This window comes from Acidovorax sp. GW458-11-26-14-TSB4 (assembly GCF_059423865.1).
The window spans coordinates 111,397-169,067 of the sequence record NZ_JBWKYR010000004.1 but is presented as its reverse complement, the minus strand read 5'-3'; the positions used below and the strand labels follow the sequence as shown (position 1 = coordinate 169,067).

General features: G+C 63.2%; 48 protein-coding genes (1 of these 48 running past the window's edge). 32 read left to right on the top strand and 16 right to left on the bottom strand.

The window, feature by feature from the left end:
* The first annotated feature begins 28 nt into the window (after positions 1 to 28).
* Positions 29 to 820, top strand: coding sequence for an SDR family NAD(P)-dependent oxidoreductase (locus AC07X5_RS11320; RefSeq protein WP_494770226.1), 792 nt, complete (start codon positions 29 to 31; stop codon positions 818 to 820).
* A 182-nt stretch (positions 821 to 1,002) separates the two neighbouring features.
* Here the strand turns inward: AC07X5_RS11320 and AC07X5_RS11315 are convergent, their stop codons facing one another.
* Positions 1,003 to 1,353, bottom strand: a complete 351-nt coding sequence (locus tag AC07X5_RS11315) for a hypothetical protein (RefSeq protein WP_494770225.1) — start codon at positions 1,351 to 1,353, stop codon at positions 1,003 to 1,005.
* A 289-nt stretch (positions 1,354 to 1,642) separates the two neighbouring features.
* Here AC07X5_RS11315 and AC07X5_RS11310 point away from each other — a divergent pair, with 289 nt between their 5' ends.
* The 5 genes from AC07X5_RS11310 (at position 1,643) to AC07X5_RS11290 (ending at position 7,037) form a co-directional block, all read left to right on the top strand.
* A complete protein-coding gene (locus tag AC07X5_RS11310) occupies positions 1,643 to 2,614 on the top strand; it encodes a ferritin-like domain-containing protein (RefSeq protein ID WP_409958533.1) in 972 nt (323 codons plus the stop codon).
* A 170-nt stretch (positions 2,615 to 2,784) separates the two neighbouring features.
* Positions 2,785 to 3,633, top strand: a complete 849-nt coding sequence (locus AC07X5_RS11305) for a ZIP family metal transporter (protein WP_494770431.1) — start codon at positions 2,785 to 2,787, stop codon at positions 3,631 to 3,633.
* Positions 3,634 to 3,737: 104 nt separating this feature from the next.
* Entirely contained in the window at positions 3,738 to 4,208 is a 471-nt protein-coding gene (nikR, locus tag AC07X5_RS11300; RefSeq protein WP_494770224.1) for a nickel-responsive transcriptional regulator NikR, read from the top strand.
* An 86-nt stretch (positions 4,209 to 4,294) separates the two neighbouring features.
* Entirely contained in the window at positions 4,295 to 6,313 is a 2,019-nt protein-coding gene (locus AC07X5_RS11295) for a TonB-dependent receptor (RefSeq protein WP_494770223.1), read from the top strand.
* Between the two features lie 16 nt (positions 6,314 to 6,329).
* A complete protein-coding gene (locus AC07X5_RS11290) occupies positions 6,330 to 7,037 on the top strand; it encodes a DUF4198 domain-containing protein (RefSeq protein WP_494770222.1) in 708 nt (235 codons plus the stop codon).
* A gap of 200 nt (positions 7,038 to 7,237) precedes the next feature.
* On the opposite strand, the gene AC07X5_RS11285 is transcribed toward AC07X5_RS11290, so the two are convergent.
* The 4 genes from AC07X5_RS11285 to AC07X5_RS11270 form a co-directional block, all read right to left on the bottom strand.
* Positions 7,238 to 7,717: a copper chaperone PCu(A)C gene (locus tag AC07X5_RS11285; protein ID WP_409958525.1), complete on the bottom strand. Its 480-nt coding sequence runs from the start codon at positions 7,715 to 7,717 to the stop codon at positions 7,238 to 7,240.
* A gap of 35 nt (positions 7,718 to 7,752) precedes the next feature.
* Positions 7,753 to 9,195, bottom strand: a complete 1,443-nt coding sequence (locus AC07X5_RS11280; protein WP_494770221.1) for a PepSY-associated TM helix domain-containing protein — start codon at positions 9,193 to 9,195, stop codon at positions 7,753 to 7,755.
* A gap of 71 nt (positions 9,196 to 9,266) precedes the next feature.
* The gene (locus AC07X5_RS11275) at positions 9,267 to 11,318 is read right to left on the bottom strand and encodes a TonB-dependent receptor family protein (protein WP_494770220.1); all 2,052 of its coding nucleotides are present in this window, start codon (positions 11,316 to 11,318) and stop codon (positions 9,267 to 9,269) included.
* A 639-nt stretch (positions 11,319 to 11,957) separates the two neighbouring features.
* A complete protein-coding gene (locus tag AC07X5_RS11270) occupies positions 11,958 to 12,869 on the bottom strand; it encodes a LysR substrate-binding domain-containing protein (protein WP_494770219.1) in 912 nt (303 codons plus the stop codon).
* Between the two features lie 119 nt (positions 12,870 to 12,988).
* Between AC07X5_RS11270 and AC07X5_RS11265 the strand changes: the two genes are divergently transcribed.
* The 4 genes from AC07X5_RS11265 (at position 12,989) to AC07X5_RS11250 (ending at position 16,552) form a co-directional block, all read left to right on the top strand.
* Positions 12,989 to 14,125, top strand: coding sequence for a trans-sulfuration enzyme family protein (locus AC07X5_RS11265; protein WP_494770218.1), 1,137 nt, complete (start codon positions 12,989 to 12,991; stop codon positions 14,123 to 14,125).
* A gap of 99 nt (positions 14,126 to 14,224) precedes the next feature.
* The gene (locus AC07X5_RS11260) at positions 14,225 to 15,130 is read left to right on the top strand and encodes a transporter substrate-binding domain-containing protein (protein WP_409962219.1); all 906 of its coding nucleotides are present in this window, start codon (positions 14,225 to 14,227) and stop codon (positions 15,128 to 15,130) included.
* A 3-nt stretch (positions 15,131 to 15,133) separates the two neighbouring features.
* Positions 15,134 to 15,868: an amino acid ABC transporter permease gene (locus AC07X5_RS11255; protein ID WP_494770217.1), complete on the top strand. Its 735-nt coding sequence runs from the start codon at positions 15,134 to 15,136 to the stop codon at positions 15,866 to 15,868.
* A 3-nt stretch (positions 15,869 to 15,871) separates the two neighbouring features.
* Entirely contained in the window at positions 15,872 to 16,552 is a 681-nt protein-coding gene (locus AC07X5_RS11250) for an amino acid ABC transporter permease (RefSeq protein ID WP_494770216.1), read from the top strand.
* 74 nt (positions 16,553 to 16,626) lie between these two features.
* Here AC07X5_RS11250 and gudD read toward each other — a convergent pair whose 3' ends face one another.
* From gudD to AC07X5_RS11230, 4 genes are all read right to left on the bottom strand, one after another.
* Complete coding sequence (gudD, locus tag AC07X5_RS11245) at positions 16,627 to 17,979, bottom strand: glucarate dehydratase (RefSeq protein WP_494770215.1); 1,353 nt, start codon at positions 17,977 to 17,979, stop codon at positions 16,627 to 16,629.
* Positions 17,980 to 18,136: 157 nt separating this feature from the next.
* Entirely contained in the window at positions 18,137 to 19,111 is a 975-nt protein-coding gene (locus AC07X5_RS11240; protein ID WP_494770430.1) for a Bug family tripartite tricarboxylate transporter substrate binding protein, read from the bottom strand.
* A gap of 219 nt (positions 19,112 to 19,330) precedes the next feature.
* Positions 19,331 to 20,242, bottom strand: coding sequence for a 5-dehydro-4-deoxyglucarate dehydratase (gene kdgD / locus AC07X5_RS11235; protein ID WP_494770214.1), 912 nt, complete (start codon positions 20,240 to 20,242; stop codon positions 19,331 to 19,333).
* A gap of 249 nt (positions 20,243 to 20,491) precedes the next feature.
* A complete protein-coding gene (locus tag AC07X5_RS11230; RefSeq protein ID WP_494770213.1) occupies positions 20,492 to 21,460 on the bottom strand; it encodes a molybdopterin-binding protein in 969 nt (322 codons plus the stop codon).
* 215 nt (positions 21,461 to 21,675) lie between these two features.
* Here AC07X5_RS11230 and AC07X5_RS11225 point away from each other — a divergent pair, with 215 nt between their 5' ends.
* The gene (locus AC07X5_RS11225) at positions 21,676 to 22,362 is read left to right on the top strand and encodes a Crp/Fnr family transcriptional regulator (protein WP_494770212.1); all 687 of its coding nucleotides are present in this window, start codon (positions 21,676 to 21,678) and stop codon (positions 22,360 to 22,362) included.
* Between the two features lie 4 nt (positions 22,363 to 22,366).
* On the opposite strand, the gene AC07X5_RS11220 is transcribed toward AC07X5_RS11225, so the two are convergent.
* From AC07X5_RS11220 to AC07X5_RS11210, 3 genes are all read right to left on the bottom strand, one after another.
* Complete coding sequence (locus tag AC07X5_RS11220) at positions 22,367 to 24,055, bottom strand: acyl-CoA synthetase (protein WP_494770211.1); 1,689 nt, start codon at positions 24,053 to 24,055, stop codon at positions 22,367 to 22,369.
* A 25-nt stretch (positions 24,056 to 24,080) separates the two neighbouring features.
* Complete coding sequence (locus AC07X5_RS11215) at positions 24,081 to 24,854, bottom strand: nitroreductase (RefSeq protein WP_494770210.1); 774 nt, start codon at positions 24,852 to 24,854, stop codon at positions 24,081 to 24,083.
* Positions 24,855 to 24,930: 76 nt separating this feature from the next.
* Positions 24,931 to 26,127 (bottom strand): calcium:cation antiporter, encoded by a 1,197-nt coding sequence (locus AC07X5_RS11210; protein ID WP_494770209.1) that lies wholly within the window; start codon positions 26,125 to 26,127, stop codon positions 24,931 to 24,933.
* A 267-nt stretch (positions 26,128 to 26,394) separates the two neighbouring features.
* Between AC07X5_RS11210 and AC07X5_RS11205 the strand changes: the two genes are divergently transcribed.
* Genes AC07X5_RS11205 through AC07X5_RS11190 form a run of 4 tightly spaced genes read left to right on the top strand, consistent with a single transcriptional unit; the run spans position 26,395 to position 31,663 of the window.
* Positions 26,395 to 29,673: a diguanylate cyclase domain-containing protein gene (locus AC07X5_RS11205; RefSeq protein WP_494770208.1), complete on the top strand. Its 3,279-nt coding sequence runs from the start codon at positions 26,395 to 26,397 to the stop codon at positions 29,671 to 29,673.
* 58 nt (positions 29,674 to 29,731) lie between these two features.
* Positions 29,732 to 30,541: a hypothetical protein gene (locus tag AC07X5_RS11200; RefSeq protein WP_494770207.1), complete on the top strand. Its 810-nt coding sequence runs from the start codon at positions 29,732 to 29,734 to the stop codon at positions 30,539 to 30,541.
* The gene (locus tag AC07X5_RS11195) at positions 30,538 to 30,987 is read left to right on the top strand and encodes a hypothetical protein (protein ID WP_494770206.1); all 450 of its coding nucleotides are present in this window, start codon (positions 30,538 to 30,540) and stop codon (positions 30,985 to 30,987) included. Before AC07X5_RS11200 ends, AC07X5_RS11195 begins: the two co-directional genes overlap by 4 nt.
* Positions 30,988 to 31,021: 34 nt before the next feature.
* Positions 31,022 to 31,663, top strand: a complete 642-nt coding sequence (locus tag AC07X5_RS11190; RefSeq protein WP_494770205.1) for a VOC family protein — start codon at positions 31,022 to 31,024, stop codon at positions 31,661 to 31,663.
* A 230-nt stretch (positions 31,664 to 31,893) separates the two neighbouring features.
* On the opposite strand, the gene AC07X5_RS11185 is transcribed toward AC07X5_RS11190, so the two are convergent.
* The gene (locus AC07X5_RS11185) at positions 31,894 to 32,868 is read right to left on the bottom strand and encodes a MurR/RpiR family transcriptional regulator (RefSeq protein WP_494770204.1); all 975 of its coding nucleotides are present in this window, start codon (positions 32,866 to 32,868) and stop codon (positions 31,894 to 31,896) included.
* 93 nt (positions 32,869 to 32,961) lie between these two features.
* On the opposite strand from AC07X5_RS11185, the gene AC07X5_RS11180 reads away from it, so the two are divergent.
* The 12 genes from AC07X5_RS11180 (at position 32,962) to AC07X5_RS11125 (ending at position 48,294) form a co-directional block, all read left to right on the top strand.
* Positions 32,962 to 34,059 carry a porin gene (locus AC07X5_RS11180; protein ID WP_494770203.1) on the top strand — a complete coding sequence of 366 codons (1,098 nt, stop codon included), beginning with the start codon at positions 32,962 to 32,964 and terminating at the stop codon, positions 34,057 to 34,059.
* A 57-nt stretch (positions 34,060 to 34,116) separates the two neighbouring features.
* Positions 34,117 to 34,890 (top strand): transporter substrate-binding domain-containing protein, encoded by a 774-nt coding sequence (locus AC07X5_RS11175; RefSeq protein WP_494770202.1) that lies wholly within the window; start codon positions 34,117 to 34,119, stop codon positions 34,888 to 34,890.
* A 12-nt stretch (positions 34,891 to 34,902) separates the two neighbouring features.
* Positions 34,903 to 35,592: an ABC transporter permease gene (locus tag AC07X5_RS11170; protein ID WP_494770201.1), complete on the top strand. Its 690-nt coding sequence runs from the start codon at positions 34,903 to 34,905 to the stop codon at positions 35,590 to 35,592.
* Between the two features lie 3 nt (positions 35,593 to 35,595).
* On the top strand, positions 35,596 to 36,309 hold the full coding sequence (locus tag AC07X5_RS11165) for an ABC transporter permease (protein WP_494770200.1): 714 nt from the start codon (positions 35,596 to 35,598) through the stop codon (positions 36,307 to 36,309).
* The gene (locus AC07X5_RS11160) at positions 36,299 to 37,414 is read left to right on the top strand and encodes a succinylglutamate desuccinylase/aspartoacylase family protein (protein WP_494770199.1); all 1,116 of its coding nucleotides are present in this window, start codon (positions 36,299 to 36,301) and stop codon (positions 37,412 to 37,414) included. Before AC07X5_RS11165 ends, AC07X5_RS11160 begins: the two co-directional genes overlap by 11 nt.
* Before the next feature lie 32 nt (positions 37,415 to 37,446).
* Entirely contained in the window at positions 37,447 to 38,220 is a 774-nt protein-coding gene (locus AC07X5_RS11155) for an ABC transporter ATP-binding protein (protein ID WP_494770198.1), read from the top strand.
* A gap of 84 nt (positions 38,221 to 38,304) precedes the next feature.
* The gene (locus AC07X5_RS11150) at positions 38,305 to 40,650 is read left to right on the top strand and encodes a cyanophycinase (RefSeq protein ID WP_494770197.1); all 2,346 of its coding nucleotides are present in this window, start codon (positions 38,305 to 38,307) and stop codon (positions 40,648 to 40,650) included.
* 555 nt (positions 40,651 to 41,205) lie between these two features.
* The gene (locus tag AC07X5_RS11145) at positions 41,206 to 42,150 is read left to right on the top strand and encodes a helix-turn-helix domain-containing protein (RefSeq protein ID WP_494770196.1); all 945 of its coding nucleotides are present in this window, start codon (positions 41,206 to 41,208) and stop codon (positions 42,148 to 42,150) included.
* Positions 42,151 to 42,262: 112 nt separating this feature from the next.
* A complete protein-coding gene (locus tag AC07X5_RS11140) occupies positions 42,263 to 43,261 on the top strand; it encodes a Bug family tripartite tricarboxylate transporter substrate binding protein (RefSeq protein WP_494770195.1) in 999 nt (332 codons plus the stop codon).
* 28 nt (positions 43,262 to 43,289) lie between these two features.
* Positions 43,290 to 44,111 carry an NAD-dependent epimerase/dehydratase family protein gene (locus tag AC07X5_RS11135; protein ID WP_494770194.1) on the top strand — a complete coding sequence of 274 codons (822 nt, stop codon included), beginning with the start codon at positions 43,290 to 43,292 and terminating at the stop codon, positions 44,109 to 44,111.
* 27 nt (positions 44,112 to 44,138) lie between these two features.
* Positions 44,139 to 44,861: a ribonuclease activity regulator RraA gene (locus tag AC07X5_RS11130; RefSeq protein ID WP_494770193.1), complete on the top strand. Its 723-nt coding sequence runs from the start codon at positions 44,139 to 44,141 to the stop codon at positions 44,859 to 44,861.
* 754 nt (positions 44,862 to 45,615) lie between these two features.
* On the top strand, positions 45,616 to 48,294 hold the full coding sequence (locus AC07X5_RS11125; RefSeq protein WP_494770192.1) for a hypothetical protein: 2,679 nt from the start codon (positions 45,616 to 45,618) through the stop codon (positions 48,292 to 48,294).
* Positions 48,295 to 48,406: 112 nt separating this feature from the next.
* Here the strand turns inward: AC07X5_RS11125 and AC07X5_RS11120 are convergent, their stop codons facing one another.
* A complete protein-coding gene (locus AC07X5_RS11120) occupies positions 48,407 to 49,207 on the bottom strand; it encodes a helix-turn-helix domain-containing protein (protein ID WP_494770191.1) in 801 nt (266 codons plus the stop codon).
* 80 nt (positions 49,208 to 49,287) lie between these two features.
* Here AC07X5_RS11120 and AC07X5_RS11115 point away from each other — a divergent pair, with 80 nt between their 5' ends.
* Entirely contained in the window at positions 49,288 to 50,247 is a 960-nt protein-coding gene (locus AC07X5_RS11115) for an MBL fold metallo-hydrolase (RefSeq protein ID WP_494770190.1), read from the top strand.
* A 258-nt stretch (positions 50,248 to 50,505) separates the two neighbouring features.
* Here the strand turns inward: AC07X5_RS11115 and AC07X5_RS11110 are convergent, their stop codons facing one another.
* The gene (locus AC07X5_RS11110; protein WP_494770189.1) at positions 50,506 to 51,495 is read right to left on the bottom strand and encodes a sodium-dependent bicarbonate transport family permease; all 990 of its coding nucleotides are present in this window, start codon (positions 51,493 to 51,495) and stop codon (positions 50,506 to 50,508) included.
* A 73-nt stretch (positions 51,496 to 51,568) separates the two neighbouring features.
* Between AC07X5_RS11110 and AC07X5_RS11105 the strand changes: the two genes are divergently transcribed.
* The 3 genes from AC07X5_RS11105 to AC07X5_RS11095 all read left to right on the top strand — a co-directional run bounded on the left by AC07X5_RS11105 (position 51,569) and on the right by AC07X5_RS11095 (position 55,849).
* Positions 51,569 to 52,474 carry a LysR family transcriptional regulator gene (locus tag AC07X5_RS11105; RefSeq protein ID WP_494770188.1) on the top strand — a complete coding sequence of 302 codons (906 nt, stop codon included), beginning with the start codon at positions 51,569 to 51,571 and terminating at the stop codon, positions 52,472 to 52,474.
* Between the two features lie 428 nt (positions 52,475 to 52,902).
* Positions 52,903 to 54,642 (top strand): diguanylate cyclase, encoded by a 1,740-nt coding sequence (locus AC07X5_RS11100; RefSeq protein ID WP_494770187.1) that lies wholly within the window; start codon positions 52,903 to 52,905, stop codon positions 54,640 to 54,642.
* Between the two features lie 70 nt (positions 54,643 to 54,712).
* Positions 54,713 to 55,849, top strand: a complete 1,137-nt coding sequence (locus AC07X5_RS11095; protein ID WP_494770186.1) for a GntR family transcriptional regulator — start codon at positions 54,713 to 54,715, stop codon at positions 55,847 to 55,849.
* Here the strand turns inward: AC07X5_RS11095 and AC07X5_RS11090 are convergent.
* Positions 55,841 to 57,187 carry a class-II fumarase/aspartase family protein gene (locus AC07X5_RS11090; protein WP_494770185.1) on the bottom strand — a complete coding sequence of 449 codons (1,347 nt, stop codon included), beginning with the start codon at positions 57,185 to 57,187 and terminating at the stop codon, positions 55,841 to 55,843. The genes AC07X5_RS11095 and AC07X5_RS11090 overlap by 9 nt on opposite strands.
* 212 nt (positions 57,188 to 57,399) lie before the next feature.
* On the opposite strand from AC07X5_RS11090, the gene AC07X5_RS11085 reads away from it, so the two are divergent.
* Positions 57,400 to 57,671 carry the 5' end (the start) of a porin gene (locus tag AC07X5_RS11085; RefSeq protein ID WP_494770184.1) on the top strand. 760 nt of this gene lie beyond the right edge of the window, so the window shows 272 of its 1,032 coding nt (coding positions 1-272); the start codon lies at positions 57,400 to 57,402; its stop codon lies off the right edge, out of view.

Below are 57,671 nucleotides of genomic sequence, written 5' to 3'. Positions count from 1 at the left end.
CTTTTACTCCCCACAGAAAGATTTCAGCATGAATCAACCATCCATCCAGCACAAGGCCTTCCAGGGCCGCAAGCTCCTGGTCGTCGGCGGCACCAGCGGCATGGGCCTGCAGACGGCCCGCACCGTGCTGGCCCAAGGCGCCAGCGTGGTCATCGTCGGCCACCGCGAAGACAAGGCCGGGCAGGCACGCGCCGAACTCGCGGCCGTGGGCCCGGCCACGGCATTGACCGCCGACCTCACCAGCGCCGAGGGCCTGGCCCGCTTGCTGAAGGTGCTCGGCGAGCAGCACGGCGACATCGACCTGCTGGTCAACGCAGCCGGCGTGTTCTTCCCCAAGCCCTTCCTGGAGCACCAGGATGCGGACTACGACCAGTACATGCAGCTGAACAAGGCCTTCTTCTTCATCACCCAGAAGGTGGCCGCCGCCATGGTGGCGCGGGGGCGCGCTGGCGCCATCGTCAACATCGGCTCCATGTGGGCGCGCCAGGCGATTGCAGCCACGCCGTCGTCGGCCTACTCCATGGCCAAGGCAGGTCTGCACTCGCTGACCCAGCACCTGGCGATGGAGCTGGCGCCCAAGGGTATCCGCGTGAATGCCGTATCGCCCGCCGTGGTGCAGACCCCCATCTATGAAGGCTTCATCCCCAAGGCCGAGGTGCACAGCGCGCTGCAGGGCTTCAACGGCTTCCACCCCATCGGCCGCGTGGGCGCGCCCGAGGACGTGGCCGAGGTGATCGCCTTCCTGCTCTCGGACAAGGCCGCCTGGGTGACCGGTGCGGTCTGGGACGTGGACGGCGGCGTGATGGCGGGACGGAACTAGCGCCTGTCAACACGAATTTCGGGGTCGCGAAATCAGTGTTAGCAGGCCCTAAACGGCTGCGCACCGTGCGCTGACCATGCACATGGCAAATGACGACCGACGCGGGCGCCGTCGTGGACTTGTAGCCAGGCCAGGCGCGGCTGCGGATGGTGCTGACAATGAACGAATGCTGTTGGGCAGCCTCAGCGCTTGCCGCCAAACATCGCCCGCAAGCAAACGGCAATGGGAAGCGCCAGGAGCATCACGAAGACGGCCAGGGCCATCCCGGGCAACTCACCTCCATCTGCCAGAAGCCCATTGGTTTCAAAGAGCTTGCGGTCACTGCCGAACAGCGCAATGGACATGGGATAGGCCGTGAACCAGCAAAACAGTTCCAGGCACGCAAACCCCAGCCATTCGCCCGGGCCGTCTGGATGCCATGCGATGGCAGCGCCAACACCCATGGCGATGATGGGCACGCACCACAGCACGGTGCAGACCCGGAGAAACAACGGGTCTGCAGCAAGCCGCTTCAGATAGGCAAGAAATTCCATGGAATGGCGCTGTGCCGCCAATGCGGCGGCGCTGTCTCCACCACCCAGCCTCACGACCAGGTGGCGTACAGGCCATTGTAGGGATGCGGGACAAAACCCGGACGGCATCTTCTCCTACAAACCAGCGCGCATCCGGCTTCGTACTCAAAGGGAGACCACATACAAGCACCGCACGGGCCGCCCGGGATGGGTGATCTCACACGGAGGGCACGCCCTCGAATCCCAATGGCACCGGCTGGTCTGCAAAGGGCATTTTGTCCCTGTTTGCGCAGTCTTCAGGAGAAGCTTCATGTCTGATTCCTCGAACATCATCGACGTCTTGCAGCAACGCGCGGACAAGCGCGCGGACCGTCGGCACTTCTTTCGCAAGAGCGGCGGCTTCGCGCTCGGCATGGCCGGCGGTGCCGTGCTGACCGCCTGTGGCGGCGGTGGTGGCGATGCCATTGCCCAGGCCTTCAAGCCGACCGACGTGGAGATCCTCAACTTCGCGCTGAACCTCGAATACCTCGAATCACAGTTCTACCAGTACGCCGTGTTCGGCACCGGCCTGCCTGCCGCCATGCTGGGCGGCGCGGGCACCCAGGGCGCCGTGACGGGCGGGCGCGCCGTGGCCTTCAAGGACCCGGTGGTGGCCCAGTACGCCCGCGAGATCGCCAAGGATGAGCAGGACCATGTGCGCTTTCTGCGTGCGGCGCTGGGCTCGGCCGCGGTGGCGCAGCCGGCCATCGACATCGGCGGCACCGACCCCAACGGCGCGTTCTCGGTGGCGGCGCGGGCGGCCGGCCTGGTGGGGCCGGGCCAGGCGTTCGACCCCTATGCCAGCGACGAGGCCTTTTTGCTCGGCGCCTTCATCTTCGAGGACGTGGGTGTCACTGCCTACAAGGGCGCCGCGCCGCTGATCGAGAACAAGACCTACCTGGAGGCCGCCGCCGGCATCCTGGCCGCAGAGGCCTACCACGCCGGGCTGGTGCGCACGGTGCTGTACTCCAAGGGCCTGGCCACGCCCTCGCTGCGCAGCTCGGCCGACTCCATCGCCAAGGCGCGTGATTCGCTGGACAACAGCAAGTCGCAGGACCAGGGCATCACGGGCTCGGCCGACATGTCCAACATCGTGCCGCTGGACGAGAACGGCATCGCCTACAGCCGCACGCCGGACGACGTGCTCAACATCGTCTACCTGACCAAAGAGGCAGCGAACCGCGGCGGCTTCTTCCCGTCCGGCGTCAACGGCAATATCAACCTGAGCAGCGCCTTCGCCTGACCCAGGCAGTGCCACAGCAACCCGCGCCCGTGTGCCTTGCAGGGGCGCGGGTTGCGCGCGCACGCCCAGGAATATCCCGCCCTCTTTGACAGGACACCGCCATGAACAAGCTCGACACCCCCGCACCGTTCACTGACACCTCCCGGGCGGGCCCGCTGCGATGGCGACAGATGCTGGGTTTTGCCATCGTGGCGGCAGGCGCGCTCATCCTGCTGCACGCGGCCTGGCACAGCCTGGCGGCCAGCGACCCGCGCATGCAGGGTGCCCTGCTGGGCGGCACCATGGCGGCGCTGGCCACGGCCCTGGGTACCGTGCCGGTGCTGCTGTCGCAGCAGTTCTCGCAGCGTGCGTACGACTCCATGCTGGGCTTTGGCGCGGGCGTCATGCTCGCGGCCAGCTCCTTCTCGCTGGTGATACCCGCGCTGAACGCGGCCAAGGCGCAGGGTGCCGGCGGCTGGGGCGCGGGCGGCATCGTGGGCATGGGCATCCTGGTGGGCGCGGCGCTGCTGCTGGCCATCGACCGGGCCGTGCCACACGAGCATTTCGTCAAGGGGCTCGAAGGACCCCAGGCCCGGGCGATGAAGCGCGTGTGGCTGTTCGTGCTGGCCATCAGCCTGCACAACCTGCCCGAGGGCCTGGCCATCGGCGTGGCCTTTGCCGGGCCCGATGCGCTGGGCGCGCAGGCGCTGGCCACCGGCATCTCCATCCAGGACGTGCCCGAGGGCATGGTGGTGGCACTGGCCCTGCGCAGCGTGGGCTACGGGCGCGTGCTCTCGGCCGGGCTGGGCGTGCTGTCGGGGCTGGTGGAGCCCCTGGCCGCCGTGTTCGGCGTGCTGGTCATCGGCCTGTCGGCCAGCCTGCTGCCCTGGGGCCTGGCGGTGGCGGCCGGTGCCATGCTGTTCGTGATCAGCCACGAAATCATCCCCGAATCGCACCGCAAAGGGCACGAGGCCTACGCCACGTGCGGGCTGATGCTGGGCTTCGTGATCATGATGCTGCTGGACACGGCGCTGGGGTGAACAGACACCGATACGCCATCTGGCGTATTTAAGATCAAATTGCGTTTCCTCATACTCGGGACCGCAGCGTGCCAATGGGGGCGCACTGCGGCCTTTCTCTTTCCATGGAACGCTTCACCATCTCCCTCGACGACCAGCTCGCGCACGAGTTCGATCACCTGATCGCCGATCGCGGCTACGGCAACCGCAGCGAAGCGGTGCGCGACATCCTGCGCGTGCACCTGGCGCGGCTGCGCGAGACGCAGGACCAGGACGGGCCCTGCGTGGCCAACCTCTCGTATGTCTACAACCACCACGAGCGCGAACTCTCCGAGCGGCTGGCCGGCCACCAGCACGATCACCACGAGCTGACCATTGCCAGCACCCATGCGCACCTGGACCACGAACACTGCATCGAGACCGTGCTGCTCAAAGGCCCGGCCAGCGCCGTGCGCCGCTTTGCCGACACCCTGATGGCAGAGCGCGGCGTGCACCATGGGCAGTTGAATCTGGTGATGGCCGAGGCCGGGCAGTCGCCCGCACACCAGCACCTTCCCTACGGCAAGGCCGGCAAGCCTGCCCGGCACAGGCACTGATACCCCGCTGCGCAGCGCATCTGCACAACCAGGACTTGGCTTGCGCCCCTTTGTAAGACAAATTTCACATACTTCATACAATTCAAATGACCCACCGCCCTCGCCTGCATCCATCGCCCCTGGCCATCGCACTCGCGCTGGGCGCCACCAGCGTCTCCGCACAGGAGTCGCCGCCCACCCTTTCTGCCATCGAGATCAAAGGCCAGGCGCTGCAGGGTGCGGCGTCGGCCTATTCCAGCACCAGTTTCGAGAGCGACGAAATTGCCGAGAAGCACGTGAGCCAGCCGACCGAGCTGCTGCGCCATGTACCGGGCATGAACGTGCAGAACTACCAGCTCTCGGGCGTGGCCGACACCATCGTGATGCGCGGCTTTGGCGGCGGCGGGCATGGCGGCGATGTGGGCGTGGTGCTCGACGGCATTCCGCTCAACGAGGCCATGTCCCATGCCGACGGGTATGTGGACCTCAACGTCATCGTGCCGCTGGAGATCGAGCGCTTCACCCTCTACAAGGGCCCCGTGTCGGCGCTGTACGGCAACTTCAACCGCGCAGGCCTGATGGCCGTGGAAACACGCAAGCGCGGCGAATACAAGGAAGTGGATGCCAGCCTGGGATCGAACAGCACGGTGGACCTGCAGGGGGCCCTGGGTGTGAAGCTCGGTGATGGCGAGTACCTCAGCCTGGCCGCCCAGCACTACCGCACCGAGGGCTTTCGCGCGCAGTCGGACTTCCACCGCTCCACGCTGGCGGGCCGCTGGACCAAGCGCATCAGCGCCGATCTGGATGTCGCCCTGTCGGGCCGCTGGCATGAGGCCGATGGTGAATCGCCCGGCTATGTCACGGCCGCGCAGTTCGCCCGCGACCCGTATGGCAAAGACCCGCGCGCCATGAACGACGGCGCCAACAAGCACTTCGCCACGCTGCGGGCGGACGTGAACTACGCGCTTTCTCCCAGCGTGAAGCTGCTCACCTTTGCCTACACCACGCAGCAGGACTTCACCCGCTGGTTCAGCCGTCCGGTGAATGCGACCACCTGGCGCCAGCGCGAAGAGACGTATGACCGCAAGGTCTATGGCGCAGGCACCAGCCTGAACGGGCGTACCGCCATGGGCGGTACGCCACTCAACTGGGTCGCCGGTATGGAGACCTTCCGTGAGTCCACCCAGTACCAGTACTACGATGGCCTGGACAACCGGGCTCGCCTGGCGCCCGCCATCAACGACCGTACCTCCAAGCTCAACAGCGTATCGGCCTTCGGCGAGATCGAGGCGCCGATCCATGCATTGTTCAAGCCATCGGCTGGCCTGCGCTGGGACCGCTTCACCGGCAACTGCGCGCGCGATGGCGCCGAGACCGCTACTGATCCCTGCGGCCCACTGAACACCATGTCGCACGCAAGCCCCAAGCTCGGCGTGCGTTCCGACGTGGCGCCCGGCGTGCAGCTGCGCGCCAGCTGGGCCGAGGGCTTCGCCCTGCCCAGCACCTTCGCCAAGTACGCGCTGGGCGCGGCGACGCTGGACCCGAACGTCTTCCGCCAGACCGAGGTAGGCGCACAGTTCAAGCCCATGCAGGGGCTGGTGCTGGATGTGGCGGCCTACCGCCTGACCTCCAGCGACGAGATCCGCACCGTAGTCCCCGGGGTATACGAGAACTACGGCGCCACGCGCCGCAGCGGCGTGGAGGCCAGCGCCCTGTGGGCCGCGCACCGCGACGTGGACCTGTCCCTCACCTACGGCAGCGCGCATTCGCGCGTGGCCGAGAACGGCAACCCCGCCCTCATCGGCAAGCAGGTGGCCGGCGTGCCGCGCTATATGGCCACGGTCAACGCCACATGGCGCCCTGTGGCGGACTGGTCCACCACGGCCACCTGGCGCCGCGTGGGCGCCTATGCGGTGAACGCCGACAACAGCGTGGGCTACGGCGGCTATGCCACCGTGGACCTGAGCGTGGCCTACAAGGCGACCAGCCGCTACGAGGTCTATGCCGCCGTGATGAACGTCAGCGACAAGGCCTACGCCACTTCCGCATCGGTGATCGGCGGCACGCAGGTGTTCGCCCCGGGTGCACCGCGCACCTTCAAGATCGGCGCCAAGCTGCAGTTCTGACCCTTTGGAGACCCTGATGACCTCACAACGACTGGCCCGCCTGGTGGGCGCCGCCGCACTGACCCTGACCCTGGGCTCCGCCCAGGCCCACAACGTCTGGCTGGAGCCCGATGCCGCCGGGGGCTACCTCGTGCAATTCGGCGGTCACGAGGGCCAACTGGAGACCTACCCCGCCGACAAGCTCAAGAGCGTGCAGGCCTTCGACCGGCGCGGCCGCAAGATCGACGTCACCATCGAGCCCAAGCCCGATGGCGTGCGCGTGAAACCTGAGCGCCAGGCCGCGATGCTGGCCGCGCATTTCGACAACGGCTTCTTCAGCAAGGTCGAGGGCGGCCAGATGATCAACAAGCCGATGACCGAGAACCCTGGCGCCACCAGCGGCGTGCATGCGCTCAAGTACCACAAGACCATCATCCAGTGGGGCGTGATCGCCAAGCAGCCGCTGGGCCAGCAGTTCGAGATCGTGGCGCTGGAGGCGGACACGCCCCACGCCGGCAAGCCCATGCGCGTGCGCGTGCTGTTCGATGGCAAGCCCATTGGCGGCATCCGGCTGTCACTCGGGGAGAAGGGCGCCGCGGTCAACACGGGTGCGGATGGCATAGCCACCATCACGCCAGCGGCCGGTACCAATCAACTGCTGGCCATCCGCCGCGTGCCGGTGGCGAACGATCCACGCACCACCAGCATCAGTTGGGAGTATCTGTTCGCGTTTGCGGTCCATTGACCTGTAGGCTTTCCCCAACGCCTCGCTTTCAGCAACGGTTTGGCGCATTTCCAAAAGAAGCCGCCCGCCCGGCAGTGCGGCAACTTGATCGCCAGCACCATGAAGTGCCTTGGATGTGGTGGCGGAGACTGCACTGCCGCTTGGGGGCGGACGGAACCCCGAAAATGGCGACTCGCCTGCGGCAGATTCAGCGCGTGACCTCAGTGCTTGTGAGCGCCGTGCGCACCGTGACTTGCTGGCGCGCCGCTGGATTTGAGCGGACGAACCTGCGCTTTCACGTGAACAGACTCACGGGTTCCATCCTTGCTCTGGAACACCAAGGTCAACGGTACGGTATCTCCTTCCTTCACCTGTTGCTTGAGGTCCAGCAACATCACGTGGTAGCCCCCAGGCTTGAGCTCCACCGCCTTGCCCGCAGGCAAGTCGATGGAGGGCACCTGGCGCATCTTCATCACATCCTTGTCCATGGCCATTTCATGCACCTCGACAAGGGGGGTGATCGTTGAACTGGCCGCCACCAGCTTGCTGTCCTTCGCCGCAAGGAGCGACATGAACGCGCCTGTCGCCTGCTGCTGCGGCACCGTAGCCCGCACCCACGCATCCTTGACAGTGACCTGGGCATGCGCACCTGCAGCCCAAAATGCGGTTGCGGCAAGCGCAAGGTGAATGATGGATTTCATGATGGATCCTTTCAAAAAATCGTCTTGTCCAGGCCCTAGAGCCGAAACTGCTGGCGCAAGCGCGTTGGCAGCGCTGCATCGACGAGCAGTGCGAAAAGCATGGAAGCACCCAGGAGCGGGTAGATCGCGCCAAGAATTGCGGCGACAAGGATTGCTCCGACCGCGGCACGATCCGCCGCACGGCGCGGAGGGGCAGCCAGTCGGCCTTTGGGACGGCGTTTCCACCACATCACTACCGCCGACACCGCCAGCACGACGATGGACACACACGCCGCAAGCATGACCAGGCGGTTGATCCATCCGAACTGCAGGCCTGTGTGAATGTTGACACCCCACTCGATGGCGCGACCGGCAGGACCGTAGTTGCGATAGCCGACGTCGGAAAGTACCTTGCCGCTGTAGCGGTCCAGATGGACCACGCGCTGATCTCGCACGTCATCGGGAAAGCGCATTGCGGCGTAGGTTCCTTGCGGCCCGCTGGGCAGGCTGACGGGAGTACCCGGCGGCAAGCCCAATCCTTCAAAGATCTGCAGTGCCCGGTTGACACCTATGGAGGATGCATGCTGATCGTCGGAATCCAATGGCGCTTGTACGCTGGCATGCCCGGCATGCTGGGAGTGGTCCTGGGCAGGCGGAGTGGAAAGCGGCGTAGGTGCTTGGGAGAGCATCCATGGCACGCTCGTGCCCACGCTGGCCAGCGGCACAGACGAGGAGGGACCTGGGCCAAAGAGATACCGAGGAAGTCCGATTCCGAGTTCGCTGGTGATGCGTCCGAAATGCTGGCCCCAGTATGCCGACCATGGCATGCCCGTGACCGACAGGAACAAGATGGCTGCGGCGGCAACCGTGCCGGTCAACGCATGGAGATCTCGCCACCAGAGTCTTTGGGATGAGTGGCCTCGAAGGCTGTACACGCCACCTTTGCGGCCGCGTGGCCACCACAGGAATACACCGGAAACCACAAGCACGATCGCCCACCCCGCCACAATCTCGACCCAGTAGTTCGCCCACCTGCCCACGATCATGAGCGAGTGCAAGCCCTTGACGACTTCCGACAGGCGTTGGCTGTCGGGAAGCTGACCGAGGACCCGCCCACTCACAGGGTCCAGGTAGATGCCCACGGTGCCGCCACCGGGCACTCTGATTCCGACTTCGGCACTCCGGCCCGGCGCAGCAGGCCCGTTGAATCGCACGGGCTGGCCTGGCTGCGCTTTCAACGCGTTGGCGATCAGGGCCTGGGCATCCAGCGATGCGCCGGAGGTGTCGTCGACCGCTCTGAGCTTGGCGTACAGAACCGATTCAATCGGCTCCTTGTACAGGTAGAGTGCGCCCGTTATCGCCAGGAGCGCCAGGAAAGGAAGGCAGACAAGGCCTGCGTAGAAGTGCCATCGCCAGACACGGCGGTACAGGGCCGATTCGGAAGTTGCTGGCTGCAAGGTGGGCGGGGTGGGGAGAGAGGGGCTCGCGTTCTGCTGCATGTCATCGTCCAATGGTGGTTTGCGCCATGCGCTCGCCAAGGTTCTCGGCGAGCGCTTCAGCAGACAGAACCTCAGAATTTGACCCGCGCCCCGACATACAGCGAGCGTGGCTCGCCAGGCGTCAGGATGGCCGAGTTCGCTGCGGCGATGTCACGCACACTGAAGAAGGAGACATACTTCTTGTCGCCAGCGTTTCGCATCTCACCGTAGACCTCCCATTGCTTTGTCGAATAGCCGGCGCGCAGGCCCCAGAGCGTGTAGCGGTCAACAGCGTATGTGTTGGAGAAGTCTGCGAAGCGCCGGCCGACGAAATCGAACGTCGGACCTGCGAAGAAGCCGCTCACGTGGCGGTAAAGCACTTCGCCTTTGATGGCGTAGCGCGGAGCGGCAGGCAGCCGGTTGTTGCCGTACGTGGGGTCGTTCTGGAACTTGAACTGGTTGAGCGTGAGATTCACCAGCGGCTCGATCCGGTGGTGTCCCGCGCCGTCGACTGCAACACTGGCGCCGACCAGTGCTTCGATACCCGCGTGAATCGTCTTGCCGACGTTGGTGGAAAGGCTTGTGCCCGGGGCCTTTGGATCGTCGCGCGAGAGGATTTCGCCATTCAGCCTGCCGTAGTACAGCGCGGTGTCCCAGTGAATGCGGTGCCGCTCGATGTTGTGCGAGCCTCGCGTTCCAACCTCCAGTACCGCGCCACGCATTGCGCTCAAGGTGGCGTTGTTGCCACGGACGTCGTCGTCGAGTTCGTACAGTGTCGGAGCTTCATACAGACGGCTCAGGTTCGCAAACAATTGCGACGTCGGCGTCAACTCCCGAATCAGGCCGACGCGAGGATTGACGCTGTTGTAGTCGGACTGTGGATTGCGCAACGTGCTGGTGGCCAGGTTCGTGTTGCGGATCTCCCGGTTGCCCGAGACGACTTGCGCACCATAGACGGCAGTCCACAAGGGCGCAAACTTCCAGCGGTCCACCAGAAACCATTCAGCGTTGTCTGCGCTGTTGTCCACGCCCGTGTTGATGGTCTCGCTGCCACCGGTCACATAGCTGAAGTTGCCACCTTTAACGCTCGTTCGCCCGTAGTTCAAACCGGCCAGGAAATCGTGATTTCCCACGCGGCGCTCATAGCGCACGGTGGAGCCCACGTTCCTGAGCGTGGTGTTGATCAGCAACGAGAAGAACGGTGGTGAATAGACAATGGGGTGGTAGAGCTTTTGCTCTTCGAACGAGATGCCGGCGACGAGGCTGCTGTCGGCATCGATATCCCACACGGTGCGATTCGCGATGCGTGTGCTTTGCACGTTGAGCCGGTAGTTGCCGGCCACGGCCGCTGCCTCCGCTGCGCGCGGATTCGCGTTGAACTGCGCGCGTGTCAGCGCTCCCGGCAACTGCTGGTCGTTGTCGATGCTGGAGACATAAAAACGCGTGCTCAGTGCGTCGTTGATTTGAAGGCCACCATTCGCGTACACAGCCTGACGTTCCTGGCGCTGGTGGTCCCGGAATCCGTCCAGCCGCTTGGCTTCGGCAGTCACGAGCGCGTCGAATGCGCCAGCCACGGCGCCCACAGTGAAGCGCCCCTGTCTCTGGCCATGGCTGCCGCCGTTGACCATCACCTCCCAGGGGGCGCCATCGCGCGCGGTAGGCGAGATGAAATTGATGGCGCCACCCAAAGTACTCGCGCCATAGGTCAGCGCATTGGCGCCCCTGGCGACGATGGCTCGGCGCATCGAAAGCGGGTCTACATCGCGGTTGTGATTGCTGCCGTCGGCTGACGTCACAGGGAGGCCGTCCATCAGCAGTTTCACGCCATTCCCGTCGTAGTTGGTCGCATCCAGGTTCGATCCACGGACGGAAAGGAAGGTGGAGTCACCGGTCGATCCGCTGGCCGCCCAGACACCTGGCGTGTAGCGCAGCATGTCGGTCAGGCTGGTTACATTGCGCAGCCGCAGTGCCTCGCCTTCCACCACGGAGACGGCGCCGGGGGTGACTGCGCGCTCGGCCTCGACCTGCTTGCGCGACTGGTCGCCCTCTCTTTCCGCAGATACCTCTACGGAAGGCAAGACGGCCGTTGGCGTTGATTGGGCATGGGCCGCCGCCCATGGAATGGTGGTGAGTGCGGCCGCCATGGCGCACGAGCTTCGAAGCATGGAAATTCTCCTGGATTGAATGGCTGTGCTGCCGCACACCACCGTTCAAACCGGGGCGAGCAGGCAGATTGGGTCCCGAAGTGGGACACGGGTAGCGAATCAACCGAGCGCCGGGGGCGCCTGGGCAGGAGGAGTTGGAGCTTGGGCCCGTGAGATTGGGCGGACAAGAGGCGCGGCAGGCGGCTCAAGTCCCGCTGCTCGAAGAACGACGGTAGTCGACGCGTTGACGGGAGTGCCTGGCATGGCGCCGAGCCCGCACAGCAGCATGCAGTTCTCAAGGTGGTCAGCGGGCGCACCCTCGTCAGACAGCGCTTGACGGACTTCGGGTGGCAGCATCGCAATCGCAGCAGCCTGCGAGGACCGCTCGCCGCACCAAACGGAGCCGGCTGCTTTCGGCGCGGACATCCCCACCGCATGAACCACTGGCAGCAACGCTTGCGCAAGCCATGCAAGGATGACTATCGCGAGGCGCAGGCGAGCGTGGAGAAGCTTCATGGGTTTGCCAATTGTAAGAGGATGCCTGTCGGCGGCGAATATTCCCGACTCGATGGCAGTCCGTCGACGGAATCCAGCCCAACTTGTTTCGCTCGGCACACAACCGGACCCAACCCGTTCACGTCAAGCCAATGCGGTCCGCAACTCGGTCAGGTCCGCTTCGAGCCGCACGCGCATGGCGGAAAGCAACTGCTGCGCGAAGCTGGTCAATGGCTGGCCAGAGGGCATGGCCAGAATGCAGTGGTACTCCAGCCGCTCGGAAAATCGCCTGAGCACCACGTCCCTGCCCAGATAGTCATAGGCCGTCACGGCATTGACGATACCAACGCCCAGCCCTTGGCGCACCATTTCGCAGATGGAGATGGTGTAGGGAGTCTCCACGATGATGTCCGGGCGCACGCCGTGGTCCTGAAAAATGCCGTCGAGCCGCTGGCTGGCTGCATCCTCCGGGTTGAGCGCGATGAGCGGATACCTTGCCAGGTCTCGCGGGTGAAGCACCGATTTGCTCGCCAAAGGGTGCCCCATTGGCAGCGCTACCACCCCCTCATACCGCGCAAAGACCGAATGCTCAAGCCCGGCCAGAGTGACCTCGTCGGCCATCAGGCCGATGTCCGACTCGGACGCGATCAGGCGCTCGCGGACCTGGCGCGAGCCCACGATCTGCAGGGAGACGGTCATCTTGCGCTCGCTCAGGTCCATGCTTTTGAGCACCCGAGGCAGAAACCCGATGCCCAGACCTGGCAAGCATGCAATGCGGATGCGTCCCACGCCAAACTGGCGCAGGCTGCGCAGGCGGTGTTCGATGGCGTCCAGCCCCACAAAACAGCGATTCACCTCGTTGAGCAATGCTGCCGCCTCCTGTGTGGGATGGAGCTTGCCTCGAAGGCGCTGGAACAGGGGAATGCCGGCGTACTCCTCCAACCTGCGCAGCGACTGGCTCACAGCGGGCTGGGTGACGTTGAGCAGGCGCGCTGCCTTGCTTGCCGAACCCGTCTGCATGACGGTCCTGAAGATCTCTATTTCCCGCATCAGCATATAACCGCAATTTATAGCATCAAAGATTGCTGTGCGTGCGCTGGACGGCCGCAGTTCTAGACTGATTACCTGTGACAGCCGTGTGAATCGCGAGGATTCACGACCAACCAGGTATAAAAATGACGCAAGCGTTTTCCAGTCTCGTGCCCGCAGTCCTGCGCGCTTCCACCGTCAAGTTCGACTCGCTCGACGACTTCATCACGCGGGGCAGCCGCCTGCCCGATGGATTCAGCTACGGCACCACGGGCACGCCCTCACACCGTCAACTGGAGCGCCGGATTGCCAAGATGGACAAGGGCTCGCATTGCGTAGTGGTGCCATCGGGCCAGGCAGCCATTGCTCTCGTGATGATGACGCTGCTCAAGTCCGGCGACCACCTGCTGATCTCGGACTCCTCGTATGGCCCGGCCCAGACCTTCGCGATGGAGCAGATGGCGCAGTTGGGCGTCCAGGTCGAGCGCTACAACCCCAGTATCGATGGTGAAAGCCTGGGCAAGCTCATCCGCCCGACCACGCGATTGCTGTGGCTTGAATCCCCGGGCAGCATCACGATGGAGGTGCAGGATGTGGCGCCTCTGGTCGAGCAAGCCAGGAAGCACGGCGTGCTCACTGCCATCGACAACACCTGGAGCAGCCCGCTGTACTTCCAGCCCCTGGCCCTCGGGGTGGACCTGTGCATCCATGCGTGCACCAAGTACATGGGCGGCCACTCCGACCTGCTGATGGGCTCCATCAGCACGAACGACCGGGAGCTCTACAAGCGCGTACGCCACCTGCAGTCGTACATGGGGCTGGCCAGCAGCGCTGACGACTGCTTTCTGGTGGAGCGCGGATTGGAAACCCTGGCAGTGCGCATGGCGCACCAGTCGGCGGCGGCGCTGGACATCGCCCGTTGGCTGGAGGCCCGGGATGAAGTGCAGCAGGTGCTGCATCCCGCGCTGGAGTCGTCGCCGTCGCATGCGCTGTGGCGCAAGTATTTCAGCGGTAGCGGCGGTGTGTTCTCGCTGGTGCTCAAGCCTGCGCCCTTTGCGGCCTACCAGGCGTTCTTCTCGGACTTGGAGACCCTGTCCATCGGCGCGAGCTGGGGCAGCGTACACAGCCTCATCGCCTACTACCCGGCGGAGTTGCAGGACGGCCGCGCCTTTCCACCCGTTCGCCAGCCGCTCATCCGCGTGTCTGTCGGGCTGGAGGATGTGGAGAGCATCCGCAGTGATCTGGCTCGCGCGTTCGAGCGCTTCAATGCCAGCCAGGGCTAGAACTGGCCTCGTTATTGCAGGCGAAGATTTCGTTGGGCGGGCCAGCTTCCTGGCCCCGTCCTTTCATGTGGTGTGTCGTGATCAGAAAAGGCGGTTGATATGAAAGCAGTTGGGATTTCCCGGGCAATGGTGGCCAGCGCGGTCTTGTTCGCGCTGATGGGTGGCGTGCAGGCGCAGGAACTCACCGGTACGCTCAAGAAGATCCAGGACACCGGGCAGATCACCTTGGCCACACGCGGCGCCTCGGTCCCCTTCAACTACCTGGACGACAGCAACAAGCAGGCAGGCTTCGCCTGGGAGATCGCGCTGAAGGTCGCCGACAAGGCCAAGCAAGCGGTTGGGCGCAGTGACCTCAAGATCCGCAACATGGAGGTCACGCCACAGACACGCATCCCCCTGGTCGCCAACCAGACGGTGGACCTGGAGTGCAGCTCGACAACGCACAACCTGGAGCGCGAGAACCAGGTCAACTTCTCCGTCACCTATTTCGCCGTGGGTGCACGCATCATGGCGCGGGCGGACTCGCCGATCAACGACTGGAAGGGGCTTGCCGGCAAGAACGTGGTTGTGGGCGCGGGCACCACGACCGAACGATTGCTGAGGCAGCTCAACGAGCGGGAGAAGCTGAACATCAACATCATCATGGCGCCGGACATCAACGAAGGCTCCATGAGCGTGGAGTCGGGGCGCGCAGAGGCGTTTGTCGCCGACGATACCGGGCTGTTCTCCAGCGCAGCACGCGCCCGCAATCCATCGCGATGGAAGGTCGTAGGCGAGCCACTGGAACGCGAGGCCTATGGCTGCATGCTGCGCAAGGGCGATGCCCAGTTCAAGAAGCTGGTGGACGAGGTGATCGTGGGCATGATGAAAAGCGGAGAGATGAATGCGCTGTACGACAAGTACTTCACCAAGCCACTGAACGTGCGCAACGGCTTCAACATGCAGATGCCCATGCAGCCCGCCATCCAGGAGCTGTACCAGAACCCTTCGGACAAGGCCCTGTAAACCGTGAACTACAGCTGGGACTTCCTCGTCTATTTCAAGCCGTCCGTCACCGGCGAGGGGGTCTATTGGCACCTGCTGGCAAGCGGGCTGGGCTGGACGCTGTTGTTGTCCCTGCTGTCATGGGTGCTGGCACTGGCGCTGGCACTGTTCATCGGCATCGCTCGCACTTTGCCGCATCGTGCACTTCGATGGCCAGCGGCGGTGTTCGTGCACTGCTTTCGCAATGTGCCCCTGCTGGTGCAGGTGTTCCTCTGGTTCTATGTGGTGCCCGAGCTGCTCCCGCAGGCGATTGGCATGGCAATCAAGCAAGCGCCCCCGACTCTCAGTCAATTTCTCACCATGCTGCTGGCCCTCAGCCTCTTCACCGCAGCCAAAGCCGCAGAGCTGGTGCGGGCGGGCATCGAGGCCGTACCCAGGGGGCAAAAGCATGCGGCCAAGGCGATGGGCTTTGGCATGGTGGATTCCTACCGGTTCGTCATCCTGCCGCAGGCCCTGCGCATCGTGGTCGCTCCGCTGACATCGGATTTCATGAACGTGTTCAAGAACTCTGCGGTGGCCTTGACCATCGGCTTGCTGGAGCTGACGGGCCGCTCACGGCAATTCAGCGAGTTCAGCGCCCAGCCCTTCGAGGCCTTCATCGCCGCGACGTTGATCTACATGGCGATCACCTGGTGCGTGGTGATGTTCATGCGCCACATCGAGCGCCGCCTGCGCATTCCAGGAATGGGCGGGGCTTGAGCCATGGACCATTTCAACTGGAACGCACTGGACCGCGCCTGGCCCTACCTGCTTGATGGCATGTACACCACCGCCATGCTCACAGCCGTGGGCATGGTGCTGGGAATCCTGCTGGGCACTGGTCTGGCCATCGCTCGGCTGTTCGGTCCGCCATGGCTGGCATGGCTTGCGCGGATCTACACCGATACCTTTCGCTCCATTCCGCTGATCCTGACGATCTTCTGGGTGTACTTCCTCGTACCCTATGTGCTGCGCACCATCACGGGCAATCCCAACCTGGACGTGGGCCCTGTCTACGCAGCCCTGACGGCATTCGTGCTCGCAGAGGCCGCGTACTTCGGCGAGATCATCCGCGGCGGGCTGGGCAGCGTGCCCAAGGGGCAGATGCAGGCCGCCACCGCCCTTGGCATGGGCCAGTTCACCGCGCTGCGCCTGATCGTGTTGCCCCAGGCGTTCCGCAACATGATGCCATCGCTGGTGAGCCAATCGATTGGGCTGCTGATGGACACGTCCCTGGTCTACGTCATCAGCCTCAACGACTTCCTGGGTGCGGCCACCAAGGTGGCGCAGCGCGACGGCACCATTGTCGAGGTGTACCTTTTCGTTGCGCTGGTGTATCTCGCGCTGTGCTCGCTGGGCGCGGCGCTGGTGGCCAGGCTGCAGAGGCGCCGCGCTGGTCATTGAGCGACGACGCGCGGCCCGCAACCCGAGCAGGAGTCGCGTCGGGCCGCCTGGTTCAAAAAGCCCGCGTCAGCCGCTCACCGCACCATGCAAGGCGATTTGTTGTTGAACTGCCACCCCGGGATCAGGTACTGCATGGCGATGGCGTCGTCGCGCGCGCCCAGGCCGTGCTGCAGGTACAGCTGGTGGGCCCGTTCCACGGCGTCCATGTCCAGCTCCACGCCCAGGCCGGGCTTGTGGGGCAGATCGATGAAGCCACCCTTGATCTGGAACGGCTCCTTGGTCAGGCATTCGCCGTCCTGCCAGATCCAGTGCGTGTCGATGGCGGTGACGCGGCCGGGGGCGGCGGCGGCCACGTGGGTGAACATGGCCAACGACACGTCGAAGTGGTTGTTGGAATGCGAGCCCCAGGTCAGGCCGAAGGCCTGGCACATCTGGGCCACGCGCACCGATCCGGCCATGGTCCAGAAATGCGGGTCGGCCAGCGGAATGTCCACCGACTGCAGGGCCAGGCTGTGCGCCATTTCGCGCCAGTCGGTGGCCACCATGTTGGTGGCAGTGGGCAGGCCGGTGGCGCGGCGGAACTCGGCCATCACCTCGCGGCCCGAGAACACGCCTTCGGCGCCGCAGGGGTCTTCGGCATAGGCCATCACGCCGTGCAGGTCGCGCGTGATGCGGATGGCGTCCTTCAGCAGCCACCCGCCATTGGGGTCCAGCGTCACGCGCGCTTCGGGAAAGCGCTCGTGCAGCGCGCGAATCGCCTCGACCTCTTCCTCGCCGCGCAGCACGCCGCCCTTGAGCTTGAAGTCGGCGAAACCATAACGCTCGTATGCGGCCTCGGCCAGGCGCACGATGCCCTCGGCCGTCATGGCCTTCTCGTTGCGCAGGCGGAACCAGCCGTTGTCGGCACCCGGCTCGGTGCGGTAAGGCAGATCGGTCTTTTCGCGATCACCCACATAGAACAGGTAGCCCAGCATCTGCACCGCCTCGCGCTGCACGCCCTCGCCCAGCAGCGCCGCCACGGGCACGTTCAGGTGCTGGCCCAGCAGGTCCAGGAAGGCCGACTCCACCGCCGTCACGGCGTGGATGGTGATGCGCAGGTCGAAGGTCTGCAGGCCGCGCCCGCCCGCATCGCGGTCGGCGAACTGGGCCCGCATGGCGTTGAGCACGGCGTTGTGGCGGCCGATGGGCTGGCCCACGATGAGGGCGCGCGCATCTTCGATGGTCTGGCGGATCTTCTCGCCGCCGGGCACCTCGCCCACCCCGGTGTTGCCCGCGCTGTCGCGCAGGATGATCAGGTTGCGCGTGAAAAAGGGGCCGTGCGCGCCGCTCAGGTTCATGAGCATGCTGTCGTGGCCCGCCACGGGCACCACGCGCAGCTCGGTGATGACAGGGGTGCTGGAGGCGGAGGGGATGGATGAGGTGGTCATGGTGGTCTGCAATATGGGGCGCAGGCGCCCCGGTCTGTTGCCTCGAAGCGGCTCACAAACCTCAGCGAAGCGGTTCTGGCTAGGCGCTACGTCGCAGGCAGTGCGAGTAGCACGACAAGACGGAGCAACAACGCCAGAAGAGGTTTTTGAGTCGCTCTCAATCAGCGGTGATCTTGCGGGTTTCGATCACTGTCTTCCAGCGCGCAAATTCGCGCGCCTGGTAGGCGGTGAATTCCTCGGGCGTGCTGGCCACGATCTCCAGGCCCTGGTCCACCATGCGCTTCTTTACGGCGGGGTCGTTCATGGCGGCGATGGCGGCGTCCGAAAGCTTCTTCTTGAGCGCGGGCGCCAGGCCCTTGGGCGCGGCCATGCCCTGCCAGGAGTACACCTCGGCGCCGGCCACGCCGGCCTCGGCCAGGGTGGGCACGTCGGGCAGCACGGGGCTGCGCTTGTCGCCGGTGACGGCAATCGCATGCAGCTTGCCGGCGCGGATGTGCTGCAGCACGGCGTTCACGTTCTGGAAGGAATACTCCACCTGCCCGCCCAGCAGGTCGTTGATGGCCGGCGCACCGCCCTTGTAGGGGATGTGCAGGCCCTCGGTGCCGCTCTGCTGCCAGAAGACTTCGGCCGAAAGGTGGTCCGACGAGCCGTTGCCCGAACTCGCAAAGCTCACCTTGCCGGGGTTGGCCTTGAGCTGGGCGATCACTTCCTTCACGGTGCGGGCCTTCTGGCCGGGGGCGGCCACCAGCACATTGGGCGCCTGCACGGGCACGGTGATGTAGTCGAAATCCTTGAGCGCGTCATAGGGCACGCTCTTGAGCAGGTGCGGCGCCACGACGAAGGCACCGAGCGAGGACACCAGCAGCGTGTAGCCATCGGCCGGCGCACGCTTGACCATGCCGGCCCCGAGCGTGCCCGTGGCACCGGGGCGGTTGTCCACCACGAAATTCTGGCCCAGCTTCTCGCCCATGTGCAGGGCCATGGCGCGGGCCACCATGTCGGTGGAGCCGCCGGCCGGGAACGGCACGACGATGGTGACGGGCTTCTCGGGCCAGGCGGCAGGCGTGCCCGTCTGGGCCGATGCGGCAAAAGCCAGGCTACAGGCGCTGGCAACCAGCAGCAGTTTCTTCATGAACATGGTGAATGTCTCCGGGGTGGTGGTGTGGTGGTCAACGGCCCTCTTGCGGGGCCTTCTTCAGGCAAATTGCGTGGGTTGCGAAATAGTTCTACAGCGGCTCAAGCGGGTCACAACGCTCGGCGCAGCGGTCCTGGCCAGGCGCTTGCGGCGCAGGCAGTACAAGCAGCACGCCAAGACGCAACAACGACGCCAGGAGAGCTTTGTGCTCCCCGCTTACTGGGCACCGAGCTTGTCGATCAGCGCCTTGAGCTGCTCCATCTCAGCGGGCTTGAGGTCCGTCAGCGGCGCGCGCACCGGCCCCGCACCATGGCCCACCAGCTTGGCGCCGGCCTTGATGATGCTCACCCCATAGCCTTCCACCTTGTTGCGGATATCGAGGTAGGGCATGAAGAAGTCCTTGAGCAGCCGGTGCTGCGTGGCCATGTCATCGGCCGCCACCGCCTTGTAGAACTCCATCGCCGTCTTGGGGATGAAGTTGAACACCGCCGACGAGTACACCGGCGTGCCCAGGGCCTTGTACGCCGCGGCATACACCTCGGCCGTGGGCAGTCCACCCAGGTACGAGAAGCGATCACCCATCTTCATGAAGATCGAGGACATGGTCTCGATGTTGCCCACACCGTCCTTGAAACCGATCAGGTTGGGGCAGCGCTCGGCCAGGATGGCCAGGGAATTGGCCGTGAGCTTGGTGCGGTCGCGGTTGTAGACGATGACACCGAACTTCACGCTGTTGCAGACCGCGGCCACATGCTCGATCAGCCCTTCCTGGCCGGCCTCGGTCAGGTAGTGGGGCAAGAGCAGGATGCCATGGGCACCCAGGCGCTCGGCCTCCTGGGCATGGGCGATGGCCGTGCGCGTGGGGCCGCCGGCACCGGCAATTATGGGCACCTTGCCGCGGCAGGTGTCCACCGCGGTCTTGATGACCTCACCGTACTCGGGGCCCGAGAGCGAGAAGTACTCACCCGTGCCGCCGGCGGCGAACAGGGCGCTGGCGCCATAGGGGGCCAGCCATTCGAGGCGGGCCGCATAGCCCTTGGGGTTGAAGTTGCCCTGCTCGTCGAAGTCGGTGACGGGGAAGGACAGCAGGCCGGAGCCCATGATGGATTTGAGGTCTTGCGGGGTCATGGTGGTGGACGGTGGAAGTGCGGCAGTCAGGTGAACAGGTCGTACAAGTTGGCAGTGCTGCGATGGAAGGGCTTGCGGGCTCCCCTGGCGAAGCGCCATCCTGATTTCCTACGGTTTCAAAGCCATCGCGAACGCCTCGAATGGGTGAATGTTAACGTTAACATTCACTCAAACCATAGGGAAAACACTTAGTTGTGCGATATCTTTGCAGGTGGTGAATGCGCCCCGGTCAGGCCTGGGGCAGTCCGGTCAGGGCGCCGCGGGTGCCGCCGCGAACACTTCGATGGCCTCCAGCGCCGACACCGAACGGCCGGCCTTGCCATCGCCTTCCACCACCAGCCGCGCAAGGCCGCGCGCCAGGGGCTGGCCGTCGAGCAGGTAGGCGATCAGCACGCGCCGGTTGCCCAGTTCGGGGCTCATCTCGGCCAGCGACACCAGGGCCTGGTAGCCATCGGCGCCCGTAGCCACCAGGTACATGGCCTGCACGTTGGCGCCGCTGTCGCCATCGGCCTCCAGGGCGGCCGAGGTGTGCAGCAGGCTCCACAGGTCCACACCGGTGTAGCGGCGCCCGCCCACCTCGTGCGTGACGGCGGGCAGCGCGCGCAGGGCGGCCGCGTCCAGATTCAAGGTGTTCTTCACCGCGCCCAGCACCTGCACGGCCTGGGGGGCTGCCACGCCGCTGCCCGCGCCCACCGAGCCCGAGGATCGCACCTCCAGCCGCGTGAGCCCGGCCACGTAGCGGCTGCCCAGCACGTCGCCCGGCGCGGTAAAGCGCAGCCCTGCCGCAGCATCGCCCTCCCCTGCCCCGTGCTCGGCATAGGCAATGATGCTGCCCTTGTTGCCGAAGTCCGGGTGCAGCTCGCCCACCGAGAACACGGCGCTGTAGCCACCAGCACCGCTGGCCAGCACATAGCGGCCCAGGGGTGCAACGCGCTGCGCATGCGGGTCTGCAGGCGCCTTTGCCTGCTGGGCGCAGGCCTGCAGCAGCGGCCATGCCGCAGCGCCGGTGTAGCTGCGCACCTGTGGCCCCGTGCCGTCCTTGAAGCCGACTTTCTGCTCCACCACCGCCAGCCTGCGCGGCTCGGCGATGGACTCGGTGGCCGTGGGTTCCACGGCGCACACCATCTGCACCCGGGTGGGGTCGCCGGCCTGGGTGGCACAGCCCTGCAGCAACAGCAGCGCGGACAGTGGGGCGCAGAGCACGGACTTCAGGGTCATTGGCAGGGTGCGCGGGCTGGGCATGAGGGGGCTTCCGTCCATGGTCTGGTGATGGGCCCATTCTGGCACCGCCAAAGGAACAAAACCGGGCGGTAGCACCTGTTTACGATCAGGCCGAAGACCGCCTGCAGCGGCGCGGCCTTCCCGGTCTTTTCCCCATTGGCGCAGGCCGCGATCTCCCGCAGAATTCTGCGGTCCGCCTCCTGCAACACACCATGACCGCAGCCCCTCTCGACCTCTTCCTCGCCCAGTCGCCCTGGATGTCCAGCCTCACCGCCGAGGAGGCCGCGCGCGTGCGCAAGGCGATCACGGTGCGCAGCTACCCGGCGGGCGGTGCGGTGTTCGCGCGCAGCACGCCCACGGCGCATTGGGCCGGGGTGATGCAAGGCATGCTCAAGCTGGACAACATCACGGCCGAGGGCCGCACCAGCACGTTTGCGGGCGTGCCCTCGGGCGCCTGGTTCGGAGAGGGCTCGGTGCTCAAGGACGAGCCCCGGCCCTATGCCGTGACAGCGTTGACGGACAGCGTGGTGGCCCTGCTGCCGCGCAGCGAGTTCCTGCGGCTGCTGCACGAGAGCCACCCGTTCGCGCTGTGGCTGATCGGGCAGCTCAATGCGCGCCTGGCGCACTACGTGGCTCAAGTGCAGACCGACCGGCTGGGCGACACCACGGCGCAGGTGGCCTACAGCCTGTCAGGGCTGTTCAACGATGCGCTGTTCCCCAACACCGCGCGGCGCATCACGCTGTCGCAGGAGGAGCTGGGGCGCCTGTCGGGCGTGTCGCGCCAGGTGGCCAACCGGGCGCTGCAGGAGCTGCAGGACCGGGGCGCGATCCGCCTGGGCTATGGCTCCATCGAGGTGATCGACCTCAAGGTGCTGCAGGCGATTGCCCGCGAAGGCTGAACCCTCAGCCTGCGGGCTCGGTCTGAATCTGCGCCAGCCGTGTGATGGCCTCGCGGCTGCCGGCGATCTCGCGCAGGCGGAACTTCTGGATCTTGCCGGTGGCCGTTTTTGGCAAGGCCTCGAAGACAACCTGGCGCGGGCACTTGAAGCGCGCCAGATGGCTGCGGCAGAAATCGATCAGTTCCTCGGCGCTCACGCTGCCCACCGCGTCGGGCTTGAGCTCCACGAAGGCGCAGGGCACCTCGCCCCAGCGCTCGTCGGGCTGGGCCACCACGGCGGCCAGCAGCACGGCGGGGTGGCGGTGCAGCACGTCTTCCACCTCCACCGAGGAGATGTTCTCTCCGCCCGAGATGATCACGTCCTTGGAGCGGTCGGTGATCTGCACATAGCCGTCGGGGTGCAGCACCGCGATGTCGCCGGTGTGGAACCAGCCGCCGGCAAAGGCTTGGGCCGTGGCGCCGGGGTTCTTGAGGTAGCCCTTCATCACCGTGTTGCCGCGGACCATGATCTCGCCGGCTGTCACGCCATCGGCCGGCACGGGCTGCAGCGTGTCGGGGTCGAGCACGCGCAGGTGCTCCAGCGCAGCAGCGCGCACGCCCTGGCGCGCCTGCAACTGTGCGCGCCCGGCTTCGGGCAGCGTCGCCCAACCGGGCTGGCGCACGCAGCTCACCGGCGTGCCCGAGACTTCGGTGATGCCGTATACATGGTCCACGTCGAAGCCCATGGCGGCAATCGCCTGCAGGATGGCGGCGGGCGGCGGCGAGCCGGCCGTAAGCACGCGCACCGGACGCGGCAGCGCGATGCGCTCGTGCGCCGGCGCATTCGCCAGCATGGCCAGCACCGTGGGCGCGGCGCAGAAATGGTCCACGCCGTGCTCGGCAATCGCCTCGAAGATGGCCTTGGCCGTGACCTTGCGCAGGCACACATGCGTGCCCGCCGCCGCCGTGATGGCCCAGGTGAAGCACCAGCCGTTGGCGTGGAACATGGGCAGCGTCCACAGGTAGACGGGCTTGCGCGGCATGGCCCAGTCGGTCAGCTGCAGCAGGCTCATCAGGTACGCCCCGCGGTGGCTGGGCACCACGCCCTTGGGGTCGCCGGTGGTGCCCGAGGTGTAGTTCAGCGCGATGGGGTCCCACTCGTCCTCGGGCCACCGGCCTTCGAAAGCCGGGTCGCCCTCGGCCAGCAGGGCTTCGTAGTCGATTGCACCGAAGGCCGGCTGCGCGGGCAGGCCCGCATCGTGGATGGCGACCACCAGCGGCGGCTGCGCCAGGCCGGCGACGGCCTGGGCCGCGAGCGCCGCGAACTCGCTGTCCACCAGCAGCACGCGCGCTTCGCCATGGCGCAGGATGAAGGCGATGCCTTCGGCATCGAGCCGGCAGTTGATGGCATTGATGACCGCACCGCACAGGGGGATGCCCAGGTGCGCCTCCAGCATCGCCGGGGTGTTGGGCGCGAGAATGGCCACGGTGTCGCCGCGTTGCACACCGCGCCTGGCCAGGGCGCTGGCCAGGCGGTAGGCGCGCTCGCGGGTCTGCGCCCAGGTCTGCGTGCTGCCGGCATGCACCACGGCAATGCCTTCGGGATGCACCTGCGCGCTGCGGTCCAGAAAACCCAGCGGCGTGAGCGGCAGGTGGTTGGCGGGGGTGCGCTCCAGGCCGTGCTGGTAAGGGCTGCGGTGGGGGGTGTGGCTCATGCTTGTCTCCATTTTTTTGCTGCGGTCATGCGTGGTAGGTGGTGAACGACTCGACGCTCTCGCGCTCCGTCACCAGCGTGTTCTCGATGCCATCGGGATCGGCGTGGCCCAGGCTCATGCCGCAGACCACCATCTCGGTATCGGGGATGCCCAGCTCGGCGGCAATGACCCTGTGGAATTTGGTGAACGCCACCTGCGGGCAGGTATCGAGCCCACGCGCGCGGGCCGCCACCATCACGCTCTGCAGGAACATGCCGTAGTCCATCAGGCTGCCGGCCTGCATCACCCGGTTCACCGTGAAGATCAGCCCTACGGGCGCATCGAAGAAGCGGTAGTTGCGGCCGTGCTGGGCGTGCATGCGCGCCTTGTCGCCCTTGGCAATGCCGAGCAGCCCATACAGGTCCCAGCCCACCTTGCGGCGCCGCTCCACATAGGGCGAAACCCAGTCTAGCGGGTAGTAGTGGTAGGGCTCGGTGAGGGCCGCCGCCGCATCGCCGTCGTTGTCGACGGCGGCGATGGCGGCGCTCAGCCGCTCCTTGGCGCCGCCCGTGAGCACGTGCACACGCCAGGGCTGGGTGTTCATGCCCGAGGCCGCATGGCGCGCCACATCGAGGATGGCATGCACCTCGCCCGGCCCCACCGGCGTGGGCAAAAAGGCGCGGATGCTGCGCCGCGAGACGATGGCCCAGTCCACCGCCTGGCGCAGCGGCTGGGCGGCGACGGGCGCGGCGCCGGGGGCGCGGTCAGGGTGCGGGATGGAGGGGTCGGTTACGGTCGTGGGCAGGGGTGAACAGGTCATGGCGGCATGCTAGGCATGGCGGCTGCGCATGACTGTCGATGCGATGACATTCCGGGAAATCCCGGCCCCTGCTGCCTCAGGGAAGAAAAAGCACCAGCCCGAACACGGCGAACAGCGTGAGGTGCATCAGCCCCTGGATCGGCGAGGTGCGCTGCCCGTTGAAGCTGAGCATGGACAGTGCAACCGTCAGCACCAGCAACACCACCTCGGTGCCTGACAGGCCCATGGCCATGCGCTGGCCCGTGGCCACGCCGATGAGCAGCACGGCGGGCACCGTGAGGCCCACGGTGGAGACGAAGGCGCCCAGGCAGAGGTTGACGGCACGCTGCATTTCGTTGCCCATGGCGGCGCGCACGGCAGTGATGGATTCGGGCGTGAAGACGATGATGGCGATGAGCACCCCGCCCACGGCGGCAGGCGCGCCAGCGGCGGCGATGCCGTAGTCCGTGACGATGGCCAGGTAATGCGCCAGCAGCACGATGGGCAGGACCAGCGCCAGCAGCACCAGCGAGCGCACAAGCACGGCGCGCCGGCCGGCGCCCGGCTGGGCCTCGGGCTTGCGCGGTACCGGCGCCGAAGCCGGCACGGCCATGCTACCGGCAGCGGGCTGGATGAAGCAGCGCCGGTGGCTGCGCATCTGCAGCCACAGAAAGCCCGCGTAGAGGCAGGCGGTGATGGCCGCCATGCCCAGCGCCTGGGGTGTGGAAAACGCGCCCGCCCCGCCCAGGTGGTTGGGCAGCACCAGCGCCGTGCCGGTGAGCAGCGCGATCATGCCCAGGTAGGCCGTGGCACCCTGGGCGTTGTACTCCTGGTCGCCGTGGCGCGCCGCGCCGGCCACCAGGCAGATGCCGATCACCAGGTTCATGATGATCATCATCACCGCGAAGATGGAGTCGCGGCCGATGGCCGACGAATCGCCCGGGCCGAGCAGCACCGACGCGATCAGGATCACCTCGATGGAGACGATGGACAACGTGAGCACCAGCGTGCCATAGGGCTCCCCGAGCTGCTGCGCGAGGTGGTCCGCCTCGTGCACCACCCCGAAGGATGCCGCGAGGATGGTGGCGAACAGCAGCACGAAGGCGCCGGCCGCCACGCCCGGGCCCAGCGGCGCCGCGAGCCAGGCGCTGCCGAATGCAATGAAGAGCCCGGCCACCAGCCAGGCGCCGGCCAGTAATGCCCAGGTGGCGGGCGCCACCAGGCGCAGCTGGCCGGGGTGAGCCGGATGCGCTACAGCGCCATGGGGAGTTTTGCGAAGGTTCGGCTTGGGCATGTCGTCCCACTGCAGGAAAACAAGGGCCGTCCCCCGGGTGTCGGTACACGGCCGAAGTCGTCCACGGCCTGGCTGGCGCAGGGCGCGCGAGCCCCTCCATCCTACCACCGTGCAGCGCAGCATGCAGGCCGCAGGCCTGGCGTGTGCCCCGCCGGCGGCCCGCGCGCAAAGCACATGTGGGGGTTTGTCCTGTCTGGCGCAATCGCGGCCCCAGTCGTAACATGTTGTCACAAGACACGAGGGCAACCAAGACACGAGGGCAATCCAATGGCCCACATGGTGCGCGACCGGCATGCAACCACCTCCCTGGCACTGGGGGCGTTGGGAACCGCTTTTGCCTTCGTTCTGGTGCTGCGCTCAGCCTTCCCGCACCTGGCCCTGGGCAAGGGCATCGCCGACGCGCTGGAGCCCGGCATCCACGCCGCGCTGATCCTGCTGCTCCTGGGCGCCGCCCTGTGCCTGCGCGCTTTTCCCGACACCCACCGGCCGGCCCAGGCGGCTGCCTCGCTGCTGGCGCTGGCGGCCGGCCTGTACAGCGTGCTGGCCCTGTGGCGCGCGCTGGCGGGACACGATGCGGCGGCCGACCTGCCCGGCTTCATCACCGGCAGCAGCTTGCGCGCCCCAGGCGCCCACAGCCTCTCGCCCAATGGGGGCGTGGCCTTCATCGCGGGTGCCGCCGCCCTGTGGTGCGCCGCCCCCCTGCGCCGCACCCGGCAGCGGCGCGCCGGCCTGCTGGCGCTGGCGCTGCTGGCGGCCGTGGCCACGCTGGGCCTGGCCGGCCACCTGATGGGGCTGGAGCTGCTGTACCGCGTGGCCTCGCACAACCAGGTGCGGCTGAGCACGGCCGTGGCGCTGCTGGTGCTGGCTGCGGGCATCTGGCAGCTGCGCGACAGGGCTGCCATCGACCGGACACGCGATCCGCAGTGGCTGGAGCGGCGCATCACCTTCCGCGCCATCACCGCGCTCACGCTGGTGGCCGTGGGCGGGGGCATCGCGGGCTTTGTCGCGATGCGCGAGACCTTCGAGAAGTCGGTGCTGCAGGCCATGGAGCAGTCCGCCCGCACCTATGCGCTGGCGCTCGACGATGCGCTGCGCAGCAGCCTGGCACTGTCGGCCGCCGTGGGCGACCGCCCCGCGCTGGCCGAGGCCATGGCACGGCTGAACGCCTCGCCCCGCGACACCCAGGCCAGCGAGCAGTTGGATGCGCAGACGGCCGGCTTCCTCGTGGGTGGTGTGGACGGGGTGCGTTTTCTCGATGCGCGCGGGCACCTGCTGCGTTCGGCCGGGCTGTTCCTGGGCGACAGTGCGCGCTCCATCGAATCGCTGGATGTGGACGGACTGCAGCACGCCGAGCTGCGCTGGAACGCAGGCCATGTGCTGCGCACCGTGGTACCCATGCGCCAGGGCGGCACGGTGGTGGGCCAGGTGGTCTTGGAGCAGAAGCTTCGGCTGTTCGACAGCCTGATGGACCAGATGCGCCGCTCCACCGAGTCGGCCGACGCGGTGATCTGCCGCCGCCGCGCCGAGCTTGCCGCCTGCGCGCCGAGCCGGCTCTACGCCGCGCCCTTCACCGTGCCGCTGTGGACGGCGGCGGGCAAGCCCAGCCTGCCCATCAGCCTGGCGCTGCTGGGCCAGAGCGGGGTGAACTACGCCCGCGACCTGCGCGGCGTGCCGGTGGTGGCCGGTTACGGGCCTATCGGCAGCTACGGCCTGGGCCTGGTGCTCAAGACCGACGTCACCACGCTGTACGCGCCGCTGCGCGGGCAACTGCACCTGATCGCGCTGTCGGTGCTGGGGCTGGTGGCCGCCGGCACCTGGGCGCTGCGCGGGCGCGTGCGGCCCCTGCTGGCCACACTGGTGCAGGAACAGCAGCGCACCGCCAACATCCTGAACACCGCGGGCGACGCCTTCATCGCCATCGGGGCCGATGGCCGCGTGACCGACTGGAACCCCGAGGCCGCGCGCATGTTCGGCTGGAGCGCCGCCGAGGCCATCGGCCGGGATCTGGTGCAGTTGCTGGCGCCGCGCATCCCCCCGCACGCGCCGCTCACGGACTACACCCATCTGTTGGACCTGGGCCGCAGCCTGGCAGCGGGGCGCCCCACCGAGCTGCTGGGCCGCCACCGCAATGGCAGCGAGGTGCCGGTGGAGATGATGATGGCGGTGCAGTCCACCGCCAGCGGCCCCGTGGCCAACGCCTTCCTGCGCGACATCCGCGCGCGCCGCGAGGCCGAGCAGCGCCTGGCCCGCAGCGAGCAACGCCTGCGCGACGTGCTGTGCAACCTGCCGGCCGTGGTCTGCCATTTCGATGCCCGCCAGCGCTGCCTCTTCGCCAACGACTACGCGCTGCAGTCGCGCGGGCTCATCGCCCACCCGCAAGTCGGCCTGTACGCCCAGGAACTGCTGGGCGACGTGCAGTACGCGCTGCACCTGCCCTACCTGCTGGAGGCGCTGGCCGGCCGGCGCACGCAGTTCGAGGGCTGCGTGGACCACGAGGGCACGCCCCGGCACCTGCAAAGCCACCTGATCCCCGAGTTCGATGCCGGCGATGGCGAGGGCAGCACCGGGCCGGCGGTGGTGGGCTTTTACCTGATGTCCTTCGACGTCACCGCCGTGAAGGAGCTGCAACTGCGCCACGAGCGCACCGAGCGGCGGCTGCGCGCCATTGCCGACAACCTGCCGGTGATGATCACCTACATCGACCGCGCCCACCGGCTGCAGTTCCTGAACCACACCTTCGAGGAGTGGACAGGTCTTCCCATCGAACAGGCCCTGGGCAAGCCCCTGCCCGAGGTGATCGGCCCGGCCCTGTACGCCCAACGCGCCGACCCGCTGCGCCGCGCCCTGTCGGGCCAGCGCGTGCAGTTCGAGGTCGAATCCGAGACCCTTGGCAAACGCCGCATCCTGCAGACCGACTACATCCCGGACATGCAGGCCGTGGGCGAGGTGCTGGGCATCTATACGCTGACCACCGACGTGACCGCCATCCGCCAGTCCGAGCGCCGCATGAAGGAGCTGGCCATGACCGACACCCTGACCGGCCTGGCCAACCGGCGCCAGTTCGACATCCACCTGGCCGCCGCCCTGCAGGCCAGCCAGGTCTCAGGCACCGGCATGGCGCTGATGTTCCTGGACATTGACCACTTCAAGGCCATCAACGACACCTGGGGCCACGCCGCCGGGGACGCGGCCCTGGTCACCATGGCCAAGCGGCTGCAAGAGGCCGTGCGCAGCACGGACTTCCCGGCGCGCATCGCCGGCGACGAATTCGCCGTCGTGCTGCCCCACCTGTCGTCGTGCGACGAGGCCCGGACCGTGGCCGACAAGGTGCTGCAGGCCATCCGCGAACCCATGCCGATGCGGCAGCAACACAACATGCCCCGGCAGATGACCACCAGTGTGGGCGTGGCCTACCTGGCCCCCGGTGACGAGCCCGTGCGCCCCACCGACCTTCTTTTGGCCGCCGACCGCGCCCTGTACGCGGCCAAGCATGGCGGGCGCAATGCCTGCGCGGTGCATGTGGTGGATCTGCGGGAGCTGGGGTGAGGGGACGCATCGCGATAATGGGCATGTCGCTCCGAGATGACCCTCAATCCAGAAACCCATGCGCCCTGGCTGGAACCCTATCCGAAGAAACCGGAACATCGGCACGCCTGCCCAGGGCCACGGGGAGGACAACCGGCTGACTATCCCGGAGTCGTTGCACGACCGCAGCGTCTTCTACGAGCGCCTGGGTGCGTGCGCCACCTTCACGCAGCAGGTCAACGGCCACTACCTCCGATTTTTTGTGGAGCCTACCCGGACTGGCTGGTTCCACCCCTGCTCTGTCGAGGACGCGATGGAGATCCTTTCCCAGGTCCCCGCAGCAGACCTCGCGATCCTTGACTTCATCGTGATGCGCCAGCCCACGCGCAAGCAACGCATTCTGCGACCCGTGTGGGGGCGCGCGGTGTTCCAGTTCGAACTGGCACCCCATGCCGGCAGCGCCATCGTGCTCGAAGCGCAGCCCCTCGCACCCACCCTCTGGCGCAATTCACTAACGCCCGAAGACCGGCGCGAACTCGACCGGCTGCAGGCCGATGGCCACAAGGTCCACAAGACCCGGCGCACGATAGAGATCCGGCCCACGCCCGCCGCCCTGCGCAACACGGTGCTTTACCGCACGCTGCTGCACGAGCTGGGCCACCATATGGACTACAGGCGCTTTTCCGCGGACGAGTGGGACAGTCGCCCATCCCCGGAAAAGGAAGACTATGCACACCGCTATGCAAGCGAGCACGGTGCAAGGCTCCGGCAGGCAGGTGCGGCTCCGTTCGATCCGCAGTCAGACGCCGAGCTGCGGCAGGCGCATGGGTTGAGGGATGAGTGGTTCTGCGCCTTGACGGACGCGACGAATATCCGAGGATTGCAGTGAACGGCCCCACCATCTACAACGCCGACAGCCAGCCCCACGCGCTGCAGTGGCGCGCACTGGACGGCAAAGAACGTATACGCGCCGTGGTGCATTTTCACGTGCAACGCGGCATCGCAGTGCCACACCTCGAGTGGCACGCGCTGATGCATGTCAACATCGAGAACATGCTCCTGCCTGCACGCAGCCCAATGTCCCGCGCCCTGCAACGGCTGCAAGACCAAGGTGTTGGCCGACACGACGCCATCCACACTTTTGCGGCGGTCACGCTCGCCCATCCGGTGGACGACCTCATGGGAGACCCTCGGCTGTCTCCACGCGAACGGCAGCTGGCTTTCAACAGTGCCATCGATGCGCTCACCCGTGCGCAATGCCACAGCTATGTGGACAAGGCCCGGAAAATGTTCAATCTTGGCTTGTCATTCGATCGAGCCCATGCGAACGCCTGACGCGCTCCATCGGCCACACCAGCCGACAAAGCCCATGCTCACCCTCGACCATCTGACCCTCATCGCGCCCTCGCTCGAAGAAGGCGTGGCCCATGTGCGCGATTGCCTGGACATCGACATGCCCTCTGGCCGCAAGCACCCCGACATGGGCACGCACAACCACGTGCTGCGGCTGGGCGACGATGTGTACCTCGAAGTCATCGCCATCGACCCCACCGCCCCTGCCCCGGCGCAGGCGCGCTGGTTCGGGCTCGATGACAGGGATGCAGTGCGGGCAGCCTGGGACAGCGGCCGCCGCCTGCGCGGCTGGGTGGAACGCACGCAGCAGATCGACGCGGTGCTGGCGCAGCACGGGCACCTGCTGGGCCGCAAGACCCAGCTGTCTGCCGGGGCTGCGCCGCCCTACTTCTTTGCGATCCCCCCGGGCGGCGGTTTGCCACTCGCAGGCCTGGCACCATCGTTGATCGACCGGGGCCAGCGCCCTCCCCCGGTCGCGCCAATGCCGGACCTGGGCGCGCGGCTGCACCGCTTCACCATCGAGCACCCCGACCCCGGCAGCGTTGAGGCGCTGTACGAATTGCTCGGCATAGCGCGCGCGCCTCATGTACACAAGGGAGATGACTGGCGCTACCGGGCAGAGATAGAGACGCCCGGCGGAATGAGGTGTTTGTACTGACCAGGGCCTGTTCAGCGGAGCCGATGCGCTGGACGGCAAGACACCAACGCAGACCATGCAAGTGAATCGCACCTGGGGATTCAACATCTCGGGCCACCGATCAGATACCACTAGTTGATGAAGCGAACGTGCATTGATTTTCGATTCGCCCACGTGCTCGTCACTGATATGGGGCCGCTAGGTGCGTGTGTTGCGCATATCGATACTCCCGTGTATCACTCGCCTACTTTCTACAGTTGCAGCGGGTTGGGTGACGACGAACGAGCATCTTTCACCAAGTAGTCAGCAATCGCATCGGTCAATTTTTGCGCCTGCTCCACATGGTTCTGACGGCTGACCATCATCGAGGTCACCAATGCTTCGATAACAAGCAGCGCTGCAACCGAGCTGCTCGACATCACCGGATGGACGGCGGGAGCCAACAGCGTGTCGGTAGCGATGGCAACCAGCGGGGATGCCATCGAATCCGTGATGGCCACAATCCGGGCACCACGCTCGCGCGCGTAGCGCGACTGCAGAACTGCATCGGCTGCATAGCGTGGAAATGAAATGGCGATGAGCACATCGCCGCTTTGGATGTTCATCAGCCTCCCAGCAGCAACTTCGGTACCGCCGTACTCGACCACGTTGATGAGCTGAGGGCAAAACGGTTGCAGGCCTAGAGCGAGGATGGCAGCCAAGTGGGCGCTAACCCCAAAACCCAGCGTGTAGACAGTCCGCGCGTTCGACATCGCGGAAACCAGCTCGCCCAACCGACCGACTTCAGTGCTCGCCGCAGCAGACCGAAGGTTGAGCAGCGTCGACTCGATGCTTTCGGCCACCACAGGGTTGTGACCTGAGCTATCGACACTGCTTCTCTGTACGGCGCCGCGCAGTTTTTCTACTGGTCGAAATACGGGCTGCAGGACGCCTTGAAGTGCCTCGGCAATAGCTGCTCTCATGCTGGCAAAACCTGAAAATCCCAGCGCCTTGGCAAACCGGGTCAGTGTGGCAGTGGATGTTTCAGCTTGACTCGACAGCTCCTCAATGCCCCACGCCGATACACGCACTGGATTGCGAAGCAGAAATTCCGCAATGCCCTTTTGTGACGAACTGCCGTGCTCCATAAGCTCGCGCAGTCGCAGTCCAATTTCAGAGCGCCCGAAGCCCTCTTCGGGCGACTGGACAGAAGACAAATTAAGGGTTTGTTCGGATTTTTTCACCATTGCAGTTTATGAAAATTTTCTTACACTACGACCCAGGGCATGCAAGCCCGACAAAAGAAAGCTTTTTAACCCTTACATAGGTTTCCAGACACCATGAGACGCCTCATCCTGACGCTCGTATCTTTTGCAGCGGCCGCATCCTCGGGCTCTGCCGTCGCCCAGTCGACGCTGACGATGTTCGGCGTGGTCGATACCGCCATTCAACATATTAAGGGCGGTGACGCCCATGTAACGCGTCTGTCATCGGGCGCGCTCAACGGAAGCCGGTTGGGGTTCAAGGGGGTCGAAGACCTGGGCGGGGGACTGAGCGCTGCATTTCACCTAGAGGCTGGACTGAACACCGACTCAGGTTCTGGACGACGCACAAGCACTGACAACGTGACGAATACGGCGGGCCAGGCAATCACCTTCAACAGGCGCTCAACCGTAGGCCTCAAAGGAGGATTCGGTGAAGTCCGGCTGGGGCGGGACTACACGCCAGTTGCAGACAACCACACCGACTATGACGTGTTCGGCAACTCCGGGATTGGAGATTCCAGTTTGCTCACCCAGGCCTTGGCCATTGGGCTGGTTGCCGGCGGCGGCGTAAAGACGGACGTGCGTGCATCCAACAGCATAGGGTACTTTCTCCCAGGTAACCTGGGAGGTATTTTCGGCTATGCGATGCATGCGGTCAGCGAAACGGCAAACGGGTCACCCGAGGGCTACAAAAAGGGCGACGGTGCACACACAGGTGCCCGGATCGGCTACGAAAACGGCGGGTTGAACGTGGCTGTTGCCTACGGTAAAACAAAGCTGGCGGCGCAAAGCAACTTGGACAACATCCACGTGGGCGCCTGGTACCGGATATCACCACTTCAGCTCTTCGGACAGATGAGCAGGGAGCGAACCCGGATTGACGGGCAGCGACATGTCAACGACGCGGCCTCCATCGGTGCAATCTATGTGCAGGGCGTGAGCCAGTTCAAGGTAGAGATCACCCGCTCAGTCATTCAACGTGCGATGGGCGAGGATTCTGCGGCCACGATGTTTGCGCTGGGCTATCAGTACGACCTGTCCAAACGAACGGCCTTGCACGGTGCTGTTTCGTTCATCCGCAACAACGATCGCGGCATCTTCGACCTGGCGGTGCCCGTGCGTGCCGGACAAAACGCTTCCGGCGTGCAAGTCGGAGTCCGTCACCGTTTCTGAGTCCCTTTTCACTCATCCCCTTGGTTCCTAACAGCAAACCCTCAACAGGAGAGTCCCATGCGCAGAGTCGCCCTAGTCACACTACTCATTGCCAGCCTGGTCGCGCCCGCAGCGATGGCCCAGTCGCCCGAATGGAAAAAAATCCGCATTGGTGTGGAGGGCAACTACCCGCCATTTTCCAAGCTTGGCGTAGACGGCAAACTCTCTGGATTCGACATCGACATAGCAATGGCTCTGTGCGCCAAGTTGCAAGCAGAATGCACGTTGGTACAGCAGGAATGGGACGGCATGATGCCGGCCCTGAACGCCAAAAAATTCGACATGATCGTGGCCAGCATGACGATTAGCGAGGAGCGCAAGAAGGCTGCTGACTTCACCGATCCTTACTACGATGTGCCCTCCCGATGGATCGCAAAAAGCGGGACCGTCTCAGGAACTTCCCCCGCCGCGCTGAAGGGCAAGAAGATCGTAGTCCTGCGCAACAGTCCTCGCGCAAAACTGGTGGCAGACCAGTACAAAGACAACGAGATTCTGTTGGTTGCAAAGGAAAGCGACGTCTATCTTGAGCTCGCCAATGGACGCGCCGATGTGGGACTTGGATCCTCTGTGGTTTCTGCAGAGGCCTTCCTCAAAAAGCCCGAAGGAAAAGGTTTCGAGCAAGTCGGTGAGCTGATCCGAATCGGTGGCGATGGGGGCGTGGGCATCGCCGTGCGCAAAGGCGACTCGGGACTTCGAGACAAGCTCAATACGGCACTCAAGGGCATCAAAGCCGATGGCACCTACAAAAAGCTCAACGACAAATACTTCGATTTCGACGTCAGCGGCAGCTGAGCGATACGCCCCATGCTTTTTCACGGTTACCTCCCAGCAATCGTAGAAGGCGCCGGCCTGACACTTCGGGTCGCTGGCGTGTCGCTTGCGATTGCGTGCGTATTCGGCATGGCCGGTGCGATCGCAAAACTGTCAGGCTCTTGCGTGGCCCGAGGCATTGCACAGGTCTACACCACGCTCATCCGCGGCCTTCCTGAACTGGTGTTGATGTTGCTGATCTTTTATGGCGGGCAACTTCTCTTGAATCAAATCGCAGAGGCTCAGGGCTGGGGTTACATCGACGTCGACCCGTTTTCGGCGGGAGTCCTCACGATCGGCTTCATTTTCGGCGCGTACCTGACCGAGACCTTTCGAGGAGCGATTCTCGCGATCCCTCGCGGGCAATCCGAGGCAGCAACAGCCTTTGGCCTCACTCGCTCGCAGACTGTCAGGCGCATCGTGGTTCCGCAAATGGTGCGCCATGCGATTCCGGGGTTCAGCAACACCTGGCTGGTGATGGTCAAAGCATCCGCGCTGGTTTCGATCATAGGCCTGGACGACATGGTTCACCGAGCGAGTCTCGCCGCAGCAGCGACAAGGGAGCCTTTTACCTTCTACCTTGCAATTGCGGGCATTTACCTGGCCATCACGAGTGTGTCGATCTGGCTGCTTTCTCGACTTGAAGCGCGCTACAGCTTGGGTGTACGCAAAACGGAGTTTTGAGGTATGGATCTTCAAGTCATCTGGGACAGTGTTCCTCAATTCATGTTGGGTCTGCGGACGACGCTTTTGCTTTTGGTCCTGAGTTTGATAGCGGGTTTCGCTCTCTCCATCCCACTGGCTATCGCCCGCGTTTCGAATCGTGTCTGGCTCTCCAGACCAGTTTGGCTCTTCACGTATGTGATTCGCGGCACGCCGCTGCTGGTGCAGCTCTTTTTGCTCTACCACGGTCTGGCACAGTTTGAGATCGTCCGCGAAAGTGCTGCGTGGGTGTTTCTCAAAAGCGCATGGTTCTGCGCTTGGCTCGCCTACGTGATCAACACCACGGCATACACCACGGAGATCTTTGCTGGGGCACTCCGGGCCACGCCGGTGGGTGAGGTAGAGGCTGCCCGGGCCTACGGGATGTCGGGCTTCACTCTGTACCGCCGGGTTCTTTTGCCAGGTGCGCTGCGCCGAGCGCTCCCACAGTACAGCAACGAAGTGGTAGGGCTCATGCATGCGACCGCCATCGCAAGTACTGTCACCCTCGTTGATATCACCCGCGTGGCGCGTGACGTCTACGCAAACCATCTCGTGGTTGTTGAATCGTTCGGGGTTGCCGCGCTGATCTACTTCGTGTTGACCTTTGCTATCGCAGGCTTGTTCAAGCTGCTTGAGCGGCACTTCCTTGCCCACCTGCGTCCTCAAACACAGCCTTCCTCTTCTCATGCACACTGACAACGTCAAGCTGATGCCGCTGGCTCCGGGCACCCAGATCAGCTTTCCAGTAATTCGCTTCGGCTCGCCGGGCGCGCGTCCCAAGGCTTACATCCAGGCCGCATTGCACGCGGATGAGGTGCCAGCCATCCTGGTGGCCCAGGCGCTCAAGAGTCTGCTCCGAGCCGCGGAATCAAAAGGTGAACTGATAGGAGAAGTTGTCCTTGTGCCATCGGCCAATCCCATCGGCCTGGCCCAGCATCTCCATGGACAGCACCATGGCAGATTCGATCTGCACGATGGCGGCAACTTCAACAGGGACTACGTCGAACTTGGCGAGCTGGCTGCAGCGAAGCTAGAGGGCCGGCTGGGTGGCGACGTTGAGGAGAACACGCGCTCGATCCAAGCGGCCCTGCGCGAAGCGGCTCTGGCGCTTACCGCGTGTTCGACCACGCGCGATCTGAAGAACCAGCTGCAAGCGTTGGCTGCGGATGCAAACCTGGTGCTCGACCTGCATTGCGACTCCGAGGCACGCCTGCACCTTTATGCATTACAGGCGCAGGCAGATATCGCCATGGAGCTAGCGGCTTTTTTGGGGGCAGAAGCCGTGCTCCTGGCCAACGAGGCAGGGGGAACCCCCTTCGACGAAGCGTGCTGTCGTCCATGGCTGGTGGTGAAGGAACGCTTTGCATCGCACCCAATCGATGTGGCTTGCTTTGGAGCCACTGTTGAGCTGCGCGGCCAGACCGATACATCGCACGAAATGGCGGGCAAGGACGCTGAAGCGCTCATGAATTTTTTGCGCGTGCGGGGTGTGCTATCAGGCTCGAAACCACCCATCCCCGACGCGCAATGCGTGGCTACGCCGCTTTCTGGCTCGGAGCCCATCAGTGCTCCCCATGCGGGCGTGGTTGTTTTCCGCGCGAGTCTGGGACAGCAGGTTGAGGCAGGCGATCTGATTGCTGATCTGGTCGATCCGCACACCGGACATGTCACGGGAGTTCATTGCCAATCAGCAGGACGCATCTATGCCGCCTGTGGCAGCCGTTGGGCCTATGCCGGAAAGCGTTTGGCGAAGATTGCCGGCGTGTCGCTGGTTCGAACCGGCAAGCTGCTGAGCCCTTGAGCCAAGTACATCATTTCATTCAAGCATCCACAATGACTGCACACATTCAGCTACTGGCCGATGGCATCCACAAGCGCTATGGCAACAACGAGGTACTCAGGGGCGTTGGCCTCCACGCTCATGCCGGCGATGTCATCTCGATGATTGGCTCCAGCGGATCAGGCAAGAGCACCTTCCTACGTTGCCTGAACCTACTTGAGCAACCCAATGGCGGCCACATCGCGTTGGATGGCGAAACGCTGCAACTGGTGCCCGATGCAGGCGGGCAACTGCGCGCAGCCGATCCGGATCAGTTGCAGCGCTACCGCAGCAAAGTGGCCATGGTGTTCCAGCACTTCAACCTATGGGCTCATATGACGGCAATGCAGAACGTGATGGAAGCACCGCTGCGCGTGCTTCGCTTGAGCGAGACGGAGGCCCGCGAGCGCGCGCAGTCGTGTCTTCAGAAAGTGGGGGTGTACCACCGCAAAGATGCGTTTCCGGCCCATTTGTCCGGGGGCGAGCAGCAACGTGTGGCAATTGCCCGCGCACTGGCGATGGAGCCGCGCGTCATCTTGTTCGACGAACCGACTTCAGCGCTCGACCCGGAGCTCGTGGGAGAAGTTCTGCGTGTCATGCGTTCGGTGGCCGAGGAAGGTCGCACGATGATCGTGGTCACCCATGAGATGGACTTTGCACGGGAAGTCAGTAACCACGTTGTTTTCCTGCACAAGGGGGTCATAGAGGAACAAGGCGCTCCCGACGAGGTGCTTCTGCGTCCCCAGACACCGAGACTGCAGGCGTTTCTCTCCAACAGCATCAAGTGATCAGTTGCACAAGGATCGCCCATCCGGCCCATCCCTTCAAGCTGCTGTGCCGACCATCGCCAGCAGGACAACCGAGATGAATCCATGGCTTTGCGAGAGCATGTACCGTTGTCACCGGCTTCCGGGGATGAAGACCCGCTATGGGGAAGCGTTGCGCATTGGGTAGTCGCCAACTTGGAATATCAGACGTCCTCTGGATTCCGTGGACGCACTGACGTGCAAGGCGGGTTCTACTACCGCGCCGGTGACTCCATCCGTTTCAAAATCGGCAAGCTCCTGCTGGGGGAGAGCCAAGCTGCTGCGAGTATCACTCTGCTAGACATCGTGCCAGGCGCCATGGATCTGTCAGATCAGCGGGTTGTGAAGTTGTTGCAGGTGCTTCATGCACTCAGCGTAGACCACGATCCGTTCGATAGGGTGCAAATTCCAGAGCTCGCTCATAGCCGCTTGCTTCAATTGCCCGACACCCTGTTTCTGAGTGAAGTTGCCAACATTGAGACAGACATCCTGGGCATAGCTTGTGAAGCTCCACGGCCCGCGCTGGTCTTGCCGGAGGTAGCACTGGCGCGGTTCGCAAAGGTGCTTGCAGCCCTGGAGTCACGACGCATCATCGACGGCATGCCTCAGGTCAGGAACATTGCTATTGGCGGGAATTTGAAGACCTGCTCAAGTTGCAATGGAGAGGCCCATTGCACAGAGCCCTGGGGTGACATCCTTGCCCAAGATCCGGCGTTTTCGGGCCTGAGTGCGGACCAAATTCAATTCGGCCTTGAGCGCCATAGGCCCAGCTTCACTTACAGCATCGACGCACAGCGAATAGCTGCCTGGACTGGGCTTCCCCCATCGCTGGTGCGACCTGATGTCCAAGAAACCATAGCGAACAGACTTCAGGAGCGCTTGCGCAGCAGCCCTGAAGGTGTCTCGCGGCTGCTTTTCGATGAGTTCGACGGTGCACCCCGAGCACCGATTCAACTGCAGGGCTCCGACGAAGGTGCGCATCTGCAGGCGCCCATCACTGCCGGGCTCAACATTGCCGAAGTGGCGGCAGTACGAGAGACGTTCGTGGATCGGTTGCCCACTTCCGGTACGAAGCGCAAGATGGAAGTTCGCAGCGTCGCTTTTCTTGCAGACATGGACTCCGTGGACATATACCGTGAGTTCGTTCGTTGCGCGACCAATGCCGCGGGCGGCCGAGTTCCTCGAGTTGGCTTGGTCACTGCCTCGGCAGACAACCCGTTCAATGACCGCGATGTTCACTACTACGCGCTCAAGTCGGCTGGGGCAGATGTGGTGTGGCTCCCTTTCAGCGGCGGCCTGCGCCACGCAATTGACAGTGGGGACTGCAGCAACGTGCACATTCACTACACGGCTTTCGCCAACACTGGATCGGCGGGAGGCCACTTCCACATGGACATGCTGTTTCCCGACTTGGCGGAACAGCAGCGAGACTACTGCGCCAACGGTGGTACAGCGCTCAACGCGCAACTGCAGCGACTCAATGGCATCTTTTTCTCCGGCGGTGACCAGTCCCGCCATCTGGAGAGCTTCATTTCGCGCGACGGCAGTGGATTCCATGCTCGGCCCAGCCCGCAGCTTCAGGTGTTGCGGGAACGCTTCCAGGCGGGACGCATGGTGGTCGCCGGTACCAGTGCTGGCGACTCAATCCAAAGTGGTGGCAGTTGGAGAGGCAAGCCCGTGCCCATGATCGGCGGGGGAGAATCCCTGGCAGCCTTGGCCAATGGTTTTGCGGCAGGCCATGGTCCTGTGGCAGAAGGATCTGAGCGCACAGGAAGCTTCTATCCAGCAGGCGGGTTGGGATTCTTCAACTTTGGCCCGCTTGACTCGCATTTTTCAATCCGTGCACGCGAAGGTCGCCTGATACGGCTTGTCAAGGACAGCGGTATGGATTACGGCTTTGGAGTGGATGAGAACACTGCACTTGTCGTGAGTGGACCCGGCTCCCAAGGACACAGCACCATGACAGTGCTGGGCGAGGGCGGCGTTTTTATTGTTGACGTGCGTGATACGGATAACGAAGCCACGCGCGATGGCCCTTTCCAGATCAGTGGGGTGCGCATCCACTACGTTACCGCGGGGGACCGCATTCTTATCGATGCAACAGGCCACCTCTGCGTCCAACTCTCGGTCACCAAACCGCTACTTGCCGAGAATGCTTCCTCACCTGTAGTTCTGCGCCACTCAATACAGGACTACGGTTCGGCCAACTTCCTTCGCATGACAAGGGCAATGGGAAGCACCGGTGCGACCAGTGCGCTGGGTACCACCAAAAGTCTTAATGGAGCAAATGGAACGGACTTTGACTTCCGGGTGACCCGCACTTCTGAATCTGAGTTCCGCGGTGTTGAAGGCGGGAGTATCAGTTACTCAAACTTGGCCCTGGAAATACGACCGTCTCTGCGGGTACCTTAAGCCCGGAGCGCTTCCACATGGCCATCACAGGGCAACGTCAAGACCGTCGTCATCGACCAGGTGGGCATAACCACCTGCGAGGAGCCCGGTGCAGTGCCCGACGGGCAACACTCCTGGAGCGGCATGAAGCTTTACACCGAGGGTAGAGTGGTGGATTGTTTCCAGGCAAAGGGCAAGACTATGGACGTCTACTTGGATGACTTCGAGATCTGGATCAATCGTCGACCCGAAAGCTTCGTGCTCTGAATTTACAACAGGATGCAGGACATGAGAGCGCAAAGCTGGTGTAGTGAGCCCTCGGTTGCAACTGTTCAACTTCATTCGTGTCACGGTTTTCCCAAAGAGTCCATAGTTCTTTTTCTACTACTGGGCCGGCCTCAGTAAGAGCTGTAGGAGAGCTCTCTTCAGTGGCTGGAAAGTGGCTTAGCCTGCCAAGGCTGGTATGGTCGCCGGATGAATCCCACCGCATTTGCTGCTGGAACCGTCACAGGAGGCTCGTTGCCGACATCACGCTGCCGACAAACAAGGCAGAATTCATGAGTTCCGTTGTTGCACATGTTAATGTGTATCGAAAATGGGAGGCCGTGCACTGCGTTGTTCTCTCACTACTCCAGGCATTCAGAGATGACCGCTAGAGAGATTCCCAGCTTCGGGTACAAGCCAGAAGATTTCAAAAAAGTCCCGTTCGTTTTTGAGATGTCTCGCTTGGGGACTCCGAGCGCAGGCCCGCGCAGGTTCGCGCACCGTCATAGCTATTTCCATTTGCTGTGGCTGACCGGAGGAGCTGGCGTGCACGTCATCGACTTTGAAGGTTTCGCACTCAGTCCGCCATCAGTCTTCTTTGTTGCACCTCACCAAGTGCACTTTTGGACCTCCGACACGACACCTTCAGGCTACTCAATCAAATTCAACGCTGCATTCATGCAGCGCATCGCAGAGAGCAGCGAGGCGTTCAAGCAGCTTCCGTTTGGAGCTTCCGACAGAGCCCCTGTCGTGTATCTAGGTGCAGAGCCTGCTCGCCAACTCGTCCCTCAACTTGAGGCAGTGCTGGTAGAGAGTCTGCTAGAACATCGATGGCGCGAGGCCATGCTCCTGGCCCAAATGCAGACTCTGCTGATCGCCCTGATTCGGCTCGATAGCGTAAAAGTGACCAGTGAAGTTCCATCGCGCCATGCGGCGATTGCCCGCAAGTTCTCTGAACTGGTAGAGGCGCACTTCACGACAACGCGCAAAACGGACGATTACGCTCAAATGCTAGAGATATCGACGGGGGCCTTGAACGACACACTCCGTCGAACGAGGGGCCGCACGGCGTCGCAACTCATAACCGAGCGGCTGACCCTGGAAGCCAAGCGCCGCTTGATTTTTTCGGGAGCCCCAGTCGGTGACGTTGGCGTTGAACTGGGATTTGATGATCCCGCCTACTTCGCACGGTTCTTTCGAAAAAACGCAGGGATGACACCTGCGGAATTCCGCCGCACACACGAAGTTCGTGGATGAAATCTCCCTCGTCCTTCAAATAGTACCAGCCAGACGCTGCACTGTCCTAACAGTACTTGACGCTTGACTCCTAGCATTGGAGCTCCTTATCCAATGCCATCAGGAGACAAAAATGAAAAGATCTGTACGGATTGCCTTGAGCAAGGCGGTCCTGTTCGCCGCTGCCGGAATCCTGACCAACACCGCATCCCTGCCTGCCCTCGCACAGAGTTTCCCGGAGCGTCCCTTGGCGCTTGTGGTCGGGTTCCCCGCAGGAGGCTCAACAGATTCGGCAATGCGGGCCGTGGCTGATGAAATGTCGAAAGCGCTGGGACAACCCGTCACTGTGGACAACCGCGCTGGTGCGGGAGGGTCGATTGCAACAAGGTATGTGGTGGGGGCACCAGCAGACGGCTATACGTTGCTGACCGCAGGCCTGCAACTAGCAACAGGACCTCACCTCAACAAAGTACCTTACAACCCGACGAGTGATCTCACAATGGTCGGGCAACTGGCAAACGTCCCCGTTTTGCTGCTTGTAAAAGGCGACAGTCCCATCCAGTCGGCTGCAGATATTTCCGTGGTTGCCAAAAAGACACCTGACGGTATCACCGTCGCTTCAGGCGGCATGGGCACAACGGGACATTTCGGGAGCATTCTCCTCGCCAATAGCTTGAGGACCCAGACCCTCCATGTTCCGTTCAAGGGCGGCGCGCCTGGCCTGCAAGCCCTCGCATCTGGCGAGGTAGACCTGATGTTTGATCAGATGTCAGGCTCAATGCAAGGCCTTATCCAAGCGGGAAAAGTACGCATCGTTGCGGTCATGCAGAACAAGCGGGTAGCGTCTTTGCCCAACGTAAAAACCGCAGCCGAGTTCGGTATCCCTTTGGAGTCGCCGCTGCAAGGCTGGCAAGGGATTGCGGTGCGCTCAGGCACCCCACCAGCCACGGTGCAAAAACTACGCACCGCCTTCCTTTCGGCGGTCAACACATCGGCGATCAAAGCCAAGGCAGATCAGCTCGGTCTAGATCTGGACACCGCCAAATCGACTGAAGAGTTTCAGCGCTTCTACCTTGCCGAATTGGAGAGGTGGGGAGCTTTCATCAAAAAGCATCACATCACCGCGCAATGACGGAGCGAAAACACTTCAAAGGACACACATGACCAAAAGAATTTTACTGACCGGCGCAGCAGGAAAGCTGGGTAGACGGCTGCGTGCGCCCTTGGCGGCCCGTTACCCCAAGCTGCGCTCATCGGATATCCAAGAGCTCTTCGCAAGTGCGCCCAACGAAGAGCATGTTCACTGCGACCTCTCCGACGCAACCAGTGTTCGACATCTTGTCGAGGGAGTTGATGCAATAGTCCATTTCGGTGGCTATCCACGGGAAGCGGACTGGGACACGATCATTCCCGCCAACATCATTTCCACGACCAATTTATGGGAGGCTGCTTTAAATGCCGGAGTTCGCCGGATCATCTATGCCAGCTCCAATCACGTTATCGGATTTCACCCCGTTGAGCGTTTGATTGGCGTAGACGCAGAGCTCAAGCCGGACTCACGATATGGCGTGTCAAAGGCCTTCACTGAGACAGTGGCAAGGTTTTACTACGAAAAATTCGGTCTCGAATCGCTCGGTCTACGCATAGGCCGATGTGAGGATCGGCCCACGGACTCGCGAATGCTGTCCACGTGGATTCATCCAGATGACCTGGTGCAGCTCGTCGTGAGAGGCATAGAGGGGCCGGTCAAATCAGATGTCATCTATGGAGTTTCGCGCAACTCAATGAGCTGGTGGAGCAACGATGGTGCAGTTCAATTGGGATACATCCCAGTCCATAGCGCCGATGACTATCTGCAAGAAATCCAAGCCAACACTGAGGCTGCGGCGAAATCCAACTGGCGATATCAGGGTGGTCCATTCGCGGACGCTCAGTATCTTGGCTGCCCCGATCGAGCAGCGACATTCTCGCGAAGCGCGTAAGACATCATCACTAACTAGACCAAAACCATGAACTCTCTAGACATCGATTCCGAATTGCGCACGACACTCATGAAGACATCCGCAGCAAGCATCAGCACGCAGCTGATACGCCGCGGTCTGCGCAACGTAGCCATTCGAGGCGTGCGCCCGCTGAATCCAGAATTACCACCGATGGTGGGGCCTGCATTTACCTTGCGCTATGTACCTGCGCGGGAGGACTTGGATGCATATGGTTCTGGTGGCGATCCGGAAAATGTTCAACGACAAGCAATCGAGGTCGCTCCTTCTGGCCATGTATTCGTGGTGGACTGCAGAGGCATATCGGACATCGCGGGAATCGGCTCAATCCTTGGAAGGCGCCTGCTCGAGCGCGGGCTTACCGGCATCGTTCTTGACGGGGGCGTGCGCGATACCAACGCGCTCGCTCAAACGCAAATGCCTGTGTATTGCGCCGGGCCATCTGTTCCGCCCAACTATGCGGGGCACCATGCGGCTGACATGAATGTTGTCGTGTCGTGCGGCGGAGTTGCTGTCTATCCGGGAGATATCGTCTTCGGAGACTGCGAGGCAGTGGTGGTCATTCCGCGTCATCTTGCGGCAGAGATCGCGGCCGACGCCGCTGAAATGGAGCGCCGAGAACGTTTTCTTTTCGCTCAGATCGAGGAGGGTAGTTCGATCAATGGCGTATATCCGCCGAGCGAAGAAACACTTCGTCGTTACGCTGCCGCTCGCGAACAAGGAATTGCCTGAAATTTTCAAGCGCATGGAAGACGCCATGACTATGACATCACCCTGCTCGCCACCGCGACATGGGGTGCGCTGTTGGCTACGTATGCCATCGCAGAGCCGAAGCAATTGCTATTACCGCAAACGAGAACAAAAGGTGAAATTCGAAACGTTTCCGTGGTGGTCGTCCCAGCTGGCCCACCAGACAGTGTGTCGATCTTCGATCTCGCAAGTGCTTTACCAAGACTCGTTGCTGAGGTTTCGGTACCAGTAGCCGTTATCGGGCAATCCCAGTCAATCGCTCTGTCACCTGACTTGTGAAGCATCTCACTTGATGCAACTGAAAATGAAAGGAGTATGGGTTCAAGCATTTATCAAATTAGTACTATATTTCACAACCCTGTGAAATAGCGACTCAACGCTAGAGACTATTCTGAAGATTTTACAGGTTTCATTTTACCGGCGTGTATTCTTGTGCGCCTGTCGGCTATCCCTCAGTGTTATACGAGGGAGCATGGCTACCTTAAAATTCATATCCACGGCATCCATGCCAATAACCAACGCTCGCGGCTGGCTGCATTTACAAGATGCCGTCAGCAGTACGTAAAACGCACCCTAATCTGGGTATCGCGATAACGACTATATTCCTATGCTCAAAAAATCAACCGCCGTAAAATGCACGTGCGCCCTAATTCTGGCGTTTGCATTAGTGCCCCAAGTTGAGGCTGCGGCTCCCTACGTAAGAGGAGCCGGCCCCTGTTTTGACAGAACAAGTGGCTTGAACGTACATTATCAGCTAAACCTCGCCGAACAAAGTCCAGGCAAAAATATTGATGTGTATGTCGGTGCGCATTATTTTGGTCTATGGGCGTTCTTGGATAGGAACGGTAATTGGTCAATGTACGACCCATCTAGTAATGCTATTCCACCAAAGGCGCATATAGCCATCGACCTTTCCCAAGGTATGACCATAGCAAGCGTCATCAATCATAGCGTTTCCAGGACGGGAATTATGCTGCCTTCGATTCTACCGGGACTTCAGTTCATTGCTGGTTTCGGTGATTCGGGCGCTGACAGTTTTCAAAATCTTCTATCGCGTGGTCAGTTCGGAGTGCTGGGGCAGGTCACGGGAAAGGAAGTGATTTCGGATAGCTGTGCTCTGTCCCATGCTACCGTCTTTCAACAGAAGGAAGTTTCTGGAGAGGTGAGAAGTTACGCATTTAATGGTTCATTCGTGAGTGTAGTTAGTCTCGCTCCGATTAGACCAAGCGTACCTACACCCCCCCCTCCTAGCGACCCTATAGATACCCAGCTGCCGCCAATCAATCCTTCTAGTCCCAACACATCCCAGGCGCTCAAAGTTCAATGTCGACAAATCGACGAGTCTATTGCGGGCGCTGGGCCATCAGTTAATGGTGCGGCTGTCCGTCCGAAAGGACCGATTGCGCTGCCAGCTGGGCGCATAGACGCGCATGCAGTTAGCAGTGAGGAGCTGGCTATCACGTGGAAAATGCCCTTTCGAACAACCGACTCGGTCAAAATTAGCCGCAAAATCGCAACAACCGGGGCTTGGACGCAACCTTTTGCTGTTGCAGGAGGGAGCAACTTTTGCATAGATGCAGATGTGGAGCCGGGCCAGTCATATGACTATCGCATTGAAATTAACGGCAACGCCTCAAGTAAAATTACTAAGGAAATTCGAGCAAATATCCCGCGCAAAACTGGGCGCCCAACGCTTTATTACGTGGATGCCTGCAACTTTATCCCTGGCAATGCCGATGCAGGCAACGGGAGTAAAGCCAACCCATGGAAAACGCTTCAGAGTGCAGCCAACAACCTAACGGCTGGAGACACAGTGCTAGTGAGAAATCGTAAAGATTGCTCTGCGCCTACTGTGTACAAGACAGCACCGAATGCCAATGGAAGACACAGGTTCGCGGTTCTGGAAATCTCAAACTCTGGGAAGTCCTTGAATGATCTTGCCACGGGGGGGCCAAGATCTGGCACACCAACGTCATGGATCACCTATCGTAACTATCCGGGAGAAACTCCTCTGATCGAAACGGCGAAGGGTGGAAGTACTTCAGCCTCTGCGGGCAACTACCATGGTATTTCGATTCGAAATGCCTCTTATATTGTCATCGATGGTTTTCAGATCGCTGGGCATTTGGGGCAGATTTCTACAAGTGAGGCGTCTCAGCTAAATGCAAATTTCAGAAATGAGTTTAGAGAGAACTTGGTGCGTGCGGCTGCAACTCCTCCACTTCCCGCACTGAGGAATCACCCAATCACAGCTATTCTCGACTCGAGCGGGATTACCGTCGGTAAGGGCGATCAAGGCCCCGAATACAGTATGGAACTCACTCATCATGTTATTGTACGAAACAACGTAATACACGACCACCCTGGTGGAGGTATAAATTCTCTCTTCTCGGATTATGTAGTTTTCGAGAATAATAGTGTCAACAATGTCTCTTGGCTGTCTCCATACGGTGCATCAGCATTGAATATGTTTCGATCAAAGGACGTTGAGCCGGTGATTTCCCAGACGGTTCCCGTTCCTGCGTCCAGGTACGATGGATCGAAAGTACGGACCGATATTTACAAAATGGTCATCAATGGAAATATTGCACTCAACACTGGCAATCTTTTCCCATGCGAGTGTGCTAGCTACAAGAAGGCGACGGATGGAAACGGTCTTATCCTTGATCAGCTAGCCAGGGACAACGGGCCTTATCGTGTAAAAAATGAGCTGAGGCCAGGGGGCGTCTTGGGAAACTACGTGATTCCTATCGATGATTATTTTCTTCCGGCCTATCGCGGCAGAACACTGATTGTCAATAATGTTATTGGATCCAATGGCGCAAGAGGCGTTCATGTCTTTCAGTCCTCAAAAACTGACGTTATAAACAATACCATCTTTAAAAATGGAACTCAAAAAGGATGGATTTATCCAGCTAGCTACATCAATGCAATCACTGAAAAGCTGGACTCCAACACCATCGATATAGCGGAGGGAGATCTTACTTCCGTCATGTCGAGCCAAGTTGGGATGTATAACAACTTGGTGGAGACATCTCAAGGGAGCGCGCCGTATTTAATTAATTTCGGTAACACTACCCTAAAAAATAAAGACCAAGAAACTGTCGAAGCTAAAGGAAATGCATTTTTTGGTGAAGATAGCGCTGCGGCTTCTGTCAGAGAGACGAATCTCACCAGCGTTATTGATTTCAATGGCGGAAAAAACTCCTTGGCCAATCCGGTGCTGAAAAAAGACGGAAACGAAAACCTGTATCTGACGCTAGGAAGGGGTGCGATAGATGCTGGAGTGCCCGTCGGTGGAGTAGCGTTGTGGCACTCGTCCACTCTCAACTTTATTAATCCATTCGACAAAGATTTCGCTGGGTTTGACCGTCGAAATGGTACAGCGCTTGACGTGGGAGCCCGGGAGCACTAAGAGAGGCGTCTTTTATTACCCTTAAGGCACCGCGCAGACATAGCTCGAAATAAGTACTCTGTGCGGGCCTGTTATCTCCTTCGGCTGTCGCCTGCTCTTTTATGTTGAAATTCTAGTCACGTGCGGCCCGATAATATGGCCGAAAATACCGCGCTGGCGTGTCGCCGAACGCCTGTTTGAAAGCTGTGATGAATGCCGATACATCTTGGTAGCCGACATCTACTGCCACCTTGGTCACGCTTTCACCCTGACTCAACTGTTGCATCGCCTTGAGCAGGCGCAATTGCTGGCGCCATTGAGCAAATGCGAGTCCCGTTTCCTTGACGAACAAGCGTGCGGCCGTGCGTGACGACATACCACATGCTGAGGCGAGCTCTTCAAGAGTAGTGCGGTCGGCTGTGTGTGCCTCCAGGTGCTCCGTGAGCCGTGCCAGACGTGGATCCGAAGGGGTCGGCAAGTAAGAGGGTACAGCGGCCATATGCGGAAGTCGGTCAAGCACGACGTTCATCAGTCGTTGCTCTGGTCCGTCCAGGGGATAGTTGGTGCCGTACTCGGCGGCCTCGGCCAGTAGCGCATCGAGCAGACGATCAACGGTCACCACGCTAGGCGATGCGGGCGCAAAGGCCTCGCCAGGAAAAACGTAAAGCGTGCGCAACGAGACGGGTTTTGGCGCTGAAGCCTTGTGGAGCATTCCCGCCGGTATCCAGACACCACGGTGGGCCGGCGCGATCCATAGACCTTGCACCGTGCGGCTGGTCAGCATGCCCTCACGGGCGTAGATGAACTGCGCGCATCGATGCGAGTGCCAATGCCCGTCAAACGCCGGGTACCGGTCGGAAACTACGAACACGCCTCGCGAGGATGCGTCTGGGTCGATCGGATTCAGTGGACCCAGGATTGTCGTTTTCACCATATTTTTTGTCAGTATGCGCCGAGACAGCCACAGAGGTCGAATTTACCTTATGGGTTCTTCCACTTCATCTGTTTTTCATCATGCAATTTCGTACCGCCATCTGCTTTCAATGCGCAGCGCTCGCCCTGTCGCTATCCGTCTCCAGTCCTGATGTCAATGCAGGCACCGTCAACGTCTTCACGTCCGACCCGGCAGGTTTCAACACCCATTCAGTTTGGTACGACGACGGCCGGGAAATCACGGTAGTTGATGCCCAATTCACACCGGCGCATGCTCGCGCGTTGCTTGCGGATATCCGCATCAAGTCGAAGTCGCCGGTGACGCGCGTCATCGTCACCCATCCCAACCCTGACAAGTTCAACGGCCTCTCGGTCTTCCACCAGGAAGGCATCGAGAGCGTCGCGTCCGATAAAACAGCCCAGGCCATGGCCGGGACCGACTCCTACAAACGCTATTTCTGGGTGAACATCGCCAAGGCATTCACCGACGTGACATATCCACGCATGGAGCCGGTAAAGACCACCTACTCGGGACGCCGCCGCATTGACCTCAAATCGGGGGAAACCATCACCCTGTTCGAACTGAACCAGCCCGGCATCTCCAGCAACCAGACCGTGGTTCGCTTCGACGCGACCGGCGACCTTGCCGTCGGAGATCTGGTGCACACACGCAACCATGCTTGGCTTGAAGGCGGGATCGTTCAGGGCAAGCCGGTGCCCACGCTGTCCGGATGGAAGGCCGGCCTCAAGGACCTTTTGAAGTTGGGCACAGGTCGGGTGTACGGCGGCCGCGGCCAGTTCGCTCCGGTGCTGCAGGCGGTGACCGAGCAAATTGCTTACCTGGACAAAGCCGACGCCATCGTCGACGCCTACATCGCCAACCTGGGCGCCAAGGTGGGAGAGCTGTCGGATCCCGCCAAGCAGGGTGCCCATTTCAAGGCCATTGAGGCCGAACTGGAGAAGACGTTCCCCGGCTATGCGATGCCCGAACTGGTGAGCTACAGCGTCTACGGCCTCGTGCAACAGAAGCTGGCCAAGTAGTTCTTGGGGCGCCAAGGCAGGACCGTCGTCACAGGAGACGCACCTGCCTATGGCCAACTGATCAAATGGGAGCGACTGCACACATCATGTTTACGCATCGATGACCCCGCTGCGCTGTCTGAAACACAGCCACTTCTGACCCGAAACAACTGTCGGAGGACAGGCTGTCGGCGGCTTGAAGCTTTGACACCGCAGCCTCTTGTGCCTCCCTCATTTCGGCTCGGATGCGTGATCAGCTCTTGACGGTGAAAAAGCACATTACAGCATGAGCCGGGCCATCCATTGGTACAGCGGAATGCCCACCAGCAGGTTGAAAGGGAACGTGATGCCCAGCGACAGCCCGATGTAGACGGCGGGGCGCGCTTCCGGGACGGCATGTCGAAGCACGGCGGGCACGGCGATGTAGGAAGCGCTGGCCGCCAGCACGGCGAGCAGGGTGGCGTCATCGGCCCCCACCCCTGCCACCCGCGCGAGTGCCAGCGCCAAAATGGCATGCACCACCGGCCCCAGCACCGCGTAGGCAAAGAGAGACGGGGCCAGCGAGCGCAAGCCCGCCATCTGGCGCGCAGTCAGCAGGCCCATGTCCAGCAGAAAAAAGGCCAGCAAGCCTTTGAACAGGTCGCCGGTGAACGGCTGCATCGCCTTCGCCCCGGCGGGGCCCGATACCAGGCCCACCAGCAGGGCGCCCACCAGCAGCACCGTGCCGCCGTCCGTGAGGGCTTCGCGCAGCACGCCCGCCAGGCGCGGCTGCGCATGGCCGATCGCCATCGCCGCGGCGCCAGAGCCCCCAGACGCCATGCCCTGGGTGCGGGCCCACTGCGCCCCCACCAATGCCAGCACGATGGCCGGCGACTCCATCAAGGCCATGGCTGCAGCCATGTACCCGCCACCGGGATTGCCCTGGGACTCCAGGATGTGCGCGGCGGTCACGAAGGTCACGGCACTCACGCTGCCGTAGGTTGCCGCCACGCTGATGGCGTCCAGCGGAGGCAGCGCACGCTTGAGAAACTGCCAGTCCAGCAAAGGGATGAGGATGGCCAGCAGCACGGCGCACCCGAGGGCCGCCACGACAGCCGCCGTCACCCCGGTCTGGCCCAGCGCGAAGCCGCCCTTCAGGCCCAGGGCCATCAACAGGTACAGCGAGAGAAATCGGGACAGGGGTGGCGGCACCTCCAGATTGGAGCGCAGCAGCCCGGCGGCAACGCCGAGCACGAAGAACAGGATGGCGGGGTCCAAAAGAATGTCCATGGCGGCGAATGGTATGGACAATGGGCAATCGAGGAAAATCAATAGTATCGATACGACCCATAGATCAAACCCTATGCATGCCACCTTTCGACAACTGCGCCTTCTGGTGGCCTTGGCCGACACAGGGTCCATCACCGGCGCGGCACGCGCATGCCATGTGACCCAGCCCACCGTGTCCATGCAGATCAAGGAGCTGGCCGATGCCGTGGGCATGCCATTGCATGAGCAAATTGGCCGGGCCCTGTACCTGACACCTGCCGGCGAGGCTGTTGCGGAAAGCGCGCGCGCCATGGTGGCGGAGTGGGAGGCGCTGGAGCAGCGCATCGCGGGCCTGAAGGGCCTGCGGCAGGGGCGTTTGCGGGTTGCGCTGGCCAGCACGGCCAAGTACTTCATTCCGCGCATGCTGGGCCCCTTTTGCGCCAGGCACCCTGAGGTGGACATCGAGCTGCAGGTGCTGAACCGCGATGGCGTGGTACAGCGCATGCGCGCCAACCAGGACGATCTCTACATCCTGTCCCTGCCTCCAGACGACCTGCCGCATGAGCGGCTGGCATTGCTGGACAACCCGCTGGTCCCGATCGCCGCGCTGGGCCATCCCTTGGCGGGCGCCTCCCGCGTGCGTGCCGCGCGGCTGCAGCAAGAGCCCTTCATCCTGCGCGAGCGGGGATCGGGCACGCGACTGGCTGGCGACGCGCATTTCGCGCGCCTCGGGCTGCGCCCTCGCGTGCGGCTGGAGCTCGGCAGCAATGAGGCCGTCAAGCAAGCGGTCGCTGCGGGCATGGGGCTGGGCCTGGTGTCCCGGCACGCCCTGGCCGGCCAGCCGTCGACAGAAGGGCTTGCCGTGCTGAAGGCAAACCGCTTCCCTGTGCCCTCGTCCTGGTCGGTGCTCTGGCTCCAAGGCAAACGCCTGTCGCCGGTGGCCAGCGCATTTCTGGAACACCTGCAGGAGCTGGCAACCCAGTGGGAGGTGCATTCCTGAGGGGCACTGCAACGATACCGAGCGCTGAAGGTGAACTTTGGAGGCGTCAGGCTGTTGCTGGGATGACTGCTGTCCGCCGAGGCTGTGTCAAAACGTCGATGGCTGAGTTTGGTGGGGGTACTTCAACCATTGCTCGCATCGAGATCGTGCGCTGCCGGCCAATCTGAGTCGCCCATTTCTGAGTCGGCTGGCAAGTCAAGGGCGCAACGCGCTTCTTCACACAGCCTCGGCTCTGCGCGGGCGTTGCAGCGCACTCCGATCGCCGCTGCTGGAACGCGAAAACCAAAGCCGCCAAATGCCGCAGCGGCACAGCAGAGACTGCCGGAAACCTCCGTTGACGCGGTCAATCAGGCTGTTACATTCGACCAATGCATATGCCCCCGCGCCTTCATGCTGGATCCATATTGCTGCGATCTGCAGTTGCGGCAGTGGCTGTCCTGGTCTTTAACGTATACGCAACAGCATCCGCAAGCAACAGCTCTTCCTCGCCTCCCGAAGCCGCTGCCGCACGACCTGCCGCAACGCCCACGCCGTCCTCGGGCGCCAAGCGCAACGTTCTTGTGATCTACACCCTGCACGACCGTGCCCCCTGGCAGGCGGGGATCCGTGCCGGGCTGCATGCCCGCATCGAGCAAATACCCCAGGCCACCCGGCCTGTGGTCTACGAAGAATGGCTGGACGCGTCGCGCCTGCCGGGTCCGCAGGCCGAAGCCGCGTTCCTCGCCTTGCTGGCGGGCCGCTACGCGGGCGTCAAGCTCGATGCCGTGGCGGCCGAAAGCGAAGCGGCCATCAATCTGCTCAACCGGCATCCCGAACTGTTTCCAGGCGCCAAGCGCTACCTGGTGGGAACCTCCGTCAAGGTGGATGCGGTTGGAGACGCCGACGTTGTACGGCTGGAAGAAGACCCGGTGGGGGCATTGCAATCGCTCTCGGGGGTACTCCCCGACACACGCAAACTCGTGGTCATCGTGGGCCGCACCCCCTACGGCGAAGCCATCGCGGCAAAGGTTCGGGCCGCCGCCGGCACCCTCCCGGCGCACACGATGCTGGACATATGGGATGACTTCACCTTCGACGAGTTGCTGCAGCGGGCAGGCCAGTTGCCTCCCAAATCGGCCATTCTCTGGTTTCCTGTGTTCGCAGACAAGACGGGAGCACGCAAGCTCCCGGTGGACACCCTGCGCGCATTGCTGGCCAAGGCCAGCGCGCCCGTGTTCAGCCACCACGATGTCAACCTGGGCCTGGGTGTTGTTGGCGGCTACATGCTCAGCGCCAAACAGAGCGGTGACCTGATCGCCCAGGTGCTGCTGGGGTCGGCATCCTCTGCTGGTGACGCGGCTTTGCATGCGCGTACCAAGGGGCACTTTTTCGACGACCGCGCATTGCAGCGCTGGGGGATAGGTGACCAGAACCTGCCACCGGAGAGTGTCATCCTGAACCGAACCGTGCCGGTCTGGGTGACCTACCGCTGGCACATTGCAGCAGCGATGCTGGCCATCGTGCTGCAGACGATTCTGATTGCCGCACTGGTCCGCAACCTGCGCCAGCGCAAGCACGCGATGCGTGCTCTCGCCTTGGAGCGGGAGACGCTGGAACGGCGAGTCTCCGAGCGCACTGTGGAGCTTCAGCAGACCAACGAGAAGCTGGCCCAGCTCAGCGTCACCGATGCCCTGACGGGCGTGGCCAATCGCCGCCGCTTTGACGAGGTGCTGGATGGAGAGTGGCAACGGGCCTACCGTGCCGGCCAGCCGCTGGCGCTGGGCCTGGTGGATGTGGATCACTTCAAGAAATTCAACGACCACCACGGCCACCAGGCGGGGGACGAATGCCTGCGCCAGGTAGCAAAGGCACTCCAGGGCACCGTACGGCGAGGCAGCGATCTCGTGGCGCGCTATGGCGGCGAAGAATTCGTGCTGATCTGCGCTGCCACCAGTGCAGAAGCAGCGGCGGCATTGGCGCGCAGCTTCTGCGAGGCGCTGCAGGAAATGTCGATTGCCCATCCCACATCCGGCTTTGGAGTGGTCACCGCAAGCGTCGGCGTGGTCGCGATCACCCCACAGGCGGGCCAATCTCCACAGGTCCTGGTGGAGTTGGCGGACAGGGCGCTCTACGAAGCCAAGGCGCAAGGGCGCAACCGCGTCGTGGTGGCACGGCCGGAGCAGGCCTGAAGGACGGGCCAAAGCCGCAGGAGCCCCGGGCCGCCTTGCCATGCAATTTGTGGTGTATTGTATTGACACCATGCGCAGCACCGCCAGCTCCCCACCCGACCTCGAACATTTCCTCGACCAGCTTGCCCACGAGGCCAGCCCAGGGGACCGGCTACCCACCATCCGCGAGCTGATGAAGCGCTTTGGCGCCTCGCAGATGCTGGTGCAGCGCGCCTTCCAGGGCCTCAAGGACCGGGGCCTGATCGATTCACAGGTGGGCCGGGGCACCTACTTCCGCGGCGCGGGCGCGCGCCCGCCCGCAACCGTACCGGCCGAGGGCGAACCACAACGGCCCAAGACCGTCCCCACCGGAACGGTGCAGTCCACCGTGAAATCCGTGCTGCTGCTGCGCCGCTCCATCAGCATCGCCCGCGGGCGGGTTCTGGTGGAGGGGCTGCAGCGCCGCCTGGCGGCCGAGGGGCATCGGGTGCTGGAGCTGTCGTACACCGACCCCGACCATGCGCTCACGGTGCTCAAGGGCCTGCCACGCTTCGATGCCTGCGTGGTGCAGTCCACCTTCAAGGCCATTCCCATCGCTTTGCTGGCCGCGCTGCGCGACAAGTGTGAGGTGCTGGCCGTCGATGGAGCAGCGCTGGTGGGCGCCGACGTGGAGGCCGTGGGCACCGAATGGGGCGAGCCGCTGGCCGCCGCCATCGAACAGCTGGTGCAGCAAGGGCACCGTCGCATCGCCTATGCCACCACGGCCCACCCCTTTCTGGCCACCCAGCTCGGGCGGCGGCGCTTTGCCCATCTGCAGCACACCCTGCCCGGGGTGGAACTCACCGAGATCACGCAGGACACGCTGCCGCACGAGGACTACACCGCGCGCCTGGTGCAGCAGCTGCAATCCAGCGCCGATGCCGCCGGCGCCCTGCCCTTCACCGCGCTGGTGGCCTGGGGCATCGAGGACGGGGCCCTGTTCCAGCGCCAGTTGACCCAGGCCGGCATCGCCGTGCCCGCACGGCTGAGCGTGGTGCTGCTGGGCCGCACCGACCTGGCCAACGAGCATGCGGACTTCTTCGACGTGGTGGGCTGCAGCGTGGCCGACCAGGTGCAGGCCCTGCACGGCGCCATTGCCGCGCGCTGGGCCGATGCCGGCAGGCCCTATGGCGTGCACCTCACACCCGTGGTGCGGCGCGCGGGTGCATCGGTCGCCGCGCTAGCCTGAGCAGCCGGGCGCCACGCGCTCCACGGTCTGCACCGTGAGCGCAACCGACTCGCCCACATAGGCCGCCGCATCCAGCGCCTGCAGCAGGTCGGCCGGCAACGCACTGCCCTCGAACGGCGGCAGCGCACGGATCGCGTCCACAAAGGGCACTCCTTCGGACTGCGCGCGCTGCGCCGCCGCGTAGAGCAAACGGTGCGCCTCGTGCCGGCCCATGCGCTGGGTCAGCCGCATCATCACCGCCTCAGACGCGATCAGCCCCTGCGTGAGCCCCAGGTTGCGCGCCATGGCCTCCTGGTCCACCACCAGCCCGCGCGCCAGGCGCGCCAGTGTTTCGGCGACCGAGGTGGCGATGATGGCGATCTCGGGCAGCAGCGTATCGGCCACATTGGTGGCCGATGAGTCGCCCTCGTCCATGCGCACCATGGTGTCCTGCGCGGCCTGGGTGCGCGTGCGCAGCATGCGCGCCAGGCTCACCAGTTGCAAGGCGGTGGAGGGGTTGCGCTTTTGCGCCATGGTGGAGCTGCCCACCTTGCCCAGGTGGAAGGCTTCGGCCACCTCGCCGATCTCGGTGCGCTGCAAGAAGACCACGTCCTGCGCGATCTTCTGCGCCGTGCCGGCCAGCAGGCCCAGCGCCGCCACATAGTCGCCCACCCGGTCGTAGGACGAGCGCAGCGGCATGTCCGCCGGCAGCAGGCCCAGTTGCGCGGCCAACCGTGCCTGCACCGCTGGCCCCAGCGGCCCGGTGGCCGCAAAGGTGCCGATGGCGCCGCCCATGCTGGCCGGGAAGGAGGTGGCCAGCCGCTCTGCCAGGCGCTGGCGGCTGCGGCCGAGCTCATCCACCCAGCCCGCGAGCTTGAAGCCCAGCGTCATCGGCAGCGCATGCTGGCCATGCGTGCGCCCGGCCATGGGCGTGGCCCGGTGCGCCAGGGCCAGCGCGGCCAGCGCGTCGATGGCGCCATCCAGGTGGCCCGCCAGCAGCGCGTGCGTGCGCTGCATCTGCAGCGCGCTGGCGGTGTCGAAGATGTTCTGCGTGGTCGCCCCCCAGTGGATGTAGCCGGCCGCCGGCTCGCCGCACAGCGCCTCGAAGCGGTGCAGCACCGGCACCAGCGGGTGCTGGGCAAAGGCAATCGCCTCGGCCAGCTGCGGCAGGTCGAACAGCTCGGCGCGTGCGTGGGCGGAGATCACCGGCGCCGCCTCGGCCGGTATCACGCCCAGCTCGGCCTGCGCGCGGGCCAGCGCGGCCTCCACATCCAGCCAGGCCTGCAGGGTGGCTGCATCGCTCCACAGGGCCTTGGCCTCGGCATTGAACCAGTGGCCCGTGATGAAGGATTCGAACATTCCGACCGCCATGTGTGCTCCGTTCATACAACCTAGGGTATGTCCCGGGATTGCATTTGTATTGCATTGGTTTGCCTGTGAAGCGACTCGGACGCATATGCCATCTTGGGCGCCCCTCAGCACCGATTGAATTGCATTGTATTGCACAATTCAAATTCAATACATACAATTTGCCCGTCAGCCACAAACCCCATCCAATTGGAGACAGAAACATGACGCGGCATTTCCCGGCAGGCACCCTCGCCTGCACCCCCATCTCCCTTGCCCTGCTGCTGGCCCTGGCCGGCCTGGGCGCCAGCGCCCCGGCGCAGGCGCAGTCCTCGCTCACCATCTACGGCATCGTCGACCAGGGCCTGGCACGCGCCAACGGCGGCACCACGCCGGGCGCGCTGCTGCCCGGCCGCGGCGTGACGCCGCTGGTGTGGACCCTCAAGGCCGGCAACACCTCGCGCTTGGGATTTGCGGCGCGCGAGGACATGGGCGG

Excerpts from the sequence above, each read along its gene's own strand:
- AC07X5_RS11320 (WP_494770226.1), top strand. The coding sequence starts at position 29 with ATGAATCAACCATCCATCCAGCACAAGGCCTTCCAGGGCCGCAAGCTC.
- AC07X5_RS11315 (WP_494770225.1), bottom strand. The coding sequence starts at position 1,353 with ATGGAATTTCTTGCCTATCTGAAGCGGCTTGCTGCAGACCCGTTGTTT.
- AC07X5_RS11310 (WP_409958533.1), top strand. The coding sequence starts at position 1,643 with ATGTCTGATTCCTCGAACATCATCGACGTCTTGCAGCAACGCGCGGAC.
- AC07X5_RS11305 (WP_494770431.1), top strand. The coding sequence starts at position 2,785 with ATGCTGGGTTTTGCCATCGTGGCGGCAGGCGCGCTCATCCTGCTGCAC.
- nikR (WP_494770224.1), top strand. The coding sequence starts at position 3,738 with ATGGAACGCTTCACCATCTCCCTCGACGACCAGCTCGCGCACGAGTTC.
- AC07X5_RS11295 (WP_494770223.1), top strand. The coding sequence starts at position 4,295 with ATGACCCACCGCCCTCGCCTGCATCCATCGCCCCTGGCCATCGCACTC.
- AC07X5_RS11290 (WP_494770222.1), top strand. The coding sequence starts at position 6,330 with ATGACCTCACAACGACTGGCCCGCCTGGTGGGCGCCGCCGCACTGACC.
- AC07X5_RS11285 (WP_409958525.1), bottom strand. The coding sequence starts at position 7,717 with ATGAAATCCATCATTCACCTTGCGCTTGCCGCAACCGCATTTTGGGCT.
- AC07X5_RS11280 (WP_494770221.1), bottom strand. The coding sequence starts at position 9,195 with ATGCAGCAGAACGCGAGCCCCTCTCTCCCCACCCCGCCCACCTTGCAG.
- AC07X5_RS11275 (WP_494770220.1), bottom strand. The coding sequence starts at position 11,318 with ATGGCGGCCGCACTCACCACCATTCCATGGGCGGCGGCCCATGCCCAA.
- AC07X5_RS11270 (WP_494770219.1), bottom strand. The coding sequence starts at position 12,869 with ATGCTGATGCGGGAAATAGAGATCTTCAGGACCGTCATGCAGACGGGT.
- AC07X5_RS11265 (WP_494770218.1), top strand. The coding sequence starts at position 12,989 with ATGACGCAAGCGTTTTCCAGTCTCGTGCCCGCAGTCCTGCGCGCTTCC.
- AC07X5_RS11260 (WP_409962219.1), top strand. The coding sequence starts at position 14,225 with ATGAAAGCAGTTGGGATTTCCCGGGCAATGGTGGCCAGCGCGGTCTTG.
- AC07X5_RS11250 (WP_494770216.1), top strand. The coding sequence starts at position 15,872 with ATGGACCATTTCAACTGGAACGCACTGGACCGCGCCTGGCCCTACCTG.
- gudD (WP_494770215.1), bottom strand. The coding sequence starts at position 17,979 with ATGACCACCTCATCCATCCCCTCCGCCTCCAGCACCCCTGTCATCACC.
- AC07X5_RS11240 (WP_494770430.1), bottom strand. The coding sequence starts at position 19,111 with ATGAAGAAACTGCTGCTGGTTGCCAGCGCCTGTAGCCTGGCTTTTGCC.
- kdgD (WP_494770214.1), bottom strand. The coding sequence starts at position 20,242 with ATGACCCCGCAAGACCTCAAATCCATCATGGGCTCCGGCCTGCTGTCC.
- AC07X5_RS11230 (WP_494770213.1), bottom strand. The coding sequence starts at position 21,460 with ATGACCCTGAAGTCCGTGCTCTGCGCCCCACTGTCCGCGCTGCTGTTG.
- AC07X5_RS11225 (WP_494770212.1), top strand. The coding sequence starts at position 21,676 with ATGACCGCAGCCCCTCTCGACCTCTTCCTCGCCCAGTCGCCCTGGATG.
- AC07X5_RS11220 (WP_494770211.1), bottom strand. The coding sequence starts at position 24,055 with ATGAGCCACACCCCCCACCGCAGCCCTTACCAGCACGGCCTGGAGCGC.
- AC07X5_RS11215 (WP_494770210.1), bottom strand. The coding sequence starts at position 24,854 with ATGACCTGTTCACCCCTGCCCACGACCGTAACCGACCCCTCCATCCCG.
- AC07X5_RS11210 (WP_494770209.1), bottom strand. The coding sequence starts at position 26,127 with ATGCCCAAGCCGAACCTTCGCAAAACTCCCCATGGCGCTGTAGCGCAT.
- AC07X5_RS11205 (WP_494770208.1), top strand. The coding sequence starts at position 26,395 with ATGGCCCACATGGTGCGCGACCGGCATGCAACCACCTCCCTGGCACTG.
- AC07X5_RS11200 (WP_494770207.1), top strand. The coding sequence starts at position 29,732 with ATGCGCCCTGGCTGGAACCCTATCCGAAGAAACCGGAACATCGGCACG.
- AC07X5_RS11190 (WP_494770205.1), top strand. The coding sequence starts at position 31,022 with ATGCTCACCCTCGACCATCTGACCCTCATCGCGCCCTCGCTCGAAGAA.
- AC07X5_RS11185 (WP_494770204.1), bottom strand. The coding sequence starts at position 32,868 with ATGGTGAAAAAATCCGAACAAACCCTTAATTTGTCTTCTGTCCAGTCG.
- AC07X5_RS11180 (WP_494770203.1), top strand. The coding sequence starts at position 32,962 with ATGAGACGCCTCATCCTGACGCTCGTATCTTTTGCAGCGGCCGCATCC.
- AC07X5_RS11175 (WP_494770202.1), top strand. The coding sequence starts at position 34,117 with ATGCGCAGAGTCGCCCTAGTCACACTACTCATTGCCAGCCTGGTCGCG.
- AC07X5_RS11170 (WP_494770201.1), top strand. The coding sequence starts at position 34,903 with ATGCTTTTTCACGGTTACCTCCCAGCAATCGTAGAAGGCGCCGGCCTG.
- AC07X5_RS11165 (WP_494770200.1), top strand. The coding sequence starts at position 35,596 with ATGGATCTTCAAGTCATCTGGGACAGTGTTCCTCAATTCATGTTGGGT.
- AC07X5_RS11160 (WP_494770199.1), top strand. The coding sequence starts at position 36,299 with ATGCACACTGACAACGTCAAGCTGATGCCGCTGGCTCCGGGCACCCAG.
- AC07X5_RS11155 (WP_494770198.1), top strand. The coding sequence starts at position 37,447 with ATGACTGCACACATTCAGCTACTGGCCGATGGCATCCACAAGCGCTAT.
- AC07X5_RS11150 (WP_494770197.1), top strand. The coding sequence starts at position 38,305 with ATGGCTTTGCGAGAGCATGTACCGTTGTCACCGGCTTCCGGGGATGAA.
- AC07X5_RS11145 (WP_494770196.1), top strand. The coding sequence starts at position 41,206 with ATGTTAATGTGTATCGAAAATGGGAGGCCGTGCACTGCGTTGTTCTCT.
- AC07X5_RS11140 (WP_494770195.1), top strand. The coding sequence starts at position 42,263 with ATGAAAAGATCTGTACGGATTGCCTTGAGCAAGGCGGTCCTGTTCGCC.
- AC07X5_RS11135 (WP_494770194.1), top strand. The coding sequence starts at position 43,290 with ATGACCAAAAGAATTTTACTGACCGGCGCAGCAGGAAAGCTGGGTAGA.
- AC07X5_RS11130 (WP_494770193.1), top strand. The coding sequence starts at position 44,139 with ATGAACTCTCTAGACATCGATTCCGAATTGCGCACGACACTCATGAAG.
- AC07X5_RS11120 (WP_494770191.1), bottom strand. The coding sequence starts at position 49,207 with ATGGTGAAAACGACAATCCTGGGTCCACTGAATCCGATCGACCCAGAC.
- AC07X5_RS11115 (WP_494770190.1), top strand. The coding sequence starts at position 49,288 with ATGCAATTTCGTACCGCCATCTGCTTTCAATGCGCAGCGCTCGCCCTG.
- AC07X5_RS11110 (WP_494770189.1), bottom strand. The coding sequence starts at position 51,495 with ATGGACATTCTTTTGGACCCCGCCATCCTGTTCTTCGTGCTCGGCGTT.
- AC07X5_RS11105 (WP_494770188.1), top strand. The coding sequence starts at position 51,569 with ATGCATGCCACCTTTCGACAACTGCGCCTTCTGGTGGCCTTGGCCGAC.
- AC07X5_RS11095 (WP_494770186.1), top strand. The coding sequence starts at position 54,713 with ATGCGCAGCACCGCCAGCTCCCCACCCGACCTCGAACATTTCCTCGAC.
- AC07X5_RS11090 (WP_494770185.1), bottom strand. The coding sequence starts at position 57,187 with ATGTTCGAATCCTTCATCACGGGCCACTGGTTCAATGCCGAGGCCAAG.